The 57,671-nt window shown below is 67.3% G+C and carries 44 protein-coding genes (1 of these 44 running past the window's edge); 18 read left to right on the top strand and 26 right to left on the bottom strand.

Annotated elements, in window-relative coordinates; translation table 11 throughout:
- The 7 genes from F4Y45_14520 to F4Y45_14490 form a co-directional block, all read right to left on the bottom strand.
- On the bottom strand, positions 1-2,313 hold the 5' portion of the coding sequence (locus F4Y45_14520) for a TonB-dependent receptor (GenBank protein ID MXY25717.1). It extends 645 nt beyond the left edge of the window; only the first 2,313 of its 2,958 coding nucleotides appear in the window; the start codon lies at positions 2,311-2,313; its stop codon lies beyond the left edge, outside the window.
- Positions 2,314-2,367: 54 nt separating this feature from the next.
- Complete coding sequence (locus F4Y45_14515; protein MXY25716.1) at positions 2,368-4,095, bottom strand: PQQ-binding-like beta-propeller repeat protein; 1,728 nt, start codon at positions 4,093-4,095, stop codon at positions 2,368-2,370.
- Between the two features lie 110 nt (positions 4,096-4,205).
- Positions 4,206-5,447, bottom strand: coding sequence for an ATP-binding protein (locus tag F4Y45_14510; protein ID MXY25715.1), 1,242 nt, complete (start codon positions 5,445-5,447; stop codon positions 4,206-4,208).
- Between the two features lie 91 nt (positions 5,448-5,538).
- A complete protein-coding gene (locus F4Y45_14505; GenBank protein ID MXY25714.1) occupies positions 5,539-7,623 on the bottom strand; it encodes a PQQ-binding-like beta-propeller repeat protein in 2,085 nt (694 codons plus the stop codon).
- Entirely contained in the window at positions 7,620-8,138 is a 519-nt protein-coding gene (locus F4Y45_14500; protein MXY25713.1) for a hypothetical protein, read from the bottom strand. The genes F4Y45_14505 and F4Y45_14500 overlap by 4 nt, the downstream gene beginning before the upstream one ends.
- A gap of 50 nt (positions 8,139-8,188) precedes the next feature.
- Positions 8,189-9,202, bottom strand: a complete 1,014-nt coding sequence (locus tag F4Y45_14495; GenBank protein ID MXY25712.1) for a hypothetical protein — start codon at positions 9,200-9,202, stop codon at positions 8,189-8,191.
- Entirely contained in the window at positions 9,199-10,998 is a 1,800-nt protein-coding gene (locus F4Y45_14490) for a PQQ-binding-like beta-propeller repeat protein (protein MXY25711.1), read from the bottom strand. The genes F4Y45_14495 and F4Y45_14490 overlap by 4 nt, the downstream gene beginning before the upstream one ends.
- An 88-nt stretch (positions 10,999-11,086) precedes the next feature.
- On the opposite strand from F4Y45_14490, the gene F4Y45_14485 reads away from it, so the two are divergent.
- From F4Y45_14485 to F4Y45_14470, 4 genes are all read left to right on the top strand, one after another.
- A complete protein-coding gene (locus F4Y45_14485; GenBank protein MXY25710.1) occupies positions 11,087-12,376 on the top strand; it encodes a PQQ-dependent sugar dehydrogenase in 1,290 nt (429 codons plus the stop codon).
- A gap of 53 nt (positions 12,377-12,429) precedes the next feature.
- Positions 12,430-13,470 carry a prolipoprotein diacylglyceryl transferase gene (locus F4Y45_14480; GenBank protein MXY25709.1) on the top strand — a complete coding sequence of 347 codons (1,041 nt, stop codon included), beginning with the start codon at positions 12,430-12,432 and terminating at the stop codon, positions 13,468-13,470.
- Between the two features lie 154 nt (positions 13,471-13,624).
- The gene (locus F4Y45_14475) at positions 13,625-15,472 is read left to right on the top strand and encodes a DUF1800 domain-containing protein (protein ID MXY25708.1); all 1,848 of its coding nucleotides are present in this window, start codon (positions 13,625-13,627) and stop codon (positions 15,470-15,472) included.
- Positions 15,473-15,496: 24 nt separating this feature from the next.
- Positions 15,497-16,756, top strand: a complete 1,260-nt coding sequence (locus F4Y45_14470; protein ID MXY25707.1) for a DUF1501 domain-containing protein — start codon at positions 15,497-15,499, stop codon at positions 16,754-16,756.
- A gap of 31 nt (positions 16,757-16,787) precedes the next feature.
- Here F4Y45_14470 and F4Y45_14465 read toward each other — a convergent pair whose 3' ends face one another.
- Positions 16,788-17,282 carry a hypothetical protein gene (locus tag F4Y45_14465; protein ID MXY25706.1) on the bottom strand — a complete coding sequence of 165 codons (495 nt, stop codon included), beginning with the start codon at positions 17,280-17,282 and terminating at the stop codon, positions 16,788-16,790.
- A 108-nt stretch (positions 17,283-17,390) separates the two neighbouring features.
- On the opposite strand from F4Y45_14465, the gene F4Y45_14460 reads away from it, so the two are divergent.
- The 5 genes from F4Y45_14460 to F4Y45_14440 all read left to right on the top strand — a co-directional run bounded on the left by F4Y45_14460 (position 17,391) and on the right by F4Y45_14440 (position 22,573).
- Positions 17,391-18,731: a beta-lactamase family protein gene (locus F4Y45_14460; GenBank protein ID MXY25705.1), complete on the top strand. Its 1,341-nt coding sequence runs from the start codon at positions 17,391-17,393 to the stop codon at positions 18,729-18,731.
- A 15-nt stretch (positions 18,732-18,746) separates the two neighbouring features.
- Entirely contained in the window at positions 18,747-18,911 is a 165-nt protein-coding gene (locus F4Y45_14455) for a DUF4175 domain-containing protein (protein MXY25704.1), read from the top strand.
- Positions 18,912-19,018: 107 nt separating this feature from the next.
- On the top strand, positions 19,019-19,318 hold the full coding sequence (locus F4Y45_14450) for a YciI family protein (GenBank protein ID MXY25703.1): 300 nt from the start codon (positions 19,019-19,021) through the stop codon (positions 19,316-19,318).
- A gap of 68 nt (positions 19,319-19,386) precedes the next feature.
- Positions 19,387-21,153, top strand: coding sequence for a hypothetical protein (locus F4Y45_14445; protein MXY25702.1), 1,767 nt, complete (start codon positions 19,387-19,389; stop codon positions 21,151-21,153).
- The gene (locus tag F4Y45_14440; protein MXY25701.1) at positions 21,140-22,573 is read left to right on the top strand and encodes a hypothetical protein; all 1,434 of its coding nucleotides are present in this window, start codon (positions 21,140-21,142) and stop codon (positions 22,571-22,573) included. The genes F4Y45_14445 and F4Y45_14440 overlap by 14 nt, the downstream gene beginning before the upstream one ends.
- Before the next feature lie 4 nt (positions 22,574-22,577).
- On the opposite strand, the gene F4Y45_14435 is transcribed toward F4Y45_14440, so the two are convergent.
- Positions 22,578-23,417 carry an outer membrane beta-barrel protein gene (locus tag F4Y45_14435; GenBank protein MXY25700.1) on the bottom strand — a complete coding sequence of 280 codons (840 nt, stop codon included), beginning with the start codon at positions 23,415-23,417 and terminating at the stop codon, positions 22,578-22,580.
- Positions 23,418-23,579: 162 nt separating this feature from the next.
- Here F4Y45_14435 and F4Y45_14430 point away from each other — a divergent pair, with 162 nt between their 5' ends.
- Positions 23,580-24,140: a hypothetical protein gene (locus F4Y45_14430; protein MXY25699.1), complete on the top strand. Its 561-nt coding sequence runs from the start codon at positions 23,580-23,582 to the stop codon at positions 24,138-24,140.
- Between the two features lie 18 nt (positions 24,141-24,158).
- Here the strand turns inward: F4Y45_14430 and F4Y45_14425 are convergent, their stop codons facing one another.
- Complete coding sequence (locus F4Y45_14425) at positions 24,159-25,544, bottom strand: hypothetical protein (protein MXY25698.1); 1,386 nt, start codon at positions 25,542-25,544, stop codon at positions 24,159-24,161.
- A 99-nt stretch (positions 25,545-25,643) separates the two neighbouring features.
- Positions 25,644-27,428 (bottom strand): PQQ-binding-like beta-propeller repeat protein, encoded by a 1,785-nt coding sequence (locus F4Y45_14420; GenBank protein ID MXY25697.1) that lies wholly within the window; start codon positions 27,426-27,428, stop codon positions 25,644-25,646.
- A gap of 131 nt (positions 27,429-27,559) precedes the next feature.
- Between F4Y45_14420 and F4Y45_14415 the strand changes: the two genes are divergently transcribed.
- A complete protein-coding gene (locus tag F4Y45_14415; protein MXY25696.1) occupies positions 27,560-28,018 on the top strand; it encodes a hypothetical protein in 459 nt (152 codons plus the stop codon).
- A gap of 28 nt (positions 28,019-28,046) precedes the next feature.
- Here F4Y45_14415 and F4Y45_14410 read toward each other — a convergent pair whose 3' ends face one another.
- Positions 28,047-28,238, bottom strand: coding sequence for a hypothetical protein (locus tag F4Y45_14410; GenBank protein ID MXY25695.1), 192 nt, complete (start codon positions 28,236-28,238; stop codon positions 28,047-28,049).
- A 115-nt stretch (positions 28,239-28,353) separates the two neighbouring features.
- On the opposite strand from F4Y45_14410, the gene F4Y45_14405 reads away from it, so the two are divergent.
- Positions 28,354-31,839 (top strand): TM0106 family RecB-like putative nuclease, encoded by a 3,486-nt coding sequence (locus F4Y45_14405; GenBank protein ID MXY25694.1) that lies wholly within the window; start codon positions 28,354-28,356, stop codon positions 31,837-31,839.
- A gap of 27 nt (positions 31,840-31,866) precedes the next feature.
- Here the strand turns inward: F4Y45_14405 and F4Y45_14400 are convergent, their stop codons facing one another.
- Both F4Y45_14400 and F4Y45_14395 read right to left on the bottom strand, forming a co-directional pair.
- On the bottom strand, positions 31,867-33,561 hold the full coding sequence (locus tag F4Y45_14400; protein MXY25693.1) for a M28 family peptidase: 1,695 nt from the start codon (positions 33,559-33,561) through the stop codon (positions 31,867-31,869).
- Between the two features lie 27 nt (positions 33,562-33,588).
- Positions 33,589-35,691, bottom strand: a complete 2,103-nt coding sequence (locus tag F4Y45_14395) for a S9 family peptidase (GenBank protein MXY25692.1) — start codon at positions 35,689-35,691, stop codon at positions 33,589-33,591.
- 101 nt (positions 35,692-35,792) lie between these two features.
- On the opposite strand from F4Y45_14395, the gene F4Y45_14390 reads away from it, so the two are divergent.
- Positions 35,793-36,245, top strand: a complete 453-nt coding sequence (locus F4Y45_14390; protein MXY25691.1) for a hypothetical protein — start codon at positions 35,793-35,795, stop codon at positions 36,243-36,245.
- 35 nt (positions 36,246-36,280) lie between these two features.
- Positions 36,281-37,282, top strand: a complete 1,002-nt coding sequence (locus tag F4Y45_14385) for a hypothetical protein (protein ID MXY25690.1) — start codon at positions 36,281-36,283, stop codon at positions 37,280-37,282.
- A 42-nt stretch (positions 37,283-37,324) separates the two neighbouring features.
- Here F4Y45_14385 and F4Y45_14380 read toward each other — a convergent pair whose 3' ends face one another.
- The 3 genes from F4Y45_14380 to F4Y45_14370 all read right to left on the bottom strand — a co-directional run bounded on the left by F4Y45_14380 (position 37,325) and on the right by F4Y45_14370 (position 39,515).
- Entirely contained in the window at positions 37,325-37,897 is a 573-nt protein-coding gene (locus F4Y45_14380; GenBank protein MXY25689.1) for a hypothetical protein, read from the bottom strand.
- Positions 37,898-37,974: 77 nt separating this feature from the next.
- Complete coding sequence (locus F4Y45_14375) at positions 37,975-38,634, bottom strand: alpha/beta fold hydrolase (protein ID MXY25688.1); 660 nt, start codon at positions 38,632-38,634, stop codon at positions 37,975-37,977.
- Between the two features lie 41 nt (positions 38,635-38,675).
- Entirely contained in the window at positions 38,676-39,515 is an 840-nt protein-coding gene (locus F4Y45_14370; protein ID MXY25687.1) for a DUF4159 domain-containing protein, read from the bottom strand.
- 124 nt (positions 39,516-39,639) lie between these two features.
- On the opposite strand from F4Y45_14370, the gene F4Y45_14365 reads away from it, so the two are divergent.
- Together F4Y45_14365 and F4Y45_14360 are read left to right on the top strand one after the other, a co-directional pair.
- Positions 39,640-39,882 carry an AbrB/MazE/SpoVT family DNA-binding domain-containing protein gene (locus F4Y45_14365; GenBank protein ID MXY25686.1) on the top strand — a complete coding sequence of 81 codons (243 nt, stop codon included), beginning with the start codon at positions 39,640-39,642 and terminating at the stop codon, positions 39,880-39,882.
- The gene (locus F4Y45_14360) at positions 39,882-40,292 is read left to right on the top strand and encodes a type II toxin-antitoxin system VapC family toxin (GenBank protein MXY25685.1); all 411 of its coding nucleotides are present in this window, start codon (positions 39,882-39,884) and stop codon (positions 40,290-40,292) included. Before F4Y45_14365 ends, F4Y45_14360 begins: the two co-directional genes overlap by 1 nt.
- A gap of 20 nt (positions 40,293-40,312) precedes the next feature.
- Here the strand turns inward: F4Y45_14360 and F4Y45_14355 are convergent, their stop codons facing one another.
- Positions 40,313-41,848 (bottom strand): sulfatase-like hydrolase/transferase, encoded by a 1,536-nt coding sequence (locus F4Y45_14355; GenBank protein MXY25684.1) that lies wholly within the window; start codon positions 41,846-41,848, stop codon positions 40,313-40,315.
- Between the two features lie 115 nt (positions 41,849-41,963).
- Here F4Y45_14355 and F4Y45_14350 point away from each other — a divergent pair, with 115 nt between their 5' ends.
- Positions 41,964-42,854, top strand: coding sequence for a DUF4097 domain-containing protein (locus tag F4Y45_14350; protein ID MXY25683.1), 891 nt, complete (start codon positions 41,964-41,966; stop codon positions 42,852-42,854).
- A 27-nt stretch (positions 42,855-42,881) separates the two neighbouring features.
- Here F4Y45_14350 and F4Y45_14345 read toward each other — a convergent pair whose 3' ends face one another.
- The 8 genes from F4Y45_14345 to F4Y45_14310 all read right to left on the bottom strand — a co-directional run bounded on the left by F4Y45_14345 (position 42,882) and on the right by F4Y45_14310 (position 55,838).
- Positions 42,882-46,457 carry a DUF4175 domain-containing protein gene (locus tag F4Y45_14345; protein ID MXY25682.1) on the bottom strand — a complete coding sequence of 1,192 codons (3,576 nt, stop codon included), beginning with the start codon at positions 46,455-46,457 and terminating at the stop codon, positions 42,882-42,884.
- 91 nt (positions 46,458-46,548) lie between these two features.
- Complete coding sequence (locus F4Y45_14340) at positions 46,549-48,630, bottom strand: VWA domain-containing protein (protein ID MXY25681.1); 2,082 nt, start codon at positions 48,628-48,630, stop codon at positions 46,549-46,551.
- 22 nt (positions 48,631-48,652) lie between these two features.
- Positions 48,653-49,570 (bottom strand): DUF58 domain-containing protein, encoded by a 918-nt coding sequence (locus F4Y45_14335; GenBank protein MXY25680.1) that lies wholly within the window; start codon positions 49,568-49,570, stop codon positions 48,653-48,655.
- Positions 49,571-49,636: 66 nt separating this feature from the next.
- Positions 49,637-50,608 (bottom strand): MoxR family ATPase, encoded by a 972-nt coding sequence (locus F4Y45_14330; protein ID MXY25679.1) that lies wholly within the window; start codon positions 50,606-50,608, stop codon positions 49,637-49,639.
- 213 nt (positions 50,609-50,821) lie between these two features.
- Complete coding sequence (locus F4Y45_14325; protein ID MXY25678.1) at positions 50,822-51,601, bottom strand: DUF4159 domain-containing protein; 780 nt, start codon at positions 51,599-51,601, stop codon at positions 50,822-50,824.
- Entirely contained in the window at positions 51,598-52,647 is a 1,050-nt protein-coding gene (locus F4Y45_14320) for a hypothetical protein (protein MXY25677.1), read from the bottom strand. Before F4Y45_14320 ends, F4Y45_14325 begins: the two co-directional genes overlap by 4 nt.
- Positions 52,647-54,926, bottom strand: a complete 2,280-nt coding sequence (locus F4Y45_14315; GenBank protein ID MXY25676.1) for a hypothetical protein — start codon at positions 54,924-54,926, stop codon at positions 52,647-52,649. The genes F4Y45_14320 and F4Y45_14315 overlap by 1 nt, the downstream gene beginning before the upstream one ends.
- 21 nt (positions 54,927-54,947) lie before the next feature.
- Positions 54,948-55,838 (bottom strand): DUF4159 domain-containing protein, encoded by an 891-nt coding sequence (locus F4Y45_14310; GenBank protein ID MXY25675.1) that lies wholly within the window; start codon positions 55,836-55,838, stop codon positions 54,948-54,950.
- Positions 55,839-55,979: 141 nt separating this feature from the next.
- Between F4Y45_14310 and F4Y45_14305 the strand changes: the two genes are divergently transcribed.
- Positions 55,980-56,768: a hypothetical protein gene (locus F4Y45_14305; GenBank protein MXY25674.1), complete on the top strand. Its 789-nt coding sequence runs from the start codon at positions 55,980-55,982 to the stop codon at positions 56,766-56,768.
- Positions 56,769-57,671 lie beyond the last annotated feature (903 nt).

Genomic DNA, 57,671 nt, shown 5'->3' with positions numbered 1-57,671 from the left:
GCGCACCAGGATGGGCCCGTAGGCCGGGTTGATGCGCTTGCCGGCGTATACCGGCCGCCCGAACGGGTCGCGTGTCGGCGCCGGGACGTTCGCATCGAAGTTCGAGGCGAGCGAGTCGCCCCGCGCATGCAGCAGATCGAACGAGGCGGCGAGGTTGCCGCCGAGCTCGCGCTCGTACCCGACGTTGACGCGGATCGTGCGCGGATCCTCGAAGCCGGGATCGAAGTGGCTCAGCGCGGGAATCAGGCCGGCCGGCGGGCTGTCGTTGGCGATCGGCGAACCCAGGGGCACGAAGCCCGTGTCTCCCGGCGACACGATCGCGTTTCCGTAGCGCGGATAGATGCCGGTGTCGCTGTGGGCGGTCGAAAAGAGCAGCGTCGGCGTGCGAGCGTAAAAGACCCCCGCCGAGGCCCGGACGACGCTCCGCGAGTCGGGCGACCAGACCACGCCGGCGCGGGGTGAGAAGTTGTCGAGATCATCGGGGATGCGTCGCCCCGCGGGCAGCACGTGCTCGATCCCGCCGGGGTTCAGGGTGCCGTCCCAACGGGCGCCGATCTGCAGCGTGAGGCTCCGGCTCGGGCTCCAGGAGTCCTGGACGTAGGCGCCGAGAATCTGCTGGGACACCTCGAAGTTGGGGTTCTCCATGATCCCGAAGAAGATGATGGCGCGCGCGGGCGTGCCGGCAGCGAAGTCCTGAAGCGTGTCGAAGTCGTAGTTTCCGTCGGCGTTCCCCGCGAAGAACTCGCTCAGGGCGTCGTGGCTCAGGGAGAAGCCCGCGCGCAGCTCGTGGTTCCCCGATACATAGGAGAACCGCTCCTGGATCTCGAGCTTGTGCTCGTCGTTGGAGACCGGCAGCCACCAGGGTTTGCCGAAGGATCCGAACGACGGATAGAAGATGCTGAAGTGCGCCTGAAGCGCGCTGTCGGGCAGGTGCGACCGACGGTCGAAGTCGTCGTAGGCGAACTGGGCGCGGAGCTCGTTGACGCCGCTCCGTCCGACCATCGAGACGAGCTCGCCCACCGTGGAGTGGCTCTTCACGAACCGCCGTGATTCCTCGCCGACGAAGTCCGACACGCGCGAATAGCGGGTGAAGTTGTAGCGCAACGCGAGCGAGTGCCGGTCTGTCGCCCGGTGATTGAGCTTGCCGAACAGAATCAGGTTGTCGGTCTCCCGCACGAATCGTCCGCTCGCGGTTCGTCCGTTGTGGGGGTCGGCGGCGGCGGCCCCGTCGTCGTTCGGCACGTAACCGGCCAGAAGCTCCGGGAAGCTCCCGAGGACCGCGTCGTACTGCCCGCGTCCACGGATGTGCCTGAGGAAGGGCTGGTTCTGGGCGGTCTGATCGTAAGAGACGAAGAAGTGGGTGCGGTCGCGCCGGATCGGCCCGCCGAGGGAGGCCCCCCAGTTGTAGCGGCGGAACTCGTCCACCTCGTAGCGCAAGTCGTCCGCGGGCACGCCGCGGGCGGCGTCGAGCGGCGAACGCGGCAGCCGGGCCGCCAGTTGATCGTCGCGCCCGAAGAGAACGACGGAACCAGCCAAGTCGTTGGTGCCGCTCTTGGTGATCACGTTCATGGCGCCGCCGCCCGAGCGGCCGGCTTCGGCCGAGTACCCGCTCGTGACCACCTGGAACTCCTGGACGGATTCCTGCGCGACCAGAGCGCCGCCGCCCTCCCTGGCCAGCCCGCCCCGCCCGAAGCCGAAGAACGCGCTCTTCGCGTCGGCGCCGTCGATGGTGAATCCCGAGTTCACTGCGCGCTGGCCGCTGAACGACAGCCTGCCGCGCGCGTCCACCTGCACCGTCGGCATCAGGAGGGCGAACCGCACGAAGTCACGGCCCGAGATCGGCAGATTGGCGATCTCTTCCTCGTTCACGTACCCGGCCACGCCCGCGCGCCCCACTTCAAGCAGCGGCGTCTCGCCGACGACCAGGACGGTCTCCTCGACCGAGGCGAGGCCGAGCCTCAGATCCACGTCGAGGCTCTGCCCGACGAGGAGGCGGATATTTTCGCGGCGAGTCGTGCGGAATCCCTCCAGGGTTGCGACGAGGTCGTACCGCCCGCCGGGAATCGCGCGGAGGACGAAGAGGCCTTGCCGGTTCGTCACCGCCATGCGGCGCTGGCCTCGCTCGAGGTCCACGAGTTCGACCGTCACCCCCGGAAGGAAGGCCCCGGTTTCGTCGCTCACGAACCCCTGGACCGATGCGAGGGACTGAGCGGCACCCGTCGTGGCAACGGCGAAGATGAGGGAAACTGTGACCGTGGCAACCCCACATGCCTGCCGACGACGACCGCGCGTACGATATTGGAGACTTCGCAAACTGCTACTGGTGCGCCCGGATCCGGCCGCCGGCGGGGTTGGCTGTGGCCCCTGCTACTCCTCCGGCAGCGCGAACACCCAGACGACGCCGCTCCCCTGCGGGAGCGTGATGTCGGTGAGCCGGGCGTAGGAAGTAGTCTGACCGATCCGGCCGCCGGCGCCGACTGCAAGGTACTGGCGGCCGTTGATCTCGAAGGTGACCGGCGCGCCGGAGATGTCGCCGTTGAGGCGCGTTTCCCAGAGCAGGTCGCCGTTGTCGGCGTCGAGTGCGAAGAACCGGCGGTCCGCGGTACCGCCGAAGACGATGCCGCCGGCGGTCGCAAGCGCCGACGCGGTCATCGGCGCTCCGCTTTCCGGCCGGTACTCCCACGCCCGCTCACCGGAGACCGGATTGAACGCGACGAACTCCCCGATGTAGTCGTAGCCGGGAACCATCTTGACTCGGCTCCCCATGCCCCGATAGATGCGCCCCGGTTGGTACTCCTCCGAGACAAACGTCACGTCCATGCAACTGTTGTTGATGCCGGTGTAATAGAGGCCAGTCTCGGGGCTGAAACTCGGAGAATTCAGGTTCCGCGCGCCATGGAAGTGGGGGCACACCTCGAATATCCGGTCCGAATCGACGTCGTCCAGGGTCGGTATCTGCTCCGGATTGAAGATCGGGCTGCCGGTGTCGGTCCAACCGGTGATGATGTTGTCGTAGCCGGTCCGGAACGCGTTGATGAAGCGGCCGGTCTCGCGGTCGAGGACGATACCCCAACCGATCTTGCTGGTCTCGATCAGCGCCTTGTGCTCGACGCCGTTGATGACCAGATCGACCAACATGCTTTCGTGCGTCGCATCCATGTCCCAGTTGTCGGACGGCACGACCTGGAAGTACCACTCGATCTCGCCGGTGTCGAGGTCGAGGGCCAGGATGCAGTTGGTATAGAGCGCGTCGCCGGGTCCCCGCAGGGTGGACGCCCACGGCGTCGGCTGCCCCGTGCCCAGATAAACCAGGCGGAGCTCCGGGTCGTAGCTGATCGTGTTCCAGGTCAGCCCGCCGAGCGGCGGAATCTCGCGCTCGGTCCAGGTCTCGTAGCCCGGCTCTCCCGGAGCCGGCACGGTGTACGTGGTCCAGATGTGTTCGCCGGTCTCCGCATCGTGGGCCACGACCACTCCGCGTCCGCTCCGATCACCCCCCGCGAAGCCCAGCACCACCTTTCCGTCAGCGATCAAGGCGGGGTGGCTGTGCCCGAGGCCGCTCGTGTAGTCACCGGTGCTCACCTCCCAGCGCTGTTCGCCGGTCAGGGCATCCAGCGCGACCAGCGCGGCGTCGGCGGTCCCCCAGTAGATGGTGTCGCCGTAAACCGAGACGCCGCGATGCCGGCCGAGCGCCTGCGACTTCTCTATGTCCTCCGGGTAGCTCCGCGTGTGCATCCAGGCCACGTCGCCCGAGACCGCGTCGAAGGCGATCACGCGGCCGCTCCCCTCGGAGACATACATCAGCCCGTTGGCCACGATCGGCGTCGGCACCCAGCGGCTGTTGTCCCGTACCGACCAGGCCCAGACCATGCGCAGGTCGCCGACGTTGTCGCGGTTGATCTGATCGAGCGGACTGAACCCCGTCACGTCGTAGGTCCGCCGGTAGTTCATCCAGTCCCCGTCCTCCGGGTTGAGCAGCCGCTCCTCGGTGATCGGCTCCCAGGCCCGATCCTGCGACTGCGCGCTCGCGTCGGCCTGGAGCATCAGGAAGGTGGCCAGGCACACCAGCACTACTCGGCAGCGTCCCATCTCTCGCATCGTCCGTCTCCTCAACCGAGCGCCGGGGCCCGGTTTCGTTCTCTAATCCCGAACTCGGGCATCATCCTCCATGCGGGCGGCCGGCGCAACAGCGGCTCTGCCGGGACAAGCTACACCACCTGCCACCACGGCACGGCCAGCACACCATCGCCCATCCACTGCATGTCGCGGCCCCCGTGCAGCAGCAGGCCCCCGGCGAACTGATCTCGATATTCCTCGCGAAACAGCCGTAGGCCGCGCATGTCCGCCAATCCGGGAGTCGCGTCGGCCTTCACCTCGACGGCCAAGAGCCGACCGCCGGCTTCGACGACGAAGTCCACCTCGCGATCCGTTGTCGTCCGCCAGAACAGCACGTCCGGAGCCGGCGCCTGCCCGTCGCGCCACACCAGCAGATCGGTCAGGACGAGATTCTCGAGGTGCTCGCCCGACGCGCCGTTCGCACCGCTCAGCCAGAGCGCGAGGGCCGGATCGCTCCAGTAGAGCTTCGGACTCTTGACCAGCCGCTTGCTCCGGTTCACCGAGTACGGCGGCAGCGGCACCAATTGGAAGGAGGTCTCCAGCAGGCTGAGATGGCGTTGCACCGTGGTGCGCGGCAACTGGAGATCGCGTCCGATGTCCGCCTGGTTGATCAGGCCGCCGAGACGATGGCTCGCCACGCGCATTAGCCGCCGGAAATCGACCAGATTACTCACCGCCGTCAGGGCCTGCAGATCGCGCTCCAGATACGTGCGGACGTAGCCGTCGAACCAGAGCGACCGGGCGTCGACGGCGCCGAGCTCGACCGCCGGCGTGGGGTAGCCGCTGACGCACACTTCGGTCCGCCAGGCGGCGGGCGTCTCGTTGCGCGACTCGAAGAAGTCCGGCCAATCGGCAACGGGAGCGGCGAGCAGATCGGACCAGACGCCCGGGCGCCCGCGCCCCAGCCGCTCCTGGCGGCAGAGCGGCCAGAGGTTCAGGTACGTCGCCCGGCCCGCCAGCGTTTCGGACACGCGTCGCATGAGCAGCAGGTTCGCCGAGCCGGTGAGCAGGAAACGGCCGTTGCGGCGCGGCCGGTCCTCGTCCACCGCGCGCTTGACGGCGAGCAGGAGGTCGGGCTCGCGCTGCACCTCGTCCAGGGTCAGCCGCGGCGCGCTGCACACCAGGTCCGGCGCGGCCCGCCGGGCCCGCTCGTGCGTCTCCGGATCGTCGAGGGTAAGGTAGAGGCGGTCGGCCAGAAACGGCTCGGTCCGCGCGAGCGTGCTCTTGCCGGTCTGGCGCGCGCCCATCAGCACGACGACGGGGAAGGCGTCAAGCGCGCGCTTCAGCAGGCCGGCCGCGTATCGAGGCAGGTAGCTGGGCACCGACCACGACATGGGCCATTATCGCCCGCACTGTGGGCAATATGCAAGCCAGTGCAGCGGAGATAGCCGTAACGCCGCCAGCGACCCCGGCAGATCGATCTCCTCAGCGCAAGGGCAGGCGCAGCGCGGCGAGCGATCCGGGAAGATCCGGTCCCGCCACCTGAACGACGATGTACTGCTGGCCCTCGTGCAGGTAGCCCATCATTCCGTACTGCCCCGAGGCGGGAAGCTCGACCGTGCCCAGGCGCTCGCCGGTCCGTTTGTCGATGGCGTGCAGACGGGGCGTGCCGCCGGTTCCCTCGGCCGTGATCAGCAGCGTCTTCGTGACCATCGTGACGGCGTGCGATCGCCGGCCCGTGTTGGGCACGTCGAGGCCCCGCAGCGCCGGATGGTTGCGGATGTTCTCCGGCGTGTCGCCGTTCGGCGTCTCCCAGAGATGCTCCCCGGTGTTCATGTCGATGGCGACGATGCGGCTGTAGGGCGGCTTGAAGATGGGCAGCCCCTGCGGCCCACGGAAGTCGCCGCGGTTGACGACCGCGAAGTCGGCGATGGTTCGGCCGGTGGTCTTGATGTCGGCCGGCGCGTCGATTAGTTCCCCCGGCACGATGTTCTCGGAGCGGCAGCCGCGTTGCGTCGAGACGTAGAGGATGCCGGTCTCGGGGTCCGCCGACGTCGGCCCGAAGATGTTCGACGCCCCGCTCGGGCAACTGACGAACGAACGCAGGCCCGACGGATGGCCCCGCTCGATCGGCGGATTGAAGATGGGCCCGATCCGGTAGTTCCGGACGATCTCGAGCGCCTCCGCCCGCAGCTCCGGCGTGAAGTCGATCAGGTCATCCTCGGTGAGGCCCTGCATCTCGTAGGCGGCCGGACGGGTCGGCATCGGCTGGGTGGGCGAAAGCTGCTCCCCCGGCACCTCGGACTGCGGTACCGGCCGCTCCTCGATCGGCCAGATCGGCTCGCCCGTCACCCGGTCGAACGTGAACGCCCAGCCCTGTTTCGTGGTCTGGACCACGATCTCCCGAGGCCGGCCATCCACGGTGACGTCGAGGGCCACCGGCGCGGTCGGATTGTCGAAGTTCCAGATGTCGTGGTGCACCGTCTGGAAGTGCCAGGCCCGCTGGCCGGTCTCGACGTCGAGGGCGATGACGCTCGTCCCGAACAGCCCGGCGCCAGGACGGAAGCCGCCGTAGAAGTCGATGGTGGGCGGATTGGTCGGCACGTAGACGAGCCCCCGTTCCGGGTCGGCGGAAATGGGAGCCCAGGACGAGACGTCGCCCGTCCATTCCCAGGCGTCGTTCTCCCAGGTCTCGTGCCCGAACTCGCCGGGACGCGGGATGACGTGGAACTTCCACTTGTGTTCACCGGTCCGCGCGTCGTAGCCGAGAATGTCGCCCGGCACGTTCTCGATGCGGGTCTGGTTGTAGCCCTGCTCGGCCGAGTTGCCCACCACGACGACGCCGTTGACGACGATGGGCGGCGACGAGCTGGTGATGTAGCCCAACTCCCGCGGGATGCCGAAATCGGGATCGTAGGCGCCGTCCCAGCTCTCCCAGGGTCCCCAGTCGGCGATCAGGTCGGGCAGCATGTCGACGACGCCCGTCTGCGGGAAGCCAGGCAGCGGCACCGGGCTGCCCCAGTTCTCCAGCGGCCGCCCGGTCGTCGCGTCGAGGGCGTGAAGGAAGAAGGCGGGACTGATGATGTAGAGGATGCCGCGGCCGTCCACCTCGGCGTAGGCCACGCCCTTTCCGTAGCCGTTGCGCATTCCGCGGTCGAAGCGGGTGGTGTGCGGCTCGCGGTAGGTCCAGAGCGTCTCGCCGGTGGCCGGGTCTATCGCCACCACGTTGCGGCGCTCGCCGGCAACGGTATAGAGCACGCCGTCGACGTAGATCGGGGTCGAGCGCGATGTCCCGAGCGTGCCCGGGCCGAAATTGTCGCCCCGCCACACCCAGGCAACCTCGAGGTCGTCGAAGTTGTCGGCCGTGATCTGATCGAGGCCGGAGTAGCGCGTGTGCGCGGCGTCGCCGCCGATGTAGCGCCACTCGCCGGCCGGAGTCTCACCTCCCTGCGCGCTGGCCGAAACCGGCAGGAGCCGCGCGCCAGCGACCACGCCGGCCGCAACCGCGGCCACTGCCATCACCGCCACGAGGAAACCAAGGCGATTCCGGACGCTTGCAACCCGTCTCATGGCGCCTCCACGATCTCCATACCGCGCAGCTCCTGCATGCTGGCCGACAAGTCCGTCTCCCCGGCCGGATAGCCATTCAATTGCAGGAGGTAGGCCACCACCGCCGCGTACTCCGCGGGACGGAGGCTTCCCGGATCACCCTCCGGCATGAGGGTCGCGATGGTGTCGAACAGGTCACCGGCGGTCTGGCCGACCCACGTCAGGCGGAACCGCCCGCCGGAGAACTCCCCGGTGTCGTGACAGGCGGCGCAGACCTGCCGGAACGTCTGCTCGCCGCGCGACGCCTGGGCAGCGCTGAATACCCCTTCCGCTACCGAGGCGTGCGACTGCCAACCTGTCGCGCCCCGAGACGCAGCGCGGGCCGGGCGCCCTTTTGGCTCGGCCGCGGGAACCGACACCCAACCCGCCCAGATGACGCCGATGACCAACAGGATCCCCAAGACCGTGGGACCACGCCCCGCGCGGCTTCTTCTACTCGCTCTCGTCCTCATGCGAACCTCGCGCCGTGCGGCCATGCGCCCGGCACGCAGCCACTCCCTGTCGTGCCTGTCCTGCCGGCGCACCCCTATCGCGCCGGGAAACGCCCAATGCGATTGCCTTCGGCGACCTGCCCCACCCAGATCTCGTCACCGACCTGGATCGCGGCGGTGCCGAGGATAAGCAGGCCGTTCGACGGATAGTTGACGACTTCCTCCGCCGTGTTGTCATCGAGGTTGATCCGGGCGACGCGCGACGACACGCCGTCGCACTGCCCCTGCCGGATGCACAGGCCGATCGCCTCGCGGGTCGGTCCGATGTGGCCAGCCGCGAGCAGCGTGTTCCCAGGACCCCAGCGCACGTTGTCGATGTGGAAGCCGACGGGAATCGGGTGCTTCTCGGGCGGGGTGCGATTTCGCGAGAGGCGGATCAACGCCTGATCGCCGTAGCCGCCCACGTAGTACCACTTACCGTCGCGCGACAGCTCGATGCCGTTCGGCCCGATCTCCTCGCTCCCGGGAACGCGGGTCCAGCCATCACCCGACTGCCATTCCCACATGTCGAGCGTCCTGGGGCTGGTCGCGGTGAAGCCGCCGTCAGGCAGCGCCACGACGGAGTTGAGTCCGATCCCCTCCGGCGCAACCGCGCAGCCCACCCAGGTGAGGACCGGCTGCGACCCGGTTGCATCCAGCTCGAAGACCTCAATCGACTCGCGCCCACCGTGGCCGACGACATACAGCGTGTGGCGGCCGCCGCTCCCGGGGCGGAGGTTCAGACCGTGCGGCCGGATATTGGATGTCACCGGGCCCGGGCAGTCGCCGTACATCGAACGGTCATGCCGCGCCCCGGCCGTAGCCGGGAAGATGGTGACGGTGCTGTTGTCGCGGATGTCGATCGCCTGAATCGGCCCGTTGTCCACCATGTTGGGGACGATCACCCAGGGGGAATCGGGCACCTGCGCGAAGTCCTCCGGGCTGACCGGGCCGCAGACGAACTGCACGTCGCCGTCGGGCGCACACTCCTGCGCCGCCGCGGGCGGCATGGCGCCGAACAGCAAGATGGCGGTGGCGCATGCGGCGCCGAGGAAAGTCAGTCTGCTCATGATGGACCTCGCTTTTCTTGTTCCGGCAAAGCAAAGACGAAGAGGTTCGGGGTGGTGCTGGGCCGCAGCTCCGGCGTCAGATCCAGGAAGCGGCCAGTGCCGGTGCTGACCGCGATGTACTGACGGCCATCCACAGCGTAGCTGATCGGGAAGCCGGAGACGGGAGAGCCGAGGTTGACCTCCCAGAGAGTATCACCCGTCTCCTGATCGAACGCCCGGAAGCGTCCGTTCACGTCGCCGCCGAAGACCAGTCCTCCGCCGGTGGTAACCAGCGACATCGTCGCCGCCCGCTGCTGGTAGTTCCAGACCACCTCGCCGGTCTCCGCCGAGATGGCCTGCACGCTCCCCACGTCGTCATAACCGGGCGCGAGCTGCGACTTCCAGGCGATGGCGTACAGCCGGTTCGTCCGCTGGTCCGGATCCTCCGCCATCATCTGGGCGCAGACGTTCCGGAGCGGCATGTACATCATGTTGGTCAGCGGAGAATAGGCGCCCGCCTCCCAGTCCTTGCCGCCGCTCGCGTGCGGGCAGGCAAGCACCTGCTGGCCGGCGGACGTGAAGATCAGTTCCGCATTCTCCGTGACGTTGCCGGTCGCGCCGTCGATACCGCTCACGACGTTCTGCGTAATCGTGGGCGTCGCCCAGAGGAACTCGCCGGTGGCGCGATCGAGGGTGTAGACGATGCCGGTCTTGCCGGGGATGCCGGTGACGACGCGGCGTTCCTCGCCGGGCCGGATGCGCGGATTGATCCAGCTCACGGCGGACGCGTTGGGGCGGACCGGCGTGTCCAACAGGATCCGCTCGAACGGATGGTCGAGATCCCAGTGATCGTTCATGTGCTGGTAATGCCAGACGATCTCGCCGGTATCGCCGTTCAGGGCGAGGGTGGAGTTGTGGTACAGGTGCGTCAGGTCGGCGCCGCCCAGCATGAACTTCGGCGCCGGTGAAGTGACCGACGTGCCCACGTAGACTAGGTTCAGTTCCGGATCGTAGCTCGGGACCATCCACGAGCCGACGTGCCCTCTCTCCTCGAACGGCACGTCGCCCCAGGTCTCGTTGCCCGGCTCACCCGGACCGGGGATGAGCCGGCGCCGCCACAGTTCCTCCCCGGTTGCCGCCTCGTGCGCCGTGATGACACACCCGTTCGGACCGCCCCGCGGATCGCAGCTCCGCCCCGAGTAGACCTTGCCGTTGGCGACGATCGGCCCGGACGTCTGGTTGGCCGGGTTGACCGTGTAGTCGAGGACCTGCGTCTCCCACACCACCGCGCCGGTTTCAGCGTTCAGCGCGTAGAGGTAGTCGTCCATGCTCGTATTGATGATCAGCTCGTCGTGGATGGCGATATTGCGGTTGGTGTCGATCAGACTGCCGATCATGTAGTCGCCCAGATCGTCCGGGCGGTTGCGGCGGTATTCCCAGATCAGGTCGCCGGTCACCGCGTCGATCGCCTGGATGATGTCGCGCGGGTTCGGCATGAACAGCACGCCGCCACGCACGAGCGGCGTTCCTTGCTGCCGTCCCTCCCCCATGCCGCGAGTCCAGACCATCTGGAGGTCGGCTACGTTGCCGCGGGTGATCTGGTCGAGCGGGCTGTAGCCCCAGCCGTTGTGGGTCCGGCGCCACATCAGCCACTCGTCCGGGCTCGGAGCCTGAAGTTCCGCGTCGGTCACGGGCCGGATGCGATCGGTTTCCTGCGCGAAGCCCGCCAGTCCCGCCGCCGCCACCAGCGCGGCGGCGAGACCGCACACGGGAACCGACGGGCGGAACCGGAACGACGGCAAGCCGGATGCGAGCATGGCGCCCTCCTGTGGCTTCTGATGCCCGTTGATTATTACTCCAGAAGCCGGGCGAGTCCGTACTTAACGTTCACGGTTGTCGGATAGCATGGGCCGGTGGCCGCGGGCGGCCGCCGGAGGCACGACTATGAAGAGACGGACCACGCTCCTCACCGCGACGCTGCTGGCGTTCGTCTGCTCGACCGCCCCCGGCGCACAGCAGGACGGTCCGGACCCCGAACCGGAGCCGTTTACGGCCGAGGGCATCCCGGCCGTTCCGCTCCCCGACGGTCCGCGCGAGTACGAGACGGCATCGGGACAGCGGATCCGGGTGGTCGTCGTCACGGAGGGGCTGCGCTATCCCTGGGGCCTGACGTTCCTGCCGGACGGAAGCCTGCTCGTCACCGAGCGCCTCGGCACGCTGCGGCGAATCCGCGACGGCGCGCTGGACCCGGATCCGATTGCCGGCGTTCCCGAGGTCTTCACCGGAAGTCCGCTCGCGGGGCTGATGGACGTCGCCGTGCACCCGGAATTCGCCGACAATCGGTTCGTCTACCTGACCTACTCGAAGCCCGTCGAGGACGGGTCGCGGGTCGCGCTGGCCCGCGGACGCTTCGAAGGCGGAGCGCTCTCGGAGGTCCGCGATCTGTTCGTGTCGGAAGGGACCACCGCGGGCGGCGCCGCGCGCCTCGCGTTCGCGCCGGACGGCATGCTCTACATGACGGTCGGGGGAGCGTTCGGCGGAATCCGATCGAACGCCCAGGACGCCGCAAGCCACGCCGGCAAAGTGCTCCGGCTGCGCGACGATGGAACCGCGCCGGACGACAACCCGTTCGCCGGTCAGGAAGGGTTTGCGCCCGAGGTCTTCTCGCTCGGCCACCGTAACCCGATGGGCGTGGCGATACACCCTGAAACCGGCGACCTATGGGCGAGCGAGCACGGCGTAATGGGCGGCGACGAAGTGAACATCATCCTGCCGGGTCGCAACTACGGCTGGCCGGACGTCTCCTACTCGCGGGAGTACTTCGGCCCCCGCGTGGCGGAACGGCCCTGGCAGGAGCAGTTCGAGCAGCCGGAGATCGTATGGTTACCCTCGATCGCGCCCTCCGGGCTCGTCTTCTACACCGGGGATCGGTTCCCCTCCTGGCAGGGCGACCTGTTCGTGGGTTCGCTGATGGTCGGCCGTGTCGAGCGCACCGGCCACCTGGAGCGGATCGAGTTCAATCGGCAGGGCCTGGAGTTCCGCCGGGAATGGTTGCTGGCCGACCTCCGGCGGCGCATCCGCGACGTCAGGCAGGGTCCCGATGGCCTCCTGTACGTCCTGACGGGTGGCGCGTTCCTTACCAACGATCCGGACGGCAGCGAAGCGGCCCTGCTGCGCATCGAACCGGCCGAGTGATGGGCCGCGCCGACTGCGGCGGCCCGTTGTAGTACGTCGACGGGGAAGCACGCATGCTGGGGCCGTACACCCATCGGATCGACCCGATTCTGCTCGATCTGGGCGGCCTCTACCTCTGGTGGTACGGCTTGGGCTTTGCCCTCGGCTTCCTGGAGCTCCACCTGTTCCTCAGGCGCGGCGGCGGTCGGCTGCGGCTGTCGCCCCGCGAGGTGTGGAGCCTGAGCCTGTACATCACGATCGGCGTGCTGGTCGGGGGACGCGCCGTCGAGATCGCCTTCGACGAATGGCCCTTCTATCGCGAGCACCTGCACCTGCTCCCTGCCTGGTGGCTTGGTGGGATGGCGACGCACGGTCTGCTGCTCGGCGGGGCGCTGGCCGCGGCGGCATTCGCGCGCCGGCACGGGAAACCGTTCCTGCTGGTGGCCGATGCTCTGGTCATTCCGGCCGCGTTCCTGATGGGCATGGGACGCATAGGCAACTTCATCGACGGGCAGATCGTGGGCGCCGTGACCGATGTCCCGTGGGCGGTCGAGTTTCCTTACGCGGAGGGCTTTCGCCATCCCGTCGTGCTCTACGACGGGGCCAAGAACCTGCTGCTCATGGCGTATCTGCTACACGTGCGGCGGGTCAACTCGACTCCCGGCGCGGTCGCCGCCCGCTTCGTCTTCTGGTACGCATTCCCGCGCTTCTTCATTGACCTGTTCCGCGAGTACCCCACCCACCGCCTCGCCCTCGGCACCGGTCAAACCCTGAACATCGTCATGGCCGTGATTGGCGCCGCGGGCCTCTACCGCTCGCGGCTGCGCCGGCTGGGTCGGCTCCGGGGCAGCGCCAGCTGGGGGCTCCGCGCCGCGGCCGGCATCGGCCGGCCGGACCATGCCCCGCCGCTCGCCTGGCAGCGTCTTGCGTTCGCCGGCCTGCTGGCGTTCTGCCTCACGATTCCCAGCAACTGGACCCAAGACATCCCGGCCCGCTACGGCGCGCGGCATCCAGGCCTTGAGCACTCCTGGCTGTATCCGGCGATCGACACGGCGCCGACGGCGTCTGGGGATGCGGGCGAGACCGATGCATCCGCTCCGAACAGCGAAGAATGACCCGGCGAGACCGGCGGAGCCTTGTCCGGTTGGCTGCCCCTGTTGCTCCTGCGAGCTTGACAAAGCCGCGCGGGCGTCCACAATGGAGATTCCGGCGGGGACGAGGTGTGCCTGCCCCGAGGGGACGGACCGCCGGACCGAGGAGATGCGACCGATGCCGACTCGACACCGCCGTTCCGCCGTGGTCGCCGCCGCCGCGCTGGCGCTTCTTGTCAGCGGCCACGCCGCGACGGCCGGCGCGCAGGACTGGGATCCCGGACCCGCTTCCTGGACGGGGGACCTGACCGCCATCACCGCGGCGGACTGGAACTACGACCGCGCCGAACACCTGCTCGGGCGCGCGGGCTTCAGCGGTACGCCGGAGGACGTCCAGCGCCTGGCGGACATGACACCGGACGAGGCGGTCCGCTCCCTCGTCGATTACGACGACATCCCGAACGACCATCTACTGCCGTTCGAGCACTCGGGCTTTTGGGACGAGACGCTGATGAACTTCCCGCCCAGCCGGCCCGCCGCGACCGACCTGGCCATGGTGCGCGGCGAGAGCATGGGCATCCGGGTGAAGCCTGAGTTCGTCAACCGCCACATGCAACCGGTCTCCGACCGCTTCTTCTACTGGCTGCGAGCGAGCGCGCTGGAAACCCGCCGGGTCGGCTACTGGTGGGCGGAGCGGATGCTCGACACCAACCGCCCCCTCGAGGAGAAGATGGCCCTGTTCTGGCACGGGCACTTCGCCACCGCTCAGAACAAGGTCCGCGACTACCGGAAGATGCTGCTTCAGGTCGAGACATTCGAGCGTCACGCGACCGGGAACTTTGGCGAGCTGGCCGTCGCCGTTGCCCAGGACCCGGGGATGCTCTACTACCTCGACGCCGGCGTGAACGTGAAGGGCGCCGCCAACGAGAACTTCGCCCGCGAGGTGATGGAGCTGTTCACGATGGGCGTGGGCAACTACAGCGAGCAGGATGTCCGCGAGGCGGCACGGGCGTTCACGGGCTGGAACTTCGTGAACCTCGACTTCGTCGTCAACCAGGACCAGCACGACGAGGGCCCGAAGACCTTCCTGGGCCACACGGGCAACTTCGACGGCGTGGACGTGCTCCACATCATTCTGGAGCAGCCGATCACGGCCGAGTACATCGCGGCCAAGATCTACCGCTTCTTCGTCCGGGAGGACCCGTCGCCGGAACTGCAGGCCGAACTCGGCGACGTCCTCCGCAACCACCATTACGAGCTCAAGCCGCTCCTGCGGACGATTTTCCTGTCACGCGACTTCTACAGCGAGGCGAGTTACGGCGCCCATATCAAGGGGCCGGTCGAGCACGTGATCGCGATGCTAAGACAGCTTGGCGCCCCGGACGTGCCCGGCGTGCCGGACTTCAACCGCACCACCATCGGCCTGGGCCAGCACCTGCTGAATCCGCCGTCGGTCGCGGGCTGGGCGCAGGGCCGGTCGTGGATAACGCCGGCGCTCCTGCAGGAACGGGGCAACGTCGCCTTCGAGTACCTGTTCCCGGACATCATCGACTTCAAGGATCCGAACTTCCTCTCCCCGACCGGGGACGGGCTGGTGGGCGAGCGCCTGCGGCGCGGCTTCGACTACGGCGCCGCCATCGCCATCGACGGCGATCCGAACCAGATGACCGCGTTCGACCTGTCTGCCCTGGAGCGGGACGAGATGTTCAACACGCGGGTCTCCGGCTACAAGGCGTGGGCCGAGGCAGGCCGCAAGCTGATTCCGACCCCGCGCGGTGCGGCCCGCTTCGACATGAGCCGGATGGTGCTGGATGCGGGGGCGACGACCGCCACCGAGGCGGTCGACCATCTGCTCGGGCGGTTCCTGCGGGTCCCGATATCGGCGGAGATGCGCACCGGCCTGGTGGAGCTTCTGGAAGAGGAGCTGGGAACCTCGGATCTCCAGCGCGCCCGGACCTACCTGGAGGACCCGCTGCGTATGGTGACCCATCTCATCATGAGCACGCCGGAGTACCAGATCGACTGACGTCCGAAATAGAGGTGCACGACCATGACCCTGACCAATCGCGGCAAGAAGCTGTGTGACGCCAGCGGGGTATCCCGCCGGCAGGCGCTCAAGATCGGCGCCAAGGGGATCGGCCTCGGCCTGCTGGGGAGCGGGCTGGGGCCCCTGCCGCCGCTGTTCGGCGCCACGTCGGAGGCGCTGGCCGCCACCGAGGGCAAGATCCTGGTGGTGTTCGAGTGGTTCGGCGGCTACGACGGCCTGAGCACGTTCGTGCCGTACGGCGACGACGAGCTGTACCGGCGCCGCCCCACGATCGGCGTCCGGGAGGCCGACGTGATCAAGGTGGACGAGCACTTCGGCTTCCAGAAATCGATGGTGGGCATGCACCGCCTCTGGGAGGAGGGCAACTGCGCCGTCATTCACGGGGCGGGTTACGACCAACCGTCGTTCTCCCACTTCGCCTCCAGCTCGTTCTGGCACACCGGCGCTCCGAACAGCGGGGAAGCCTATGGCTGGTACGGCCGGACCGCCGACGCCCTCGATCCGTCGGGCAGCCCCAACTTCCTGGTGAACGTCGCGTCCGCGCAGTCACTCGCCGTGCGGGCCCACGAGCACGTCCCGGTGGTCTTCCAGGATCCGGGCGCGTTCCGGCGCGATCTGTTTCATCCCCAGAGCCCGTACGTCGAGCAGCTGGGGAACGGCCAGGCCGCCCGCGGCGAAATCCACAAGTTCCTGCTCGACGTCAACCAGAGCGCCCGCGAGGCCTCGGCCCTTGTGAGCGAGGCCTGGGCGAACTACAACCAAGGCCGCAACACGGAGCTCCGGCTGCTGGACCTCGACAAGGTCGTCGCGCTCATCGAGAACGACTTCCCGGCCCGGCTCTACTACGTGCGGCTGCGCAACAGCCTCTTCGACACGCACGTCAATCAGGAGAGCCCCCACAACCGCCAGGTGCAGTACTGCTCCGACGCGGTCTGGGGCTTCTTCGAGGAAATGAAGCGCCTCGGCAAGCAGGACGAGGTGTGCGTCTTCATCCACAGCGAGTTCGGCCGGCGCGTGCCCGAGAACACCAACCTCGGCACCGACCACGGCACCGCCAACGTGTCGTTCGTGCTCGGCGGCGGCGTGAACGGCGGCCAGTACAGCACGCCGCCCAGCCTGACCGACCTCGTGTACGGAGACAATCTGCAGTACACGACCGACTTCCGGCGCGTCTACGCCTCGCTCATCGAAGGGTACCTCGGCCATTCCAGGTCGGAGGACATCCTCGGGGGCAGGTTCGATACGCTCGGGATGTTCGCGTAGGGGCGCCCCGCGCCTCGAGGGAGAACGCGCTTCAGTCCAGCCGTTTCTGGATGTTGCGCAGTTCGGCGATATCCAGCCGGTCTTGTGGTCCGCCGGCACGCCGCTTCATGGAGATGAGGTCGTTTATCGACGCCACCAGGAACGTGCGCTGATCGACCGTCACGTCGACCGCCCGCTGCCTGAGTCCATAGAACCCGTCGCTCTCGCCGACCAACAGGTATACCTCCATGCTGCCGTCCGCCGTCTGGAAGCGCAGTGCCAGCATGCCCTTCTCCCGCCGCCAGCGACGGACTCGCTCGACATCGCGGATCCGTTCAACAGGTTCCGGAATCCGGGGGCGGGCTCCGAGTGACCACAGCAGGTCGACCGTTGCCCGCCAGGAAGCAGGCCTCAGACTGGGCACCAGATCCAGATCGAAAGTTACACGCGAACCGCCGTGCAAGGCCGCGGCGACTCCACCGACAATCACGAATTCAACGTGACGGTCGTGAAGCGCATTAAGAATCCCGAGGAAGCCGCTCTTCATGCGTGTGCTGTTCCGTCCGAGCCTGGCGAAGCAAGGTCAGTTCACGGACGCGCTCGCTGAGCATCCGCAGCCGCGCTAGAAACGATTGGCTGTCGAGCGGCCTGATCGGTGAGTCGTCCGGCCGGATTCCGGTCCAGTCGGCGCGGTGATTCCCGGAAGGCTGCATCCCCGCAGTATAGTCGGAGCGTCACCGTGATTTCCCGGTTCATCATCGTTCTTCTCGCCTTTGGCGGTCTTGCTGGCGGTGGCAGTCCGGTCCGGGCACAGGATCTGCCCACTGCAGTCCCGGAGTCGGTCGGCCTGTCGTCCGAACGACTGGACCAAGCAACACGCGGGCTGCAATCCCATGTAGACGCCGGAGACATCGCCGGCGTCGTGGCCGCAGTAGCCCGGCACGGCCAACTCGTCTATCTCGAAGCCCTCGGCGAGCTGGACCGCGAGCGCGGCCTCGCGATGCGCGACGACGCCCTGTTCCGCCTCTACTCCATGACGCGGCCTATCACGAGCCTTGCCGCGATGATCCTTTGGGAGGAGGACCGCTTCGAGCTCGACGATCCCGTTTCGGTGTATCTGCCCGAGTTCGCGGATCAGCGCGTCTTCGCCGACGCGTCCAACCCCGACCTGACCGCGACCCGGCCGCGGCGTGCCGAGATGACGGTCGAGCACCTCCTGCTGCACACGTCCGGACTCGGCAGCCGAAGCTCGTCCATCTATCGCGCCGAACAGGTCCGGCTACGCTCCATCACGCTGCCCCAGATGGTTGGCAACGCCGCCCGCGTGCCGCTCTTCGAGGATCCAGGCACGCGCTGGCGCTACGGCATCTCCACCACCATCCTCGGCCGGCTCGTCGAGGTCTGGTCCGGGCTGCCGTTCGACGAGTTCCTTCAGGAGCGGATCTTCGAACCACTCGGCATGACCGATACCGTGTTTCGGGTCGATGCCCCCCGAGCCGATCGCTTCGGACCGGCGTACCGTCCCGGGCCCGACGGCGAGCTGCGGCCGCACGCAATTGAGGTAGTGCCGTTCACCGACCAGCCGGCTTTGATCGAGGGCGGCGTCGGCCTAGTCTCTACCGTGCGCGACTACCTCCGCTTCTCGCAGATGTTTCTGAACGGCGGCGAACTCGACGGTGTGCGCGTTCTTCAGCCGGCTACCGTCGCCCTGATGACCGTCAACCGGGTTCCCGACGCTCTCCTGCCCATCGGCTTCGGCAGCCCGCAGCCCGGTCGTGGATGGACCCTCGGGTTCTGTGTCGTCATGGACGCCGACGCGTCTCCCCTCCCAGTCCCCGAGGGCACCTTCTGGTGGGACGGTTCGTCCGGCACCCGGTTCTTCATCGACCCGGTGCAGGACATGGTGACCGTCATCATGGCCGCTGCCTCTCCGGCCTACGGGAACGGTTTTCGGGAGGGATTCGTCGAGGCGGTCTACCAATCGCTGGTTGACTAGGCCGAACTGTTAACAGTGAAGGTCCTCGCTCACGCCGCCGCAATAATCGGGCTGTACCTGGCATTCTCGTTTGCCTTGTTCCTGGGACTCCAGGTCAATCCCCTCTACGGCAACATCGGGTTGGTGGCGTTTGCCGTCCTGGCCGGGCTCTACGTGTACGTGGGCTTCGTCCGCAAGTAGCCATCGCTTACCCGACTGCTTTCCCGGCTGACGGGCGCATTCTGTTCTTGTAGACTCCAAGGCATCGCCGGTTGGCCCTGCAGCCGTCCAAAGGAGGACTGTGCCACATGCATTACGTAGTCTTCGCCACGCAAAGAGAAGGAACGACACAGGAGCGGCTCCGCCTGAGGGATGAATTCTCGGCCTACCTTCACGATCACCCGCAGCACCGTGACGTGACTGTTCATCATGCCGGGCCGACGCTCGACGAGAGCGGAGGGACTCCGAACGGCCTGATGCTGGTGCTGGAAGCTCCCTCGCTCGACGCAGCACGCGCTTTCGTGACCGACAGTCCCTACTGGCAGGCGGACCTCTTGGCCGAATCCCACATCAGGCCCTGGAACTGGTTGACGGGCCGACCCGGCTAAGCGCACGGCGCGCCAACCGCCTCAGGGCGTGAGGTTCAACGGGACGCGCAGGACCCGGACGGGGGAACCTGGTGACCGACGGTGACGCGCGGCGCGCTCCAACCGTTCGCTACCAGCCCGACGAGAATCCCCCGGCAGCCCTGACCCTCGGCTCCGGCGTCCAGCTCGTCGTTCTCGGACTGGCCAGTATCGTCCTGATCCCCACCATCGTCATCCAGACCGCAGGCGGGACGGAAGCGTACCTGTCCTGGGCCGTGTTCAGCGCGGTCGCCGTCAGCGGCATCTCCACGGCGCTGCAAGCGGTACGGCTGGGCCGGATCGGAGCCGGTTACGTGCTTGCGATGGGCCCCGCGGGCGCTTATATCGGCGTCTGCGTCAGCGCCCTCATCGAGGGGGGTCCGGCGCTGCTCGCCACTCTGGTCGTCGCATCGTCACTTGTCCCGATCGTCATTTCGATGCGGCTTTCCCTGTTCAGGCGGCTTCTGACCCCGACCATCGTCGGTACGGTCAACATGCTCGTACCGGCTACCGTGCTGCCGGTCGTATTCGGCCGCCTGACCGCCGTGCCAGGCGACGCGGCACCTCTCGACGCGCCCCTCACCGCGTTGGCGACGATTGCCGTCATCAGCACCATCTCTCTGAAGGGGAGCGCGACGCTCCGCCTGTGGGCTCCCCTCATCGGGGTTGTAGTCGGCTCGGTGGTTGCCGGATCGCTGGGCCTGTACGATCCGGATCGCGTCGGCCGGACGCCGTGGATCGGCCTGCCGGAGGGTGGCTGGCCCGGTATCGGCCCCGACCTGGGCCCGGCGTTCGTGGAGCTCTTTCCCGCCTTCGTTTTCGTGGCCCTCATCGGCGCCATCCAGACGATCACCGGGGCCGTCGCCATCCAGCGCGTGTCGTGGCGCCGGCCGCGGGCCGTGGACTACCGGGCGGTCGAGGGGGCGGTGGCCGCGGACGGTATCGGCAAGCTGCTGTCCGGACTCACGGGCATAATGCCGACCCAGACCATCGGAGTCAGCGTCCCCACCGTCGAGCTGACGGGAGTCGCGGCCCGCCGCGTCGGAATCGCCGGCGGTTGCGTGCTGATCGCCCTGGCGTTCCTGCCCAAACTGATTGCGATGATCCTCGCGATACCCAGCCCGGTCGTCGTCGCCTACCTGACCGTCGTGCTGGCGATGAGCTTTGTCCGCGGCATGACGGAAGTCGTGCAGGGCGGAATCGATCATCGCAAGGCACTCATCGCCGGCGTGGCATTCTGGGTCGGCGTCGGCTGCCAGAACGACCTGATATTCCCCGAGCTGCTGGCGGAACTCGCGGGTGGCCTGCTGCAGAACGGGATTACGGCCGGCGGTCTCGCAGCCATCTTCATGACCCTGTTTCTGGAAGCGACGGCGCCCCGCCGCAGTCAGATCGAAGTCGAGCTCGATCCGTCCGTGTTGCCGAAGATCAGGAAGTTTCTGGGCGCGTTCGCATCCCGGAACGGCTGGGGAACGAAGATGGTCGACCGTCTCGACGCCGCCAGCGAGGAAACGTTGCTGACGCTTGCCGGTCAGGATGAGAAGCGGGAAGACCGCGACCGGCGGCGCCTGCTGCTGAGGGCCCGCAAGGAGAGCGGTGGCGCCGTCCTCGAGTTCATTGCGGGAGCTGGCGAGGAGAACGTTCAGGACCAGATCGGACTGCTGGCGGACAGGCCCGACGACGTGCTGATGGAGCGGGAAGTCTCGCTTCGACTGTTGCGCCACATCGCGTCCTCCGTTCGCCACCAGCAGTTCCACGACTCGGATATCGTGACGATCCACGTCGAAGTCCCGGAGGCGAGCCGTGGCGGCCGCTGAGAGCCCGACCAGCCCGCGGACGTTCGTGCCGCGCCTGCTCGCGGGACCGCTGGCGTTCGCCATCGTCTACGCCGTACCGCTGAACGGCCTGGCGCCGGAAGCGCACTTCGCCCTGAGCAGTTGCGCCTGGACGGTGGTGTGGTGGGTGACCATGCCGGTGCCGTGGGCCGTCAGCAGCTTCCTGCCGCTCGTTCTGCTTCCGCTCGGTGCGATGCCCTTCTCCGAGGTAGCCGCCCGGTACGGCCAGGTCATCCTTCCCTGGCTGCTGGGCATCATGCTCTTCGGGCACGCGTTTCAGAAACACGGCCTGGCGCGCAGAATCGCCTTGACCGCGCTCTGCCTGCCGGGAGTGGCGGGTTCCGGCAGCGGGCTCATACTCGCGATCCTGGTCGTGTCGGCGGTGATGTCCGCGGCGGTCAGCGACCTGGCGGTCATCGTGACGGTGACACCGGTCGTCTTGTCGCTCACCCGGTCCGTGGCGCCCGGCGCGTCGCGGATGGCCGCGGCGGCGAGCCTGGCCGTTCTGTACGGTGCGGCCGCCGGCGGACTGGCAACACCGGCCGGCATCGTCTTCAACGCGCTGACCGTTTCGTTGCTGGAACAGTTGACCGGCTACAGCGTCACGTTCGCACAGTGGACATCGACCGGAGTTCTCCTGACGGCCGCTCACCTTCCGGTCTGCTACTTGATCCTGAAGTTCATGCTGCGGCCCGAGGCGTACGACATCTCCGACGCCCGCGCCCGCTTTCGGAAGGAACTCGAACAGCTTGGACCGATGAGCCAGGGGGAAAAGAACGTCCTGTTCGTGCTGATCCTGATGCTGGTCCTGTGGACCCTCCCCACGATCGTCACGGCCGAGTTTCTCGACATCTGGTACGTGCCTCCGGTGGCGATGGTGCTGCTCTTCCTGCTTCCGGCGGATACCAGGCGAGGCGAAATGACCCTGGAGGCGAAGGACTTCCAGGAAGGCGTCGGGTGGAACGTGCTGTTCCTGGTCGTCGGCGGGGCGGCGCTCGCCGACGTGCTGGCCAGTCTGGGCCTGCTCGATTGGCTGGTCGCCATGCTCACGGGCAACGTCACCGCGGGAGCGTTACCCTGGGTGGCGGGCCTGGCCACGCCAGCGTTGACGCAATTGGCCAGCGGCACGGCGACGTCCGTGATGGTCTCCACGATGCTCTTCCCGATTGCGGAGGCTCTCGGCTACAACCCCGCGATTCTCGCGCGGATTATCGCGGGGACCGCGCAGGCGGTGGCGCTTCCCTGGTCCAGCCCGGCCGTGGCCGCGACGTTCGCGTTCGGAGCGGTTGGATTCGGGACGATGTTCAGAGTCGGAGCCGTCGCCACCGTCGTCACGTCGGTCCTCGTGATCGTGCTGAGCATGATCCTCGTGCCGGCGCTACAGGCGTTCACTGCAGGTTGACGCGTCAGAATTCGACCCGGAGCGTAGCCAGCACACCGTGTGTGCGGAAATCGGCGGTCGTCTCGTTGATGGGGACCTCTACCTCCGACCGGTTCCCGCGGTGGTACCGCACTATGAGGATGTCGCCACCAGCCGCAGTGCCCACGGATCCGGCGTCCGTGTAGCGGTACGCCACGTCGAAGCGCACGCGGTCAGCCATGGGGACCGCCACACCGACCGTCACCATGCCCGTCGCCGACCGGCCGCGGCCCGACGGCAGGCCGGTGAACGGCACCTCTCCCGCCGGCCCCCGCCGCAAGTAACCCGCCGCATCATCGGGATCAGGAAACCGCTGGACGAAGTTGTCCAGGCGGTAATCCGTGAACCCAATACCGGCGCCTACGTACGGCTCGATCTGCAGGCCTCGTCCGATCGGCCAGACAGCAACGTCATAGAACCCGGCCGCCAGAAGTTGCCGGGTGCGCAGATCGGCCGCTGCGGGCTGGACCGCACCCGCCCGAGGGTAGTTGGCCGTGCCGCGGAATTCGAACTGCCGGGCCATGCCGAATCCCACCTGGAAGCGGAGGCGCGGCGTGAAGCGATACCCGGCGGCGGCCTGCGACAGCAGCACGGTATCGAAGTCGCCGATTGTGAACAGCTCTGGCCGGCCATACAGCGGGGCGTGGCCTTCGTCAGCGCCGTCGGCGAACCGGGCGCCCTGCGCGGCCAATGCCGCCAGCCCGATGCTGATGTACGGGCCGCGTGGCGGGGGCGTCTGGGCGTGCGCCGCCCGCAGCCATGGCGTTGCTCCCGGGGCAAGCACCAGCAGCGCCGCAAACAGGACGCCGAACGCTGACGATCTCATGGGAAGTTCCGCCCGGATTGTGGCCGAATACCAACGGGCGACCCTGGGAGTGAGCCCGCGGGGATTGACTTATAGTCTAGTCGAACCGCGTCATGACCGAGGACGACTGTCCGGCCCCGGCCGTAGCTCCTGACTCCAGCCGCCATACAAAGGAGTGATCACATGGTTTCCGCCTTCAGCCTCTGGCTGCCGATCCTGGTGTCCGCCGTACTCGTCTTCGTTGCGAGTTCAGTCATCCACATGTTTCTCAACTGGCACAAGAACGACTTCCAGGGCGTGCCCGACGAGGACGGCGTCATGGACGCCCTGCGCGGTTTTGACCTCCAGCCGGGCAACTACTCGATCCCCTATGCGAAGAGCATGGAAGTGCTCAGGAGCAAGGAGTTCCAGGCCAGGGCCGAGCGGGGTCCCTGCGCATTCATGACCGTGCTGCAAGGCGGCGGTCCTTCCGGGATGGGCAAGCAGTTAGCGCAGTGGTTTGCGTATTGCGTAGTCGTGGGTCTGTTTACGGCCTACGTCACCGGGCTGGCGCTCGGGCCGGATGCCGCGTACCTGTCCGTCTTCCAAGTCGCATCGACCACAGCCTTCATGGGCTACGCCCTCGCGCACGCCCAGGACGCGATCTGGCTGTCCCAGGGCTGGGCTGCGACCGTGCGCAGCATGTTCGACGGGCTGATCTACGGCCTGCTCACCGGAGGCGCCTTCGGATGGCTGTGGCCATGACGAGCTGAACGGGACTCCCTATTCGCCCGCAAGCCGGCTTGGCTCGGAACGGCCTAGAAGGACCACGGCGTCAAACGACATTACGAGATTCCAATACTCCCACCCAGCCGGATAAGACTGCAGTGCGTTCAGTCGCGCTTGTCTCAGCGGTGCGCGCAGCCCTCGAAGGTCGAACAATGTCCAGTCTGCTACGGCGGCGGAGCGAAATGGCTGCAGCGCTCTCTGTTGCTCCCAGGTGCAAGGTCTGGGAAAGTCCCCGGGAGAAGTATCCTGGCAGTTGATAATCGCAAGGTTCAGCATCTTCGATCCCTCAGCGATCGCCAATTCCCCGACAAAATTAGCGAGTGTAGAGGAGCCGAAGTCATGCATCAATCCGCGGGCGGCATGGTAAGCACCGAGCCGGAACATCACGCGCGGCTTCGGTTCGCCTTCTTCCTTCGCAGCTTCGTATTGGCGCAAGAAGAGCTCCTTCTTGAGGTCGCGACTCGTGTGTTCCTGGGGGGCGGTAATTCGCCAACGCAACGCATCAAGTATGTAGCGCACCTCGGTCTCCGGCTTGGCTCCCGCCTGCTGGATGACTTGCTCGATGGCACTTCGGAAGGCACGAGTATTGTAATCGCCGCTTCTCTCCGCAGCCCCTACTTCCTCCAACAAGGACTGTGCGGCCTGTCGCTGCGCGAGCCGCGGCGACAGCGCCGCCAGCCTTTCCAGTAATGGAGCGGCTCGATACTCGGCATCCAGTCCCCAAATCAAAGGAGCCGCAGACTTCCGGTGTGGGCCGCTGACGCTGCCAAGTAACTTGTAGAAGGCAACATCCTCCTCCGAGATCGGCGGCACGCTATTGTTCGGCAGACGAGGCAAGGTTGCCTCCCGGAAATGAGCAAGGGCCTGTTGATCGGCGAATCTTGCGAACTTGTCGAGCCTGTCGCCGAGCCAAGGGCCAGCTTCGACCGCTACGTGCTTGTAGCCCAGAGGGACGAGCTCCCGCCAAAGAGCGCCCGCTAGAATCGGGACCTCCCGGACATCATGCTCTTCGCCGATGAATACAAATTGGGCCTCGGCCGCCTCGGCGCGAAACCACTCCGCCGCAGGCCCTTCGAGCCTTCCCTCAGCACCCAGGGCGACCTCGAGGGCGCTCTGTTCCAAATAGGCGGCGACAGTCTCGTGGATTCCCCAGCCTGGCACCTCGTCCATCTGCTCCCGCGTGGTGCCGCGCTGGGTGCCAGCCGTGTCTCTTGCCGGCGTCAGTGCATTCGAAACAGAACGAATCTCGCGCTCAAGATCCTCGCGCGTCGGGTCCATGCGCTCGATAATCCACACGACTCCACCAAGCAGCGCGGTTAACAGTGCGAGCGTCACTGCCGCTACCGCAATCCACTGCCCGACGGAGAATTCGACTTTCATGCCCCTCGAGGATCGCGAGTGTCTACACGAGCATCGCGCGAGCGTCAGTAGTCTACGCTCATGTCTGCACTACTCTGGACTCTGGCAGACAACTATGGGTCACTCAGACAGGGTGAAGACGAAGAGGTTGTTCCCGGTGCTGGGGCGTAGTTCCGGCGTCAGTTCCAGAAAGCGACCATAGCCGGTGCTGACCGCGACGTACTGCCGGCCGTCCACCGCGTAAGTGATAGGGAAGCCGGAAACGGGCGAGCCGAGGTTGACTTCCCACAGGATCTCACCCGTCTCGTGGTCGAAGGCCCGGAATCGTCCGTTTACGTCGCCGCCGAAGATGAGCCCGCCCCCGGTGGCCGCGAGCGCCATGGTGGCGGCCCGCTGCTGGTAGTTCCAGACCACCTCCCCGGTCTCGGCCGAGATCGCCTGGACGCTCCCGACCTGGTCGGTCCCGGGCGCGATCTCGGGGCGCCAGGCGATGGCGTAGAGCCGGCGGGCCTCGTCCAGCTCGTCAGGCTCGGCCATTGCCATCATCTGGGAGCAGACGTTGCGTAGCGGCATGTACATCGTGTTGGTCAGCGGGCTGTAGGCTCCGGCTTCCCAGTCCTTCCCGCCGCTGGCGTGCGGGCAGGCCAGCACCGTCTGGCCCTGGGAGGTGAAGATCAGCTCCGCGTTCTCGGTCACCGCGCCGGTCGCGCCGTCGATGCCGCTGACGACGTTCTGGACGATGGTCGGCGTCGCCCACAGGAACTCCCCGGTCTCGCGGTCCAGGGTGTAGACGATGCCCGTCTTGCCGGGAATGCCGGTCACGACGCGCCGCTCCTCGCCCGGTTGCAGCCGCGGGTTGATCCAGCTCACGGCGGACGGATCCGGCCGCACGGCGGTATCGACGAGCAGGCGCTCGAACGGGTGGTCGAGATCCCAGTGGTCGTTCATGTGCTGGTAATACCAGACGATCTCGCCGGTATCCCCGTGCAGGGCGAGGGTGGAGTTGTGGTAGAGGTGTGCAAGGTCCGTGCCTCCAAGCATGTACTTCGGCGCCGGCGACGTAACCGACGTGCCGACGTAGACCAGGTTCAGCTCCGGGTCGTAGCTCGGAACCATCCACGAACCGACATGCGTCCTCTGCTCGAACGGGACGTCGCCCCACGTCTCGTCGCCCGGCTCGCCGGGGGCCGGAATCAGCCGCCGACGCCACAGCTCCTCGCCGGTCGCCGCATCGTGCGCGGTGATGACGCAACCGTTCGGGCCGCCGCGCGGGTCGCAACTCCGTCCGGAGAACACCCTTCCGCCGGAGACGATCGGCCCCGACGTCTGGTTGGCCGGGTTCACCTGGTAGTCGAGAATCTCGGTGTCCCACACCACCTCGCCGGTCTCCGCGTGCAGGGCGAAGATGTGGTCGTCCATGCTGGTATCGATAATCAGCTCGCCATGGATGGCGATGTTCCGGTTGGTGTCGATCAGCGTGCCGATCATGTAGTCGGCCAGATCGTCGGGGCGATCGCGGCGGTGCTCCCAGATCAGATCGCCCGTCACCGCGTCTATGGCCTGGATGATGTCGCGCGGGTTCGGCATGAACATGACGCCGCCACGAACCAGCGGCGTCCCCTGCTGGCGCCCTGGCTGGAGGGCGCGTGACCAGACCAGCCGGAGGTCGGCCACGTTGTCTCGATTGACCTGGTCGAGCGGGCTGTAGCCCCAGCCGTCGAGCGTCCGGCGCCACATCAGCCACTCGTCGGGGCTCGGGTTCTCGAGTTCCACGTCGGTGACCGGCCGGATGCGATCGGCGTCCTGCGCGAACAGCACGGGCCCGATCACGCCAGTCACGAAGATGGCGGCAATGCCGCAGGCGAGAAACCTCAGCAGAAACGACGGCCAGCCGGGTGCGGGCATGCTGCCTCCTCTCCGTACCGAGATCCTGGCCGATTATGCCACCGGCGCGTGAGCCCAAGTGGTGATCCGTGCGGTTCGGACGGATTTCGGTTAGTGTTCCGTCATTGGCCGATTCAGAAAGGAAAACAGTCATGAGAACCACTCTTCTCGCCCTCGTCATCACCCTCGGTTTGGGCGGCGCGGCCTACGCGCAGGACGATCCCGCGCCCTGCGGCCCGGCCGGCGGCCTCGCCGCGGAATTCGCGAAGAACGTCGCGCCGGATTCCCGCTGCTTTGAGATCCGCATGTACACCGCCGAGCCGGAGAGGGACGGCGCGGGCGGCATCGACAATCTGCACCGGCGCTTCCGCGAGGGCGAGGTGGAGTTGTTCGAGAAGCACGGCGCCGTGATCGTGGGGAACTGGCAGAGCCTGGAGAATCCCAACACGCTCATCTGGATGCTGGCCTACCGCGACCGGGCCCACCGCGACGAGGTGTTCGCCAACTTCCTCGCCGACCCGGACTGGAAGGAGCTCCTCGCGAAGTACCAGGTGCCGATTGAGATCGAGGCGTTCATGATGAGCGCGGCCGACTACTCCAACATGAAGTAGCCCGGTCACCCGGTCGCCCCAGTCGGTCTCAGTTCCTACGTGGTGCGGCGCCGCGATGCAGGCCCGTCGCCTGCCGCTCGGACTCCACATCCAGCGCCCACTGCTCCAGGTCGACGTTGCGCGCACGCAGCGACGACTGAAGCTTCTCGAGCGCCGCCAGCGCATCCCCGCCTCCGGCGGGTTGTTGCCTTGGATCGCTCCGGATGTCCTTCTCGTCCATCTGGTCTTTCACCCTTGGTCGATGGTACAGGAGCACACCGATGCACAGTGTTCCGAACGCGGCTTGATGCCCGCTGAACAAGTTCTGAATCGGCCCCGTGCTATGGTCCGGCGCGATGCGCCATGCCGACAGCCAGCTTCTGTTCTCGGCCACCGATCTCAGCCGGCATCTCGCGTGCAACCACCTGACGAGCTTGCGCCGCGCCGTCGCCCTCGGAACGATCGAATCACCGCCGCCGTACGACGATCCGCGCGCCGATGTGCTGAAGCAGCGCGGACTTGAGCACGAGCAGCGCCTTTTGGAGCAGTTCACGGCCAGCGGCCTCACGGTGGAGGTCATCACCGCGGCCGACGCACCATTCCTGGAGCGCGATCCCGCCGCTGCCGCTGCGCGCACCGAAGAGGCGATGCGCCGCGGCGTCGACGTGATCTACCAGGGGCGCCTGCGGGACGGGGCCGGGCGCTGGAGCGGCTACCCCGACTTCCTGCTCCGGGTGGGCCGGCCGAGCCGCCTGGGCGGCTGGTCGTACGAGGCGCTCGACGCGAAGCTGGCGCGAACGGCCAAGAGCGAGGCGCTGCTGCAGCTCCTCTTGTACTCGGACCTGTTGAGCCAGGCGCAGGGAACCGGCCCCGAGTGGATGCACCTCGCGCTGGGAGGGACGGACCACGAAGGCACGACGAAGTTTCGGGTGGTGGAGTATGCGGCCTACTATCGCGCCGTCCGCCGGCGGTTCGAGGCCCACGCTGCCGCACCGCCGGAGACGTATCCGGAGCCGGTCAGCCACTGCGACATCTGCGACTGGAGGCAATCGTGCGCAAGACAGCGCCGCGCCGACGATCACCTGTCGCTCGTCGCCGGCATAGCGCGCGGCCAGCGGCGCCGGCTTGTCGAGCGGAACGTGACGACGATGACCGATCTCGCCGCACTCCGCTTGCCTATGAACCCTCGACTGGAGGGTGTCACTGCGGGCGCGCTGACCCGGATCCGGGAGCAGGCCCGACTGCAGGTCCAGGGACAGCTTGAACGCCGGCACGTCCACGAGTTGATCACGCCCGTCGAGGCGGACAAGGGGCTTGCTTCGTTGCCGGAACCCTCCGGCGAAGACCTTTTCTTCGACCTCGAAGGAGACGCTTTCGCGGCGGACGGCGGCTTCGAGTACCTGTTCGGCGTTGCGGATCGGAACGGCCGCTACGACGCGTCCTGGGCGCTCGATCACGAGAGCGAGAAGCACGCGTTCGAACGCTTCATCGACCGGGCCCTGGCGAACTGGGCGCAACATCCCGGCTTTCACATCTACCACTACGGCGCCTACGAGACTGTCGCCGTCAAACGTTTGATGAGCCGTTACGCCACTCGCGAGGACGAAGTGGACTGCCTGCTGCGCGGCAGGGTGTTCGTCGACCTGCACCGCGCAGTGCGGCAAGGGCTGCGAGCCTCGGTCGAGAGGTACTCCATCAAGAACCTGGAGCCGTTCTACGGCTACGCGCGCGACGTCGATCTGACGGCCGCTACGCGGGCGCTCGTGCGGTTCGAGGCGGCACTGGAATCGGGTAACCCGGGCGTCATGGCGGAGACACTTCGCACGGAAATCGAGGGTTACAACCGGGACGACTGCCTCTCGACGCTTCGCCTCGCCGAGTGGCTGGAGACATGCCGCGGTGAGTTGGAGAATCTGACCGGCGAAGCGGTTCCCCGGCCGGCCAGCCGGGACGCGGAAGGCGATCGGGAGCGGGAAGAAACGACTGAAGCGGCGGCGCTCTTCGAGGCGCTAACTCGCGATCTGCCCGTCGACGACGACGATCTGGACGTCGATCAGCGGGCGCGGCGGCTCCTGGCGTACCTGCTGGAATTCCACCGTCGCGAGGACAAGTCGATGTGGTGGGAGTTCTTCGACCGCTGCGGTCTCAAGGGGGAGGAGTTCATCGAGAACCGGGCGACGTTGGGAGGGTTGACCTACGTCAGCGAAGTCGGGCAGGTCAAGCGATCCGTCGTCCATCGTTACCGCTTCCCGGAGCAGCAACACGAGATCGAAGCGGGAGACTCGCCAAAGAATCCGGCAACCGCCGAATCGGAGGAATTCAAGTGGGGATCTTGCGGCAAGGTCGTCGACATCGACGACGCGGCCGGAACCGTCGATCTGAAGCGAGTAAGCAACTCACCGGTTCCACATCCCGAAGCGCTCGTCCCGTTGGAGGTGGTTACCAGCGGGGTGTTGCAGGAGAGTCTCGTCCGGCTGGCCCAGGAAGTCATAGCCGACGGATTCCAACCCGACAGCCCGCGCCGCGCCGCGTTCGACCTGCTGCGGCGCTTCCCACCGCGCGTGGCGCCGACAGTCTCTGAGCCGGACCCATCGTGCGCCGATCCGAGGGGGCACCTCGTGGCGCCCGGCGAGAGTCCGCTCGAGGCGGTGCGGCGTATCGCGCGGCAACTCGATCGCTCGGTCCTGCCGGTCCAGGGTCCGCCCGGCAGCGGGAAAACCTATACCGGCGCGCAGGCCATCCTCGATCTACTGGCCGACGGTCGACGCGTCGGCGTGACGGCCAACAGCCACAAGGTGATTTCCAACCTGCTCGGCGCCGTCTGCCGCGCGGCCCCGGTCGACGTGCGTGGAATCCAGAAGGCGAAAGACGACGACGGCTGCCCTGACCAACGCATCGTCCAGGTCACGTCCAACGACGCAGTGGCCGCGGCGCTCGCGTCCGGCGAGGCGAACCTCGCCGGCGGCACCGCCTGGCTATGGGCGCGCGAGGAGATGGCGAGCGCGGTGGACGTGCTTGTCATCGACGAGGCGGGGCAGATGAGTCTCGCCAACACGCTTGCCGTCTCCCAGGCGGCGTCCAGCCTCGTGTTGCTCGGCGACCCGCGACAGCTCGATCAGCCCATCCAGGGCATCCATCCGCCGGGAGCCGACGTGTCGGCGCTCGGCCACCTCCTCGGCGGATCGGCGACGGTCGATCCGGCCCGCGGCGTCTTCCTCGACCATACCTGGCGCATGCACCCCGACGTCTGCGGATTCACGACCGAACAGTTCTACGCGGGGCGGCTCCGCTCGCGCCCCGGCCTTGACCGGCAGATTGTGCTCGGCACGGGCCCTCTGGCCGGCCGCGGCCTCCGCTTCATCCCCGTTGCGCATGCCGGGAACACGAATGCCTCGGACGAAGAGGCCGAACGTGTCGCGGCCTTGGTTCGTGACCTGCTCGAGGCCGACGCCGCCTGGATCGACCAGGACGGCGTTCGGAAGCCGCTGCGTGTGGCGGACATCCTGATCGTGGCGCCCTACAACGCGCATGTAGCGACGCTGCGGGCACGGCTTCCGGACGGCGCGCGGGCCGGCACCGTGGACAAGTTCCAGGGGCAGGAAGCGCCGATCGTTGTTTACTCGATGGCCACTTCGAGCGCCGACGAGGCGCCGCGCGGAATGGAGTTCCTGTACAGCCTGCACCGCCTCAACGTCGCCACCTCCCGCGCCCGCTGCGTGGCGGCCATCGTCGCCAGCCCGAGCCTGTTCGCGCCGGACTGCCGCACCCCGCAGCAGATGCGCCTGGCCAATCCCTTCTGCCGCTTCCTGGAGCTCGCTGAAGCGATACCTTTCGCTCAATAGGTCCACGAAGTGCCGGTCGATAGGCTCCTACTGCGGGCGCTGCGCCTCGCGAATCGCGCGGAACTCGCTGGTTTCGCTCCATGCCGGCCAGCGCTCGCTGCCGGCGAGCAGGGCGCCCATCTCGTACATGAACGTCAGGTCCTCGACGGCGCCGGACATGTCCCAGTCGGGTTTCACCTCGTCCGACACCTTGTGGTAGTCGTTCACGTTGTATTCGTTCCGCTTCTCCAGTCCGTAGCCGGGCGCCTTGCCGATGTACTCGACCCCCGGGTCGCCGTAGAAAGCGGGGACGCCGACCCGCGCGAACGAGAAATGGTCGGAACGGAAGTAGAAGCCCTTTTCCGGCTCCGGGTCGGGCGCGAGCGTCCGGTTGAGGCGCGCGGCAACCTCGGCCGCGACGTCATCCAGCTCTGACTGCCCGTAGCCGACGACCGTCAGGTCGCTCGTCCGCCCCCACTGATTGAGCACGTCCATGTTGATCGCGGCAACCGTCTGCGCCGTCGGATAGAGGGGGTTCTCGCCGTAGTGGCGCGAACCGAGCAGCCCCTGCTCCTCCGCCGTCACCGCGAGGAACAGCACCGTGCGCCGCGGCGGCTCGGCCGCCGCCAGGAACGCCCGCGCGATCTCGATCAGGCCGGCCGTCCCGGTCGCGTTGTCGGCCGCGCCGTTGTAGATCTGATCCCCCTCCAGGCTCGTGTCGCGCCCCATGTGATCCCAGTGCGCGCAGTAGATGACCACCTCGTCCGGCGCCTCGCTCCCGGGGATCCTCGCGACGAAGTTCTGCGATGCGATCCGCCGCAGCTCGTTCCGGATCCGGAGGCTGCCCGTAACGCCGAGCGGAACCGGCCGGAACTCACGTGTGGCGGCCTGCGCCTTCGCCTCCTCGAAGTCGAGACCCGCCATCTGGAACAGCGACTCGGCGGTGGCGCGCTGCACCCAGCCCTCGAACGTGGCTCGCCCGAGATTGTCGTCGGCGGCCACCAAGTCGAACGCCTCGCCGTAGGGCGAGCTCCCGACCACTTCCCACGGGTAGCCGGCCGGGCCGGTCTCGTGGATGACCAGCGAGCCGGCCGCGCCCAGCTCCGCTGCAATCTCGTGCTTGTAGGTCCAGCGGCCGTAATAGGTCATCGCGTTGCCGCCGAAGATGTCCTCGAGGGGCGGGTCGTTCACCAGGAAGAGGAGGATCTTGCCGCTGAGGTCGGCGTCCCCGAAGTCGTCCCAGTCGTACTCCGGTGCCCGGGCGCCGTAGCCGACGAAGACGAACTCGGCATCGTTCACTTCCACCTCGTCGACGACATGCTTGGTCGCGGCGACATAGTCGGCCGCCGGCTCCAGCGTCCGGCTTTCGCCGTTCGCGGTGACGGTCAGGTTGTCGCCCGGCTGCGGCGTGATGCCGACGAGCGGAACGTCCTGCACCCAGGTGCCGTCCGGGTTACCCGGCTCCGCCCCGACCGCTTCGAACTGCTCCGTCAGATAGGCAAGCGTCAACTCCTCACCGCGTGAACCGGGCGCCCGCCCCTCGAACTCGTCCGAGGCCATGCGCTCGGTCGCCGCCATGAGCGTCTCGACAGAGATCCCGTCCGCAACGACCGACGGCGGCGCATCGGTTGCCGCCGAGCCGTCCGCCGGCGGGGAGTCGGGCATCGCCCCGCCACCGCACGCGCCAGCCGCTGCCGCCATTACCATCACCACCACCCACACCCGCATGCCACGCGCTGTCATCCCATCCTCCTACCGCGTTCCCGCGGGCTATTCGCGTCCCACCTGCCAGAGCAGAAAGCTGATCGTGTCGACCATCTCGTCGATCTGCTGGCTCACCGGCTGGCCCCCGGAGTGACCCGCCTGCGTGTGATAACGCAGCAGAATCGGGTTCTTCGATCCGTTCCTTGCCTGCATCAGCGCCGCCATCTTACGCGCGTGCAGCGGCGCGACGCGTGTATCGCCGTCGCCGGAAAGATAGAGGGTTGCCGGATAGTCGCCGCCGTCGGTCACGTTGTGGTACGGCGAGTAAGCGTGCAACCACTCGAACTGTTCGGGATCCTCGCTCGAACCGTACTCGGGCACCCAGAAGCTGGCGACCAGGAACTGGTGGTAGCGGATCATATCGAGCAGCGGATAGGTGCAGACGACCGCGCCGAACAGGTCTGGGCGCTGATTCGAGACGGCGCCCACCAGCAAGCCGCCGTTGCTTCCGCCCCGGATCGCCAGGTGCTCGCTGCTGGTGTACCCCTCGGCGATCAGGTGCTCGGCGGCGGCGATGAAGTCATCGTAGACATTCTGCTTGTTCGCTAGCATGCCTGCCTCGTGCCATCCCTCGCCAAACTCGCTCCCGCCGCGGATGTTGGCAAGGGCGAAGACGCCGCCCGACTCGAGCCAGGTCGTCGCGAGGGCGGAGAACAGCGGCGTCATCGCGTTGTTGAAGCCGCCGTATCCCGTGAGCAGCGTTGGGTTCGCGCCGTCCAGCGTTACCCCGGGTGGGGCGACGACGAACATCGGGACGCGCGTGCCGTCCTTTGAATGGAACCACCGCTGCGTCACTTCGTAGGCGGCCGGATCGACCGGCGTTTCCGGCGCGGCCCAGACAGACTGCTCGCCGGTCGCGATGTCATAGCGGTAGATCGTGCGCGGGACATGGAAGGTTTGAAACGTGAAGAACGCTTCGTCGCTCATCCAGCGACCGGCGCCGCCACCGACGGATCCGACCGTGTCGAAGGCGAGATCCCGGACATGCGCACCGTCCAACTCGTGGATGGCGACGCCCGGCTGGACGTCCTGCAGAAAGAACACGACCAGCTTTCCTCCGAGCGAACTGGCCCCCTGCACGACCACACCCTCCCGTTCCGGGATTACCTCGCGCCACTCCTCGACCGCCGGGTTCGCCGGATCGGCCACGACGACCCGCTTGTTCGGCGCATCCAGGTTCGTGACGATGACGAACTGATCGCCGGCAAAGTGGCCCCACGACTCCGAAACGCCATCGGCAATGACGGTCACGAACGGCGTGTCGTTCGCGAGGTCCTTGATGTGGATTTCGGTCGGACCGGACGATCCTTCGATCACGTGCACGGCCATCCACCGGCCGTCGTCGGAGATCACCGTCGAGGGGATCTGATGCTGCTCATAACCCTCGCCGAAGAGCTGCACGTCCTCCGCCATCGGCGACCCGAACGCGTGGAACATGACGCGCGGCGTCACATCCCCGTAGCGCTCGTAAAAGAGGCCGCTGCCGTCGGGAGCCAGCAGCACGGACCCGTGGCGCGCGGGCGGCAGCACGTCCGGCAAGTCCTCGCCGCTGTCGACGTTGCGGACATGGATCGCCACCTCGTCGACGCCTCCTTCACGTACGGCATAGACCGCCATGGTCCCGTCGTCCGACAGGTCCCGCAACTCGACCGACGTCGTGTGGTCCGGGCTCATCGGATGCGGGTCGATCAGCACCTGATCCGCGCCGTCGAGGCCGTCGCGCCAGTAGAGGACTGACAGGTCCTGATCCGCGCGACGACGGCTGAAGAAGTAGCGCCCGCCCCGCTCGTTCGGCAGGCCAATCGTGTCACGCTCCAGCACCGCCGCGGCTCGCTCGCGAAGCGCTTCGCGGCCGGGGAGGCCATCCAGAAGGCTGTCCGTGTAGGCATTCTGGGCATCAATCCACGCCCGCGTCTCCGGTGCGTCCTGATCCTCCAGCCAGCGGTACGGGTCCGCGATCTCGACGCCGTGGAGTGTGTCGACGACTTCACGTACGTCGGTGGGCGGTGGTGGTGGCACCTCGATGCCCCGATCGATCACGGTCTCCCCTACGCAGGCGGTCAGCAACGCGGTGGCGGCAATCCAGGCGCCCTGTCGCAATCCGGCCATGTTCTCCTCCGAACCTCGAAACACTCAGCGTAGCGCATCTTGCGGCATCTGCGTCGAGATGCGGAGGTCCGACCTTCAGTTGTGGCACCATTGGGCAACCCATGCCGATCCCACGGTCGAGGATGATCCTCCCGGTTCTGATCTTGGCGACGTTCGCGCTGGCGTTCGCTTTCGCCGTGCCGGCCGCGGCGGCGGACGGGGTTGCCGTCGGCGGGGTGATGCGCTTCGCCACCGGCGAGGTCGCTTTCATAGGCGGATTCGGCGGGTTGGCGGTCGAGGTCTGGAGCGTCGAGCCGTACGGCTATGTGAGTCACGATGCCGGCGTCTGGGCGATACAGGCCGGCGTCGCCGTGCCGGTCATGCGCATGGACGCGGCGCGCGTCCTGCTCCGATTCGGCACCAGCACGGCCGTCAGCGGCCCGGCGGTCGATCCGGACGTCAACGCGACCGTCGGCGCGGGCGTGCGGATTGGAAGGCGCGTCGGCGTCATGGCCTCGGTCGACCGCGCGCGGGAGTTCACCTTGTCCCGCGCAGGCTTGTTCGTCGGCTGGTGATAGTCTGGACACCGGGAGCGAGACCGGGGGAGACCATGCAGAACGCGCACACCTACACCCGTCGCCAGTGGTTGACCACCGTCGGCGGCGCCGCCGGAGCGGCGGCGCTGATGCCGTCGCTGTCGTTGCGGGCGGCGGAGGCGAAACCGATGCGCGGGGCGTTCATGATTCTGAGCACTCCGTACACCGATGCCAACGAGGTCGACTACGAGGATCTCGCAAACCAGGTGGATTTCTGCGAGCGCTGCGGCATCCACGGCCTGGTCTGGCCGCAGAACTCGAGCGAGCAACGGCACCTGTCGAAGCGGGAACGGCTGCGCGGTTTCGACGTGCTGGCCGAAGCCGCCAAGGGCCGGCAGCCCGCGCTCGTCTTCGGCGTGCAGGGGGACGACACGAAGGGCATGCTGGAGTACGCCCGACACGCGGAGGCCCTGAGCCCGGACGGCATGATTGCCATCCCGCCGACCGAGGCGACGACCCTGCAGGAGTTCCGTGACTACTACGCGGCGCTCTGCGGCGTCACCGACCGCCCCATCTTCTTCCAGACCAGTGGCGGCGCGCCGGACGTCGTTCCGACCGTCGAGTTCATGGTGGACATGGCGCGGGAGTTCCCGAACCTAGCCTACGTGAAGGAAGAGCGGGAGCCGGTTCACGAGCGGATGCTCGCGCTGAAGCCGCACCGGCCGGACACCATCAAGTCCATCTTCGGCGCCGCGTTCGGGCGGCAGTGGCTCTACGAGATGCGACTCGGCATGGACGGTGTGATGACCGGCGGCGTCATGTACGCCGACATCTACGCCCGGCTCTGGGAGCTGCACGAGGCGGGCAAGAAGGACGAGCTCCGCGACCTGTTCAGCCGGCTGCTCCTGATGCTGAATCTCGATCGCTCCATCCCGGGGATCCGGCTCTACGTCCTGAAGAAGCGCGGCATCTTCAAGACGATGCAGTCCCGGCGCGGCGACTACAGCTTTACGCCGGATCAGACGGCGGAGATCGACTACCGCCTGGAAGCGCTAAGACCGTACTTCCGCGCGTAGCAGCAAGTCCCCGGCGGCGCGCATTGCACGCGGCGGCTGAACCTACGTCGACGCCAGGCCAAGGACGCCGAGTAGAGCGACCCCGGCGACGAGCGCGAACAGCAGGCCCGCAAGGAAGAACGGCAGCCAGGTCAGCAGCAGCGCAAGAAAGGCCATGCCGGTCGATAGCCGAGCGACGCGAGAGATGGCCGTTACCTGGGCAGCCGCGCTGTAGAAGGGCGCGACGATCCACCCCAGAAGCGGCACGAGGCCGACGACGAGCGGCGCCTGGGCAAAACCGAGCGCTCGATACCACTCGATGAAGGCGGCGGGGTGGCCGCCGAACAGCCGCGTGACCAGCATGACCAGGAGCGCCTGAACCGCGAGGAAGACGAGTGCGCCGGGCACGACGAAGAAGAAGAGAACGAGGCTCGCCACACCGCCGCTCAATGTCGCGGCGACGCTGACGACGACAATCGCCTGGCCCGTGGCGGGCGCAGCCGCAACTTCCGGGTAGACGCTCGTATCAAAGGAAAAGACGCGGGCGATCCGGGCCATGAAACCGGAATTCGCGCCGGGCGCGCTCCTGGCTGAAGGCGAAGCGGCGGTCGAACCAGTTTCGTCAACGGTGCTCATGAGATGCCCCCTTTCCGGCCATCGCGGTCCGCCGGAACCTCCCGACATGCGCAATGCTGCGCCAACCGTTCACTGCCCTACGCGAGCACGCGCGCCAGCCATGCTCCGATGTCCCGTACCTCCTCCCCACAGACGGTGTGCGGCATCTGATACTCGTGGTATTCCACCTGGTAACCCGTCGACGTCAGGAGATCCCGCGTCCCATGCGCCAATCTCACCGGCACCATCGGGTCGTCGGTCCCATGCCCCTGGAAGACCGGGACAGCCCGGTTCGCCTCCGACAACTCCGCCTCCAGCGTCTCGTGCAGCACCAGGTAGCCGGACAGGCACATCACCCCCGCCAGGGCCGCCGGATGCCGCAGGCCGGTGAACAACGCCATCGCGCCGCCCTGCGAGAATCCGGCCAGCACGATCCGGCGCTCCGGGACGCCACGCTCCACCTCGTGCCCGATCAACTGGCCGATCCGCTCTGCTGATGCCCGGATCCCGGTTTCGTCCTGATCGCGCGGCCCGAAGCCCCGGATGTCGTACCAGGCCGGCATCACCCATCCCTGGTTGATGGTCACCGGCATCCGCGGCGCGTTCGGAAACACGTAGCGCACGTTCAGATCCGCCGGAAGCCCCAGCTCCGGAGGTATCCCGTAGAAGTCGTGCGCGTCTGCCCCGAGCCCATGCATCCAGATGACGGATGCCCCGGGCGGACCCGGCGGGTCGATTTCCAGCGTGTCGAGGAGCAGCGTGGCAGGCAGCGGATCCGTCCGTCCAGCGATATCGACCACTAGTTCGTCATCGCGTGGACGACGGTGTTGATTCCCACGGCGTAGGCCTTGACGGAGAAGCGGTAGAAGAACTCGTAGTCCTCCCCTTCCCGCTCCCAGCCGTCGGCGATGTCCGTGTTGTGACTCATCAGCACCATCAGCCGGCCGTTGGCGTCGGCGATGCCACGGAAGTGCACCTCGTCGCTCCGCATGCCGCGTTCCGACGTCGTGGCGCCGCCGCTCCGCCGCCAGTGCTGAATGGAGGGGATCTGGGGGATTTCGTCCACGTCGTACTGCACGCTGTGGATCGGGTGGTCGTCGGGGATGTCGAAGATCGGGTAGTTCCCCGGCGGTAGCACCTTGCTGATCTCATTGAGCCACTGCTCCCAGGCGTAGGGCCCCCAGAAATCGTCCACCCAGAGGAAGCCCCCCTTCAGCAGGTAGTCGCGCAGGCGGTCCACTTCGAGCGCGCTCAGGTAAATCGTGCCGACGTCCGACATGAAGATGAACGGATAGTTGAACAGCTCGTCGTCGGTCAGCCGGACGACAACGTGATCCGGATCGTTGCGGTGGTCGAAGCCGACGTGGGTCGTCGTCATTTCCGACAGGCGGATCATCAGATTCTGATCCGCTGACGGATAGTCGGTGTACCAGCCCTGACCGCCCGGCTCGCGGCGGTCGCTGTCATACAGGATGCGCGAGAAGGTGAAGGCGCGGTGCGTGGGCGAGGCCTCCGGGAACTTCGGCGGCATCCGGTACCAGCCGCCCCGCCAGCCGCGCTGTGCGAGGGCGTCCGGCCCGCCGGCAACCGCGAGTGCGATCGCCCCGATGCCCAACGCCGCCGCCAGCTTCCAGCGCATGCGCAGTCCCTCCCTGCGTATTCGGCATCATACCCCACGAGCCGACCGCCAACTCCTCGCGGCGCGTAGGAACGTCGCCGGGTATGATATATATCATGGGATATTACATAGGGGAGCATCCGTCATGAAGTCGGCACCCGACTATCGAGGCGTCGCCAAGGTGTTCTGGAGCGGACGCAGCCAGGCCGTGCGTCTCCCGGCCGCATGCCGTTTCGAGACAACGGAAGTCGAAATCGTCAAGGTGGACGATCAGTTGACTCTGCGCCCGCGCGGCAAGGATTGGCGCGCGTACTTCAGCGCCCGATCGCGCGGGTCCCTGCCGGCGCGGGAAGACCTGCCGCTCGACGAACGGGACCGGGTGCGCTGATGTTCATGCTGGACACCAATATCTGCATTTATGTCATCAATGAGCGCGACAGAGTCTTGCTGGAGCGATTCGAAGCAGAAGCCGGCGACATTTGCATTTCCGCGATTACGTGGGCCGAACTCTGCTACGGGGTCGAGCACTCAGTCCAGCGCCGCCGGAACGTTCGGGAGCTCAAGGAGTTTCGAAGGAACCTCGATATCGTGCCGTTCGACACGGCGGCGGGTGGTCACTACGGTGTGATCCGCCAGGCGCTTGTCCGGCACGGACGGCCGATCACGGCAAACGACATGCTGATCGCCGCGCATGCTCGAAGCATGAGCGCGACCCTGGTCACCAACGACGAAGGGCACTTCCGACGGGTACCGGGGCTGAAAGTGGAGAACTGGCTCTTCGGGCAGGGAGCGCGCTGACTTCTGCGCGTGCCGCCTGATCAACGCTCTGCCGTCGCCCCGTCGAGATAGCGACGCCCGGCCACCACGGACGTCTGGGCCGTGACGCGGTAACCCGCGTCGGGCGTTTCCGCCGTCACTTCATCTGACTCCACGTCCCCTTCCGCTTCCGGCCCGTCGACGAACGCCTCGGTCAGCGCGCGGCCGGCCATGGCGGATCCGGCCGGCAGGCCGAGCAGAGAGAGAATCGTCGGCGCGAAGTCGACATTCGATGACGGCAGCGACACCTCCACGCCGGATCTCAGGTCCGGGCCGGCGGCGATCAACGTATTGTGGATATCGAACGGGCTGGTGCTGCCGTGGCCCGCCGTGCCATACGAGGCAGCGGTCCCACGATAGCCGTACTCGTTCTCGGCGTCGGTCCATGCCGGTGAGTAGAGGATGTCGGCGGCGCGCGGATGGTCCCATCGCGCGACTTCGAACGACAGCGTCCCGGGCACCCGCCCGCCGCGCGTGAAGATCGCCCCGACCCGCTCCGAGGCTTGCAGCGCCTCGACGATCCCCGACACCGAATCCGCGTCTCCGTCGCGGACGTAAATCGCGTCCGACCCGGCGACGACACGTGGCGATCCGTCCGCCAGCGTCCCCAAGAAGGGCTCAACCAGCGCCGGGAGGTCGACAAAGCCGGTGTGCGTCGAGAATCCATGGTCCGACGTCACCCAGATGTTGAAGTCGTCCCGCCGCCCGGACGCGTCCAGCGCGTCCTGCAGCCGCCCCAGCTCCGCGTCCACGGCACGTATCGACTCCATCGACGTCGGATGTCCGACGCCATGCACATGGGCGGTGGTGTCGGGATCAGTGAGCCACATGAACGTGACGGTTGGGTCGACGACGTCCAGCCCAACCTCGAGGAACGCATCGACGATGTACCGGTTCCGCTCGTCGCTCGGCGATTCGAGCGTGGGTGGCGGCCCGAGCTGCTGCGCCACGCGCTCGGCCAGAGACTCCGGCAACACGTATTCGTAGTGGATGATTCCCCCTCCGGCGACGGTGTGGTTCAGCAGGAACGACGATCCGCTCGACCCGGCGCTCACGGCCAGCAGGCGCTCGCCCGCCTCCTGCAGGAGCTCTCCCAGCGTCGGGGCCGTCAGCAGTTGCCCTCCTTCGGCCTCCTCGACGCGCAGCAGGTTCGCCCGATCGGAGGTGGTGAGGAACCGCGTCGCGTCCACCTCCGGAAAGAAGACCGCGTTCCCCATCAACCCGTGCGTTTCCGGGTAGGCGCCGGTCGAGATAGAGGCCGCATTCACGCGCGTCACCGTGGGATAGACGGCATGATGATTCGTGAATACGACGCCCCGCTCGCCGAGCGCGTACAGATTCGGCATCGTCTCCGGCGTGACGTAGTCGGGCCGGAGGCCGTCGAGGACGATCAGGAGGTTGCGGCTCGGCGCGGTCTGTGCGGAGCCGGGAGCGGACCCGGGCCCGTCGAGTTCCGCGTCGCTCGGGGACGGCTGGCCGCAACCGGCCAGGAGCACTGCGGACAGGCAGACGATGGCGATGCGCGGCAATGCCTTCATATCCTTCCCGTCGAAGAATCATAGTCGGATCTGCGGTCCGTCAACCGGCCGGGAACCTCATTGCGACGCTACGCGTATAACGGAATACCCACGCCGGAGCAGAGGAGGGTAGGCGATGCAGTGGATACCCAGGTTGGTACTCGTCGGAATCGTCGTCGCCGCGACGACAGGTTGCGTGAACACGGCACTCCTCACGTCTTCGCTCAGTGCGCAGGAAGCAGTCTCGGGCGAGCCGTTTACGTGGGAGGGTGAACTCGCGGCCGGAAATCAGGTGAAGATCATCGGGCGGAACGGCCGGATCAGGGCCGAGCCGTCATCGAGCGGTCAAGTCGAGGTGCATGGCGAACGGCGCGGCCACTACGCGGATGAGATCCGCATCGAGGTGACCGAGCATGCCGATGGCGTCACCATCGAAGCGGTCTATCCCGAACGGGACTGGTGGCCCCGTGGCTGGTTCGGGCCGTCCCCGCGTATCAACTTCTCTGTCGCCGTTCCCGCCGATGTGGACCTGGTAGCGCGCAGCCGCAACGGTAGCGTCGCAGCGGAAGGCCTCGACGGCGATGTGGACGTCGAGACGCGGAACGGGTCGGTCACCTTGACTGGCATTGTCGGGGACGCGCGGGCGGTGACCCGCAACGGTAGTGTCACGGTGACGGCCGACGGCAACGCCGACCTCCGGACTCGCAACGGCCGCATCCGCGTGGAGGCGGGCGGCCGGGCGCGAGCCCGCACGCGAAACGGCAGCGTCAACGCCACGCTGGGCAGTGCGGACTGGACCGGGGATGCCGCGTTCGAGACGCGAAACGGCAGCGTGACGGTGAGGGTGCCGGAAACGATCGACGCCGACGTGTCGATACGGACCGACCGCGGCTCCATCCGCACCGACCTCGCGGTCGACGCCCATACGGACAAACGCCGCCACCTGGAAGGCCGGCTTGGCAATGGCGGCCGCGACCTGCGTCTCAAGACCCGGAACGGGTCCATCCGCCTTCTGGCGGCGGAGTGAGGCGGCAGGGCGGCTGGCTCGGCGGGACTAGTCGTCCTCCGACAGCGACCGGAAGTACTCCTCGACCAGGTCGCGGAAGCTGTCCGGCATTTCCTCGTTGCCCGCGAGGAAGAGCTCTTCGTTTTCCTCGGTGATCTCACGGCGGAGGCGGTACTCGAAGCGCTTCAGCTCTTCGAGGACGAACGCCTGGAGCTTCGCAATCGCTTCCGGATCCTGGTAGCGGCGCAGATCGTCGAGTTCGCGCATCTGCTGGATGATCGCATCCAGGTCGCCCACCTCGAACTGCTCCTCGTTCAGCAGGCGGCGCAACCCCTCCATTTCGCCGGCGCGCTGCGTGTACTCGCGGCTCCACTGTCGGATGTCGCCCGGTTCCCAGACGGTCGTTCCCGGCCGGCGATCGCCCCAGCCATAGCCGCCCAAGACGCCGCCGTAGCTGTTTCCGCCGCCCGGCTGCCCGTCGACACCGCCCGGCTGCGCGCTCGGATTGTCACCCTGGCCCGGCTGGCCGCCCTGCTGTCCCTGCTGGCCGCCTTCCTGGCCTGACTGGCCCTGCTGCGCCTGTTGTCCCTGCTGGCCTTCCTGGCCCTCGCCCGGTTGCGCCTCCTGGCCTTCCTGGCCCTCCTGCCACATCCGGTGGTCGAGTGACTCCAGGCTGCGCATCAGGTCGCGCGTCTGCTCCAGCGCCTGCGCCATCCGGTCTCCCTCTGAGCGCCCGACGGCGGCCGCAGCTTCCTCGAGCATCTCCGCGAGCTCCTCGATGTCGCCGCCGATCTCCGACTCGAAGGCGTTGGCCGTCTCGCCCGGACGGCTCCGGACCAGGCCGCGCGAGTACCGGATCTTCTCCTTCAGCTTGTTGTCGCGGATGCTCGCCGCCGCTTCCTGCAACTCGCGCGACGCGTCCCGCTCGTCGCGCCGGAACTCGGCCGACGTGGAATCGATGGACCGCTCCAGGTCGGCCACCTCCTCCTCCATCGCCGTCTTCTGCTCCAACATGCTGCGGAGCGCGGGGGCACGATCCTCGTCGGGAAGGCCGGGGAACTCCGCCACCTCGCCCTGCATCTCACGCTGCTGATCGGCCAGGCGGTTGGCTCGCTGCAATTGCTCCTGGATGTCCCGCTCGAGCCGGCCCCGCTGCTCGGAGCCCAAACGCTCCTGCACTTCGCGCAGCCGATCGAGCGCGGTCCCCGCCTCCGAGAAGCCGAGGTTGTCATCGTTGGCGGCGGCGCGCCGCATCGCGTCGGCCGCTTCCTGGAGACGGCGCGCCGCGTCCATCATCTGCGGGGAGTTCTGCTCGCGCGCGAGCCGCTCGAGCCGCCGGGCGGCTTCTTCCGCCTCCTCGGCCAGGGCGCGCTGGCCACCGCCGCCGCCCTGGGTCGACTGCTGTCCGCGGGCACGGCGGCGCTGGCGCTCCGCTTCGCGCTCCTGCCGGCGCGCCAGCTCGCGGAGCCGCTCCATGAGCTCGTCGATCGTCTCGTCCGCCTGCTGCTGCTGGCCGCGCTGCAGCGTCTCGTACTGGTTCCGCATCTTGTCGAGCTCCAGCTCGAACAAGTCGGCAAGATCCTCGGCCGCCTGGGCGTTGCCTCCGCCACCGCCGCCTCCGCCACCGCCCATGGTGACCATCACCTCTTCGTACGCTTCCTCCGCCCGCTGCAGGAACTGCAACGAACGCTGCTCGTGCGGCAGCGCGCCATCGGCATCCTGCTCCTGCAGCTCGTCCTCCGCCTCGCGCATCGCTTCGGCCGCCTGCGGCAGGATGTCCTGGATGGTGCGGAACGCCGGATCGGCCGGCATGACGCGGCTGTTCATCCGGCGGATGAGGGTCTCCACCTGCTCCCGCAGCCGTCCCTGCGCAAGCGTCAGGAAGACCACGTTCTCCTGGAACTCCTCGTCGGTGTAGTCCTCCTGATCACGGATGAGGTTGAAGGTCGCGGAGATGATCTCTCGCTGCGCCTTCGACAGTTCGCGCGCGTCGGCGCCGCCGCCCGCGCCGCCCATCCCGCCGCCCTGCGACTGCTGCTGGCGGAAATCGGAACTGTACCGGCGGATCTGGATGAAGTAGAGGTCCGACTTGACGTCGTCGTTCTCCTGCAGCAGGTTCCGGTCGGTCGCCCGCGCGTAGTAGCTGAGGAAGTCGCCGGGCTCCAGCTCCAGCTCCTCCAGGAAGAACGTGTGCCCGGCGGAGACTTCCTTGAGCGCGTTGTCGCCCGCGCCGCCGCTGCTGAACAGGCTGACCGATTCCTCCGGTCCGCCGTTCACCGAGTAGACCACGTCGAGCGAGTAGAGGCCGAAATCGTCATCGGCGCGCGCCTCGACGAAGACTTCCTCGATGGCGTTCGCGGTGGTGTCGCGGCCCGGCCGGATGAACATGGCCGAGGGCGGCTGATCCGTCAGGACATCGATCGTGTACTGCGGCGACGCGGTAACCAGATCTCCGGACGGCGCCTGCAGATCGATCCGGTAGAAGCCTTCTTCCTCCACGACGAAACTGGCCGTCAGAGATCCATCCTCCGCGCCGATCAGGTCGAGGGTTTCCCCGTCACCATCATCGAAGACCAACATGCCGCCGGCAGTCCCCATGGTGGGGATGGCGCGCAGCCGCACTTCCGTTCCCCGCAGGACCGCGATGTCGCCGCCCTGCTCCACGAGACGAGGTTCCAAACCGGTGTAGGCCGGGAAGTGGTACTCAAGTTCCAGCCGCTCGACGTACGGCAGGTCGAGAACGTCGAGCGTGTAGGTAGCCGACTCCACGCCGGTCGACTCGACGTGATAGTCAACCGCTTCCTGCAGATCGAATAGCAGCACCTCGTAGGTCCCGGCCACCATCTCGCCAGCGTCGTTCTCGACCGGAATCAGCGGCAGGCGCTCGACGGTGTCGCCGGCGCCGGCGCTGCGCATCAGCAGGTTGACTTCTTCCGCTTCGAAGCCGAGCAGTCGCGCCGTGATCGTCTGATCGGCGCCGCGCGCGACGGTGGCGTCGCCCGGCAGTACGTCGATCTGGTACGGACTGGACGCCTCCACGTCGGCCATCGGAGTCAGAAGGGCCGACAGCCCGTGCCGCAGGTAGGCCGGACCGAAAACGAACAGGAGGACCGCGGCAAGACCGGCCGCGACCAACATGCCGGAGGACCGCTGCAACTGGTTCTGCTCGACGCTGCGTCCCATGTCGACGTCGCGGACGCGCTCGGCCGCGGACTCGATGAGCCGGTGGACCAGCTCCGGCGAGTGATCCGCGGCACGCTCCCGCTTCCCCTTGCCAGCCTCTTCAACGGCGCTCAACACCGCTGCCTGCAGAGATGGCTCGTTTTCTTCCAGGTAGAGAGCCACCTGTTCGTCGGAGACGCGGCGCGAGATCGGACGGATGAAGAACCACCAGCCCGCGGCCAGCAGCGCGAGGTAGGTGACGACGCGGAAACCGATGATGGCGGCCGGCGAGAACTTCATCAGTTCCAGGCCGTACGACGACGCGAGCAGCGTGCCGAGCGCGGCCGCCACGAGCACCGCGATGCTCCGCAGTCCGACACGAAGGCGCCACCGGTTCCGTACGTGCCGGATCGCCCGCAGGAGCTCGTCCCGTTCACCGGTCAGCAGTGGCTCGTTCAGCATCGTTGTCGCCTTCCGTTCTAAGCCGCCGGGCCCGTCCGTCCGAATCCGCAGACCCGGGAACGTCCCATATTACTCCCGTTTCCGCTCACGCTCATTCCGCGTTCAATTGCGTCCGGGACAGCCGGTTCGAAACCAGCGTCTCGCTCAAGAACAGCAGCGCCGCCGCGACCAGCAGATACCACCAGATGGACTGCTGCCGCTCCAGATCCTCCGCCGGAATCACACGCTCCGGCGCCGCTGCCCCGTCCGCCCGCGCGCCCCCGGCGCGCCCGGTCACCATGCTCGCCAACTCCTCCGGATCGACCACGGTGAGGTCCGATTCGGCGAGGTCGACGTTCACGGCCAGCGACACGGGAAACGCGTCCGGCGCCGTCGCGTCGTGCACCTCGTAGAGCCCCTGCTCGGCGAGATCGATGTAGCCGGCGCGTCCTCCGACATCGACGGGCATCCGCTGGCCGGAGGGCGACATCACGACATAGTCCGCCCCGCCGACGCCCCCGTCGCCGAGCGAGACGTCCTGCTCGGCGAGATTCAGCACCTGCCCCGACGAGAACCAGGGCGTCGGCGGCGAATAGTTCGCCAGATGCTCCACCACGCGGTGCACCCACGGCAGGTACACCGGCTTCTTCGCGAAGTCGTTCCAGAAAGTGTCGATGGTCGAAGCCCAGAGCAGCACCGCGCCGCTGCCGATGCGTCGCTCGACGAGCGCAGGGCTGCCATCGTCGAAGCGAGCCAGCACGGTCGCGTCATCCGCCGGCTCGATGGGGCGGTACCGGAAGAACCGCGTCGTCGTCACGTCGCCGCTTCGCGGGGCGCTGAACACTTCGAAGACCGGGTGGCTGTAGTCGACGAAGCCGAGCGCTCCGCCACGGCCGGCGCGATCCGCGGGGGGCCCCAGCGCACCCGGCAACAGGTCGGGCGCGCCGGACCACGCGCTGCGCTCGCCCGAGACGACGAACAGGCCGCCTCCCTCCTCGACGAACGTCGCCAGCGCCGTGCCGGCCGCTCCGGCCGGTGGCCGCGTATCGTTGAGGATCGCGACCTCCCGGTCCGCGAAATCGGAAGCGGCAAGCGCATCGATCGTGACGGTCCGGACGTCGAACGCCGGTTCCGACCCGATCCCCAGAGCCCTCGACAGGAACAGGTGCGAGTCATCGGCAGCGAGGCCGTTCCCAACCAGCAACACCCTCACCACCTGGCCGGGCGAAACGACGAACCAGAAGACATCGTCCGCCGGAAGCGCATCGCCTTCGATGCGGACGGCGCCCGTCATCGGTTCGTCACCCAGCGTGACGGGCGCGAAGTCCACCGTCGTCGATCCGCTTTCCGGGAGATCGGCGGTCAGCGATTCCACCTCCCGCCCTTCTACCTCCAGTGTTACGTCCAGGCCACTCACCGCGACCGCGTTCCGGTTGGTCAGCCGCGCCGCCACCTGAATACGCTCGCGGCCGGAGAAATACTCGCGCTGAAACAGAACCCCGGCGACGCTGACGTTCGTGAGGTCCCCCTCGTCGCCGCCCACCTGCACCGGCGTAAGCACCGTTCCCGGTGGGAAGCGCACGCCGGACGCGCTCTCGACACCGCTCCGCTGAAAGTCGCTGATGAGCACCGCCTCGAGCCGCGGCAGGTCCGACGCTTCGAAGATCCCTTCGGCCAGCTTCAGGGCCGGACCGTAACGGGTGACGCCCGATCCCACCTCGGCGTTCGACACGAGACTGCGCAGACTGGCCCGGTCGGTCGTCGAGCGCTGGCCCGACTCGGCGCCGCTGTCGAAGAGGATCACGGTCGCCTGATCGTCCGCCGCGAGGTCATCCAGCACGTCGACCGCCGCCGCCTGGGCGCCCGCCCACCGGTCGCCGAAACCCATGCTCCAGGAACGATCGACCAGCACGACCACCTCGCGCGCACCCTCCGTGACCGCGGCCAGCGCCGCGGCGCGGAAGAAGGGCCGCGTGAAGGCAAACAGCAAAAGCAGCAGCGCGGCGCATCGGAGCAGCAGCAGGAACCAGTTGCGGATCCGCTGGCGCCGGAACGAGTGGAACGGAATCTTCCGGACGAACATCAGGGAAGGAAACTCCACCTCCTCCTTCCGCTCGCGCTGAATCATGTGGATGATGATCGGCACGGCGATCGTCACCGCCCCGAGCAGGAACAACGGCGCCAGCAAGCCCATTCAGTCCACCCCTCGTTTGCGCCTACCGCACGCGGTTCAGCTTCTCGCGCATCGCCAGGAACCTGAACAGCCCGTGATCCATTGGCTGCGACGTGTTGAAGAAGGCGTAGTCGATCCGGTTCTCGGCACAGAGCTTCGACAGCGCCGTGATGTGCTCCTGCACCAGCACCCGGTACTGTTCGCGTAATTTCTCCGGCACCACCGGCATGCGGCGCCCGGTCTCGATGTCCTTGAAGTTCGTGGCGTCGTCGTACGGGAAGTTGACCTCGGCCGGATCGAGCACGTGAAAAACCATCACGTCGTTCCCGCCGTAAGTCAGCGGCTTCAGTCCGTTCACGATTGCCTCCGGCTCGTCGTAGAAGTCCGAGATCACCAGCAGGATGCCGCGGCGCTTGAAGAACTCGGTCGCGCGGAAGAAAGGTCTGGCGAACGAGCCGGGGTTGCCGGCCTCGATCCTGTCGAGGGTATGGAGCACGACGTCGAGATGCTTCGCCGACGGCGGGACGCGGAGGACGATGTCGTCGTCGAACGTGACGATCCCGACCCGATCGCGCTGGGTCGTCGCGAAGTACGTGAGGCACGCCGCGAGGTAGCGCCCGTAGTCCAGCTTCGAGATACCGCCGCTCGAGAAGTTCATCGACTTCGAAATGTCGAACAGCACGGAGAAATTGGCGTTCGTATCCGCCTCGAACTGCTTCACGTAGAAGCGATCGGTCCGGGCGAACACGCGCCAGTCGATGAAGCGGATGTCATCCCCGGGCATGTAGCCCCGGTGCTCGGCAAAGTCGATCGACACGCCGAGGTACGGCGCCTTGTGCAGGCCGTTGATGAAACCGTCGACGACATTGCGCGCCAGCAGCTTGAGGTTGCCGATCCGGGCGAGCACCTGCGGATCGACGAACCGGGCGCCGGGAGCGAGCGGGCTGGTCGTGGTCGGCATGCGTCGCTGCCTCTTCCCTGCCGGTTCTTCCTCTACCGGTTTCTGCCGCGGTCCCGCATCGCGCCGCTACATTCGCGACGCCGGTACCGGCACCGCCTCAAGGAGCTGATCGACGATCTGATCCGACGTGACCCCCTCCGACTCCGCGTGGAAGTTCAGCAGCACGCGATGCCGCAGGACCGGCCGCGCCAGCGCGTGGATGTCTTCGAAGTTCACGTGGTAGCGTCCCTGCGTCAGCGCCCGCGCCTTGCTCCCCAGGATCAGATACTGCGCCGCGCGGACGCTGGCTCCGTACTGGACCCACTTCTTGACGAACTCCGGCCCGTCGCCATCCTTCAGCCGGCTGGTCCGGACCAGATCGAGGGTGTAGCGCATCACCGGCTCCGAGACCGGCACCTTCCGGACGAGTTCCTGGAACGCGACGAGGTCGGCCCCGGTCACCGCGTGGTTGTACGTCGGGTTGTTGGTGATGGTCGTGGTCCGGACCACCTCGAGTTCTTCGTCCTCGGGCGGATGCTCGATGACGATGTGAAACATGAACCGGTCGAGCTGCGCCTCCGGCAGCGGATAGGTTCCCTCGAGCTCGATCGGGTTCTGCGTTGCGAAGACGTAGAACGGCTCCTGCAACTGGTAGGTCCGCCCCTGCACCGTCACGCGGTGTTCCTGCATCGCCTCGAGCAGTGCCGACTGCGTCTTGGGCGGCGTCCGGTTGATCTCGTCCGCCAGCAGGATGTTGGTGAAGACCGGGCCCGGAGCGAAGACCATCTTGCGTCCGCCGGTGTCGGGATCGTCCTGAATGATGTCGGTCCCGGTAATGTCGGACGGCATCAGGTCGGGCGTGAACTGAATCCGCGCGAACTTGAGATCCAGGACCTGCGCCATCGTCTGGATCAACAGGGTCTTGGCCAGTCCCGGCACGCCGACGATGAGGCTGTTGCCACCGACAAACAGCGTCAGCAGCGCCTGGTTGATGATCTCTTCCTGGCCGATGATCTTCTTCCGCAGCTCCACGAGGATTTGCTCGCGGCCAGCCTTCATCTTGTCGGCCAGCGCGATGTCGTCGGGCGACTCCAGGTCGCCCGCCGCGCCGTCGGGCCCGGCCGCCGCGATGTCCGGCTCCGGGGCGGAAGGCGCCGCCGCCTCGGTCGTGGCTGTCTGCTCGGTGCCCGATTGCTCTTCGTCGCTCGGCTCGGGTCTGCCGCTGATATTGAGTGGCACGAATCGGTCCTCCAGTGGTCAGGTGCGTAAGCGTCAGTGCGTCAGCGCGTACATCACGTAATTGACGCCGAACCGGTAAGCCTCGTTCGTCACGTCGACGGCGAACCAGCCGGTGTTCGAATATTCCCAGTACTCTCCGATGTCGTTCTCGTAGTTGATGATCCCCATCATCCGCCCGTTCGGGTCGTTGTTCTCGAAGATGCCCCAGAACGTGGGAGGGGGGCCGTACATCGGCGCCATCTCGAGCGTGTCGATGTCGAAGAAAGAGTGAAAGATCGGGTGCTCAGCGGTCAGCTCGATCGGGACGAGCCCCGGGACGGCGAGGTCGAGCTGCCGCACCAGGTTGTACCAGTGATCGCCCGTGAAGTCGTCGAAGATGATGAAGCCGCCCTTGCGAAGGTAGTTGCCGAGCGCCTCCAGATCCGCTTCGGAAGGCCGCCAGAAGCCGGGTTCCGCCATGTAGGCGACCGGGTAGCGGGTAAGCATGGGATCGTCGAGCGGCAGGACGTTGCCGCCGTTCGGCGCGAGCACGATGTCGAGGTCGCTGATCTCCTCGATGATCCGGCCGAAGTTCTGCTCGGCGTGCGGGTAGTCGTGCGCCCACTTGACGTCGCCGAGAAACGCGCCGGTCTGCAGGCCCCAGTACATCTCGTAGCTGATCCGGACAAAGGTGAACCGCCCGTCGTAAGGGACATTCCCCGGCCGGACATCTTCCGCCCCGTCGAGAGCGGCGCCCGGGTACGCGAAGCCGGCGATCCCGGCGGCCGAGACCGCCGCCAGGAGCAACGCCGCAACGACGGTCCGCACGGTCATCGCGGATCCGTGGCGTCCGACGCGCCTTCCCTGGCTTCCTCGAGCTGACGGATCTGCCGGCTCTTGAGGGCCAGCTCAACGAGCAGGCGTTCCAGTTCCGCCTCGTACGCCGCCTGATCGGCGCCGCTGCGAAGGACCCGGAGCTCGTCGATTCGCTGCTCCAGCTCCGTCCGTTCGGCGTAGAGGGGAGCCAGCTCGGGGTCGTCGGCGAACGGCATCCGTTCGGCCGCGAGCACCTCGCCCGCCGTCAGGAACGCCGTGCGCGCCAGCATCCCGTCGCCTTCCAGCGGATCCGGCTCCTCGGTCCCCTCTCCGTCGCCGTTGTCATCGAGCAGCGCGTGCTCGGTGCGGAGAATCCCCTCGGTTTCGTACTCCGCGAGCACCTTCAGGCGCGCGTAGGTGAAGGCCTCCAGCATCGACACGCGCGAGTCGCGATCCTGGTCCGCCTCGTCCCCGCCCTCACCGAACGCCTCGACGAAGTAGCCGCCGAAACGCGTCGCGTTCCGCTCGCGACCGTTGCGCGTCGCCGTCATCACGACCCGGCCCTCGCCCGACAGCGTCTCGACGAACGGCCCGCTCGCGCTGGCCGTATTGACGAACGTGACTCGGCGCCGGCCAAGCCGGTCGAGCATCGGCGCGAAATCCTCCGCCGAGGGGTCGCGCCCCGGCAGGTTGAACTTCGGGCCGTCGGTGAACGTCCCGTGGCCGAACAGCACGATGGCGACATGATCCGTCGGTCCGGCCCGGTCGGCGATCGCCGCGACCGCGGCGTCGAGGTTCTCGCGCGTGGAGCGCTCGTCGATCCGCTCCGGATCGATGTCGACCTTCTCGCCCAGGTAGGTGATGTTGTCGGCGGGCACACCGTAGTTCTCCATCGCGGAATCGATCAGCGAAGTCGCCCAGCCGTGGAACTGTTCGGTGTACATCGGATCGCCGCCGAGGCCGACCACCAGGAGCAGGTGCGTCTGCTGCGCGTGCGCCGGGGCAGCGCAGAGGAGGAACAGCAACGCCCCGATGGCGGCCGCGCGTCGAACCAGCACGCGCATCACGCCAGCCCCCGGAACCGCCGGAAGCCCCACTCGCCCAGCACCAGGGCGGTGAGGAGGAGGAGGAGCGCCGGCATATCCCAGAGGTCGTGCTCCTCGACGACGGTCACACCGCCGCCGACGTACTGGATGTCGTCCGCGAGCGTGCCCACCGTCTCCGGCGTGTAGAACCGTCCGCCCGTCTCGTCGGCAACCCGCTCGAGCAGCGGAGTCCGCATCGTCGAGTCATAGAACTCGGCGTCGCTCGGCGCCACCTGCACGTAGGCGACATCCTCGCCCAGCAGGTCATCACCCAGCATCGCCTCGACCCGCACTTCGTAGAACCCCTCGGCGGGCGGCGTGAACGACGTGCGGTACTCGCCGTCGCGCTGGGCCGTCCACTCCATCGGCAGATCCGTGAAGTTGCCGTCCGGATGCGTGATCGACGCCAGCACCAGGCTGTTGTTCAGCTCCTCGAAGTTGGCGTCGCCGACCGATGCCAGAATCTCCACCGTCTCCTCGGGCTGGACCCGATCGGTGGGCAGGTCGATCGTCACCTGATCCGGCACGCCGTCCACCAGCCAGCGGAGGAGCCGCCGCCAATAGGTCTCGTGGGTCATGTCGTCGACTTCGATGTCGGCGTGCATCTGCCAGGTCCACGAATCCTGGACCGGAAAGGCGAGCGACTTGCCGGCCCCGTAGCGCTGGAAGGCCAGCAGCACGAGGTCGCCGCCCGCGCCGGTCAGGAGCGTGGTGGCGCCCGGCTTCACCTCGGTAATCGGGTTGACCACGGTGATCGGCGGCAGCTCGCTCCATCGTGCCGCGGAGGCCTCTTCCGTATCCGCGATCTGCGTGGCGACATGCGTCGCCCCGGCGCGGGTCGTCTCGACCCCGATCTCGGTGAAAAAGCTCTCGTCGCCGTTGCCGCCCTCGTCGGCGAGCACGACCGGGAGGACGTCCGACACCGGCGTTCCGGCGTAACCCCCCTCCGCGAACGACCGGCGGCCGCCCACCATCAGGAGTCCGCCCCCGCGGTGGTTGACGAAATCGCCGATCATGCGGAGCTGGTCCGGCGTGAAGTGGTTCGCCTCGATGCTGCCGAGGATCAGCCCGCTGTAGTCGTACAGTTCGCCCCGCGTCGTGGGGAAGCCGCCGACCAGGTCGTCCGGCCCGTCGACGTTGAACCGCATGAACTTGTTCTCCGCCGTCCGCTGCAGGATCACGACCTGCAGATTCTCGTCGTCCTCGACCGCGCGGCGGAGAAACTTCACTTCGAAGCGCGGCTCACCCTCGAAATAGAGAATCTTCTCGCGCCGGTCCTCGACCACGATCAGCGAATCGCGAACGTTGTTCTGCGTCACCATCTCGCCCGGCTGCGGGGTGACGCGGAAGGTGAACAGCCGCGGACCCTCCTCCGAGGCGGTAAAGCGCAGCCGGACGGTCTGCAGGTCGTCTTCGTCGCCCAGCACGACATCCTCGGAGCCGACGATCCGCCCCTCGTCCTCCACCTGGACGCTCACCGCCTGGCCTTCGTAGCCCCGGTGCGACACGACGACGTCGGTGACCAGCGACGCGCCGCGAAGCACGCGCCGCGGCGTCTCGACCCGGCCCAACTGGATGTCGCGGTCGAACTCCTCGCGCCCGAGGCCGACCGTGAACACCGGGACGCCCGCCGCCTGGACCGGCAGCAGCGATTCGGCGAGGCCGGCGGGCGCGTTGTCGGCCCCATCGGTCACCACGACCAGCCCGGACAGGGGGACATCGGACAACTCGTCGTGCGCCCGCTCGAGGGCCTGCCCCAGGTGTGTGCGGGTCCCGTCATAGGTCAGTTCGTTCACGACGTCGAGACGATCCGTCTCGTTGGCGAAACCGAAGAAACGGAGGGAGAAGCGCTCGTTCAGGGCGGCGCGCAGCGGCGCGTCCGTAGACGCCAGCTGCTCCTGGACGAACTGCAGGCGCGGCGTCTCGTCGGTATCGGCGATCCGCATGCTGCGCGACTCGTCAATCAGGACGCCGAGGAAGTTTTGCTGCGGCACCACGGACGACAGGATCAGCACCGGCTGCATCAGGCAGAAGGCCAGCACCGCGAAGGCGGCGAGACGCACGACCGTCAGCACCAGCCGATCGATCGGCTGGCTGTTGCCCCGCACCTGCGCATACGACCGCCACGTCACGACCCCGGCCGCGATTGCCGCCAGGGCCGCGATGCCGCCGATCCAGGACGCACGGAAGGTGAAATCGCCCTGCTCGAACATGAGCGGGCGGTACTTGAAGAAGAACTCGAAAATCGCGTCGAACATCGCGCGGAAGGGCCAGACGCCCTAGTGACTCATCGCGTAGACGATGAAGTTGATTCCCATCTCCACCGCGAAGGTCGAGAACCGTAGCGGGTACTCCGGGCGCTCAGCCCACTCCCAGGCATCCCCCAGGTCGGTGTTCCAGTTGATCAGCACCATCAACCGGCCCTTGTCGTCGAAGATGCCACGAACGTGCGCCTCGTAACCGTCCTGCTCCCAGGTCCGCCCGCCATAGAAGTTGCCGATCGCCGGCACCTGCATGATCTCGTCGATCCGGTACACGGTGTTGAAGACGGGGTGCTCCAGGGGAACGTCGATGATCGGATACTCCGGGAACACCTCGCGGATCTGCTGTTCGAAAGCGGCCCATTGCCACGATCCCCAAAAGTCGTCGATGACCAGGAAGCCGCCCGCCAGCAGGTAGTTGCGCAACCCCTCGATCTCGGACCGGCTCAGCGCGATGTCCCCCACCTCGAGCGCATAGAGGAAGGGGAACTTCCGGATGTTCGGATCGTCGAGCCGGACCGCGTTCTCGTACGGGGAACCGTCGATGTCAATCAGGCGGTTGACGACGGTCATGAACTGCCGGTCCGCCTTCGGATAGTCGATCGCCCAGCGCGAATAGCCCCATCCGCTGCTGTAGATGGCGCGGGTGAAGTAGAACTCGTGCGGCCCGACGGGGCGGTTGAGGGTGCCCCGCCCGCGGCTCAGCAACTCGCGCGGATCGAAGGGCTGCTGTCCCTGCCGCTGGGCGTGAACGCCGTCGCCGATCGGTTCGCCGTGAACCGGGCCCGCGGCCGGGAGCGGCGCGGGTGACGGCGGCACCGAACCGGTGTCGCCCGGGCGAACCGCCACCACTGCGGCGATCAATGCCGTCAGAACGACCGCGACCCGCACAATTCGGGACGGATGCATCGGGTGCTCCAGAGAGGTTGAATCGCAGCATAGCACAGCCGGTCAGCCCGTTCGGGACGGTTGTAACGTGCCTCCGAGGGATGGTACGCTTACTGGGCCTGCCTCCATTACATGCGCGTCAGCCGGATCGCTCGCGTCCGCATGGTTCGTATCGCGCTCGCGGCCTGCGTGGTCGCCGCCGGGCTGCTTGTGACGCCCAGCCCCGCCTCGGCTGAGGAAGAGCAGCAAGCCGATTTTGCCTTCGGCTGGCCACGCTGGTCGGTCGCCATCCGCGGCGTCGGCCTGCGGGCGCAGGCCGAAGGGGATATCTACGACTTCTTTCAGGAACAACTGTTCGCGCGGCAGAGCCCGAACGACGACCCCACGGACCCTGCCGCCGGCCACCTGAACTTCAACGCCCCGGGCATCGCCTTCCTCGTGGGGTACGCCGTAACGCCGAGGTTGGACGCCCGGGTCGGCGTCGACTACTTCCAGGCGTTCCAGCCGTCCGAGCAGCGCCACTTCGTCGGTTCGGACGGCCTCCCGATCGAGCAGGAGACGACGTTGGCCCAGGCCGGACTGAGCGGCAGCATAACGCTGGCGCTCCTGCCGCGCGGCCAGGCGATAGGAAACTACGTCTGGATCCCGGCCAGAGTGGTGCCGTACGTCGGCGTCGGTGTCGGAATGACCCGGTACAAGCTAACGCAGGCCGGTGAATTCGTCGACGCCGTCGACGGCGCGCTCTTTGCCGCCCAGTTGGCGTCGACCGGCTGGGCCGGCACTACGCACCTGATCGCCGGCGCCGACGTCCGGCTGACGACGAGCGTGGCGACGACCATCGAGATCAGCCACAGTCGCGGGAGCGGGCAGTTGACGGAGGACTTCGCCGGCTTCGATCCGATCGATCTGTCCGGACTCCGGATTGGCGCTGGCATTCGCGTGGCGTTTTGACGCATAGTGGACGGTAGGTGTCGGGCCGTGCCTTGTCGCGCCCGAGCCGCCAGAACAACGTGACGCATAGAGAGGGAAGAACCATGCGGATCACGCAGCGGACGTTGCTCGCGATACTCGCCGTCAGCCTGATCCTGGCGTCGCCATCCGCGGCGCAGGACCGGACCGTCGCCGCAGCGGTTGCCGCTGGTCAGTCGGAAGCCGGGACGGCCGACCCGGATGCGCGTTGGCTGCCCTGGCTCGGCTGCTGGCAGCTCTGGGAAGAGCAGATGGAGCGTGCCGACGAAAACGGCTCCGAGTTTCCGGAGCGAACCGTCGTTTGCATGACCCCCACCGCCGACGGCGCCGGAACCCGGCTCGCGGCGCGCGGCAACGGCAAGGTGCTCGTGGAACGGACGCTCATCGCCGACGGTGTCCGCCGCGACATTGCCGACGGCGGCTGCGGCGGTTGGGAACAACGCACCTGGTCGAGCGATGGCTACCGGCTCTACACGCACGCCGAGCTGCGTTGCGGCGAGGATGCGCCGGTCCGCCGGACGAGCGGCATCAGTCTGATGTCCGGCCGTTCCACGTGGGTGGATATGCAACTCGTGACCGTCGGCGAACGGCAGCACATGGAGATTCGCCGCTACACGTCCGCGGCGAGCGGCGGCGATCTGGATGAGGACGCGCTCCCGGCGTCCCGGGACGAGATCCGCCAGGCGCGCGTACGGGCCGGCTCGTCGCTGACCCTTCCCGGGATCCAGGACGCGGCCCTGAAGGTCGATCCCCGCGTCGTCGAGGCGATGCTGACCGAGGTCGAGCCGCGGCTCGACCTCGGTCCCGCCGAGTGGAAGGGGCGGGGTGCCGCAGGCCTCGATCGCACCGTCCAACTCCGGGAGGGGGGCCTCGCCGACCCCCGAC

Source organism: Acidobacteriota bacterium, from assembly GCA_009838525.1.
Lineage (GTDB): Bacteria > Acidobacteriota > Vicinamibacteria > Vicinamibacterales > UBA8438 > VXRJ01.
Note: the sequence above shows the minus strand (reverse complement) of the source record. Positions and strands in the feature narration are given on the sequence as shown.

What these genes read in the sequence shown, in the direction of transcription:
- F4Y45_14515 (MXY25716.1), bottom strand. Translation starts at nt 4,095, where the DNA reads ATGCGAGAGATGGGACGCTGCCGAGTAGTGCTGGTGTGCCTGGCCACC.
- F4Y45_14510 (MXY25715.1), bottom strand. Translation starts at nt 5,447, where the DNA reads ATGTCGTGGTCGGTGCCCAGCTACCTGCCTCGATACGCGGCCGGCCTG.
- F4Y45_14505 (MXY25714.1), bottom strand. Translation starts at nt 7,623, where the DNA reads ATGAGACGGGTTGCAAGCGTCCGGAATCGCCTTGGTTTCCTCGTGGCG.
- F4Y45_14500 (MXY25713.1), bottom strand. Translation starts at nt 8,138, where the DNA reads ATGGCCGCACGGCGCGAGGTTCGCATGAGGACGAGAGCGAGTAGAAGA.
- F4Y45_14495 (MXY25712.1), bottom strand. Translation starts at nt 9,202, where the DNA reads ATGAGCAGACTGACTTTCCTCGGCGCCGCATGCGCCACCGCCATCTTG.
- F4Y45_14490 (MXY25711.1), bottom strand. Translation starts at nt 10,998, where the DNA reads ATGCTCGCATCCGGCTTGCCGTCGTTCCGGTTCCGCCCGTCGGTTCCC.
- F4Y45_14485 (MXY25710.1), top strand. Translation starts at nt 11,087, where the DNA reads ATGGGCCGGTGGCCGCGGGCGGCCGCCGGAGGCACGACTATGAAGAGA.
- F4Y45_14480 (MXY25709.1), top strand. Translation starts at nt 12,430, where the DNA reads ATGCTGGGGCCGTACACCCATCGGATCGACCCGATTCTGCTCGATCTG.
- F4Y45_14475 (MXY25708.1), top strand. Translation starts at nt 13,625, where the DNA reads ATGCCGACTCGACACCGCCGTTCCGCCGTGGTCGCCGCCGCCGCGCTG.
- F4Y45_14470 (MXY25707.1), top strand. Translation starts at nt 15,497, where the DNA reads ATGACCCTGACCAATCGCGGCAAGAAGCTGTGTGACGCCAGCGGGGTA.
- F4Y45_14465 (MXY25706.1), bottom strand. Translation starts at nt 17,282, where the DNA reads ATGAAGAGCGGCTTCCTCGGGATTCTTAATGCGCTTCACGACCGTCAC.
- F4Y45_14450 (MXY25703.1), top strand. Translation starts at nt 19,019, where the DNA reads ATGCATTACGTAGTCTTCGCCACGCAAAGAGAAGGAACGACACAGGAG.
- F4Y45_14435 (MXY25700.1), bottom strand. Translation starts at nt 23,417, where the DNA reads ATGAGATCGTCAGCGTTCGGCGTCCTGTTTGCGGCGCTGCTGGTGCTT.
- F4Y45_14430 (MXY25699.1), top strand. Translation starts at nt 23,580, where the DNA reads ATGGTTTCCGCCTTCAGCCTCTGGCTGCCGATCCTGGTGTCCGCCGTA.
- F4Y45_14425 (MXY25698.1), bottom strand. Translation starts at nt 25,544, where the DNA reads ATGAAAGTCGAATTCTCCGTCGGGCAGTGGATTGCGGTAGCGGCAGTG.
- F4Y45_14420 (MXY25697.1), bottom strand. Translation starts at nt 27,428, where the DNA reads ATGCCCGCACCCGGCTGGCCGTCGTTTCTGCTGAGGTTTCTCGCCTGC.
- F4Y45_14415 (MXY25696.1), top strand. Translation starts at nt 27,560, where the DNA reads ATGAGAACCACTCTTCTCGCCCTCGTCATCACCCTCGGTTTGGGCGGC.
- F4Y45_14410 (MXY25695.1), bottom strand. Translation starts at nt 28,238, where the DNA reads ATGGACGAGAAGGACATCCGGAGCGATCCAAGGCAACAACCCGCCGGA.
- F4Y45_14405 (MXY25694.1), top strand. Translation starts at nt 28,354, where the DNA reads ATGCGCCATGCCGACAGCCAGCTTCTGTTCTCGGCCACCGATCTCAGC.
- F4Y45_14400 (MXY25693.1), bottom strand. Translation starts at nt 33,561, where the DNA reads ATGACAGCGCGTGGCATGCGGGTGTGGGTGGTGGTGATGGTAATGGCG.
- F4Y45_14395 (MXY25692.1), bottom strand. Translation starts at nt 35,691, where the DNA reads ATGGCCGGATTGCGACAGGGCGCCTGGATTGCCGCCACCGCGTTGCTG.
- F4Y45_14390 (MXY25691.1), top strand. Translation starts at nt 35,793, where the DNA reads ATGCCGATCCCACGGTCGAGGATGATCCTCCCGGTTCTGATCTTGGCG.
- F4Y45_14385 (MXY25690.1), top strand. Translation starts at nt 36,281, where the DNA reads ATGCAGAACGCGCACACCTACACCCGTCGCCAGTGGTTGACCACCGTC.
- F4Y45_14380 (MXY25689.1), bottom strand. Translation starts at nt 37,897, where the DNA reads ATGAGCACCGTTGACGAAACTGGTTCGACCGCCGCTTCGCCTTCAGCC.
- F4Y45_14370 (MXY25687.1), bottom strand. Translation starts at nt 39,515, where the DNA reads ATGCGCTGGAAGCTGGCGGCGGCGTTGGGCATCGGGGCGATCGCACTC.
- F4Y45_14365 (MXY25686.1), top strand. Translation starts at nt 39,640, where the DNA reads ATGAAGTCGGCACCCGACTATCGAGGCGTCGCCAAGGTGTTCTGGAGC.
- F4Y45_14360 (MXY25685.1), top strand. Translation starts at nt 39,882, where the DNA reads ATGTTCATGCTGGACACCAATATCTGCATTTATGTCATCAATGAGCGC.
- F4Y45_14355 (MXY25684.1), bottom strand. Translation starts at nt 41,848, where the DNA reads ATGAAGGCATTGCCGCGCATCGCCATCGTCTGCCTGTCCGCAGTGCTC.
- F4Y45_14350 (MXY25683.1), top strand. Translation starts at nt 41,964, where the DNA reads ATGCAGTGGATACCCAGGTTGGTACTCGTCGGAATCGTCGTCGCCGCG.
- F4Y45_14345 (MXY25682.1), bottom strand. Translation starts at nt 46,457, where the DNA reads ATGCTGAACGAGCCACTGCTGACCGGTGAACGGGACGAGCTCCTGCGG.
- F4Y45_14340 (MXY25681.1), bottom strand. Translation starts at nt 48,630, where the DNA reads ATGGGCTTGCTGGCGCCGTTGTTCCTGCTCGGGGCGGTGACGATCGCC.
- F4Y45_14335 (MXY25680.1), bottom strand. Translation starts at nt 49,570, where the DNA reads ATGCCGACCACGACCAGCCCGCTCGCTCCCGGCGCCCGGTTCGTCGAT.
- F4Y45_14330 (MXY25679.1), bottom strand. Translation starts at nt 50,608, where the DNA reads ATGAAGGCTGGCCGCGAGCAAATCCTCGTGGAGCTGCGGAAGAAGATC.
- F4Y45_14325 (MXY25678.1), bottom strand. Translation starts at nt 51,601, where the DNA reads ATGACCGTGCGGACCGTCGTTGCGGCGTTGCTCCTGGCGGCGGTCTCG.
- F4Y45_14320 (MXY25677.1), bottom strand. Translation starts at nt 52,647, where the DNA reads ATGCGCGTGCTGGTTCGACGCGCGGCCGCCATCGGGGCGTTGCTGTTC.
- F4Y45_14315 (MXY25676.1), bottom strand. Translation starts at nt 54,926, where the DNA reads ATGTTCGACGCGATTTTCGAGTTCTTCTTCAAGTACCGCCCGCTCATG.
- F4Y45_14310 (MXY25675.1), bottom strand. Translation starts at nt 55,838, where the DNA reads ATGCATCCGTCCCGAATTGTGCGGGTCGCGGTCGTTCTGACGGCATTG.
- F4Y45_14305 (MXY25674.1), top strand. Translation starts at nt 55,980, where the DNA reads ATGGTTCGTATCGCGCTCGCGGCCTGCGTGGTCGCCGCCGGGCTGCTT.